We start from the raw sequence: 56,378 nt of genomic DNA on the forward strand, positions 1-56,378 counted from the left end.
ATCCTCGGCATGGGTCCCTACCCGGACGAAAAGGATATCGACTGGACGCTGATCAATGCCGGCAAGAAACCAATCACGATGATCAAGGGCGCCTCGCTCTTCGATCATGCCTGGTCCTTCGGCATCGTGCGCGGCGGCCACCTGGAACTCTGCGTGCTAGGCGGCTACCAGGTCGCGCCCAACGGCGACCTGGCCAATTGGGCGCGCGACGCAGATGACCCGCTGCCCGCGATCGGCGGTGCCATGGACCTCGCCGCCGGGGCGCAGCGCATCTATGTCATGATGACCCACAACGCCAATAACGGCGCGGCCAAGCTGCTGACATCCTGCACCTATCCGCTGACCGGCGCGGGCATCGTCAAGAAGGTCTTCACCGACCTCGCCGTGATCGAGGTGACGGATGACGGCTTCCTCGTCACCGACATGATCCCCGGCCTCTCCCGCGAGGAATTGCAGGCGCGCTCCGACGCGCCGCTGGCCTTTTCCGACACGATCGCAGACCTGACCGACCGCGCCGCATGACCCATCACCCCAAGGACCCGACCGTGGCAGAGCCCTATCTGCTGCAAAAGACACTCGGCTATCGCATCACCAGGTGGGAGGTCGACCTGGCCGAGGTGCAGCTGGATCTCGAAGAAAAGCACATGAACCGCAACATGACGCCCCACGGGGGCATCTATGCGCTTCTGCTGGATACGGCCTGCGCCTTCTGCGGCTCCTGCCCGCCCGAAGGACAGCCCTATCGCGTGCCGCAGACCCTGTCGCTCAACACCTCGTTCCTGGGCGTGCCCAAGGGCCAGCGGCTGATCTGTACGGCCCGCAAGATCGGCGGCGGCTATCGCAACTGGTTCGCCGAGGGCGAGGTGCTGGACGAAACCGGCACCCTGCTCTGCCGTGGCTCGGCCACGCTGCGCTACCTCTCGCCCAAGGGCGCGTCATGAACGCGCCGCAGGGAAGCCCGGGCTATACCGGCATGCTCCGCCTCATCGGCTTTGCCTTCGACAAGCGGTACGAGGGCGGGATCGAAGGCCATCTCGATGTGCGCGAGGATCACGTGAACCGCGCCGGCACCGTGCATGGCGGTGTGTATGCCACGATGCTGGATGCCGTCTGTTCCGGGGCCGGCATGTATTGCCCTCACCCCGGTCGGATGCGCGTCGCCGTGACCCTGTCGCTGACGGTCAATTACGCGGGCGCCTGTTCAGCGGGCCGGATCTTTGCCAAGGGCTGGGTCACGAAACAGGGCAAGTCGGTCTATTACTCGGCGGGCGAGATCCGGGACGAGGATGACAACCTGCTGGCCCATGCGGTCGGCACGTTCAAATACGTCATGAACAGCGGCGGGCCCGAGGGCATCCCGAACCCGCGCGAAAACGGTTAACCGTTCCTCGGGGCATCGTTCCGGCGCACCGACGCAATACCGACGTGATACCGACGCAATACCAATGCCGGTTTTCAGGGCGTGTCAGGCGGCCTCAGCGGGCCGCCTGGATCGCCTGCCAGACCCGTCCCGGCGTCGCGGGCATGTTGAATTCCGACACCCCGACCTGCGCCAGCGCGTCCATCACCGCGTTCATGCCGGCGGCCAGGCCACCGACCGATCCGGCCTCGCCCACGCCCTTGACGCCCAGCGGGTTGAGGCCCGTGGGAACCTCGAAAAACCCGCAATTATAAGGCGGTAGGTCTTTGGCGCGGGGCATGGCGTAATCCATGAAGGACCCGGTCAGCAGCTGCCCGTCGCCCTCGCCATAGCGCACTTCCTCCAGGAAAATCTGGCCCAGAGCCTGCGCCACACCGCCCTGGATCTGCCCCTCCGCGATCTGCGGTTGCAGAACCCGGCCGATATCCTCGACCCCCGCATAGGCCACCACGTCGATCTTGCCCGTCTCCGGGTCCAATTCGACCTCGCAGATATGGCATCCGTTCGGAAAAGTCGGCGCCTCGGGCGAGAATTCTCCGTTTGCTTTCAGCGGGATACTCTTCTGCCCGGCGATCTTGGCGATCTCGGTCAATCCGATCTCGCGGTCGGTGCCGGCAATGCGGAAGACGCCCTCGCTGTATTCGATATCGGCGACGTCGGCCTCCAGCTCCTCACCGGCCAAGCCTTTGGCATCAGTCAGAATTTGCTCGACCGCGCCCTTCAGGGCAGACCCGCCCTTGATCATCGCGCCCGATCCGCCCATGCCACCGCCCTTGGCCATGACATCGGTATCCCCTTGCGCATACGTGATTTTTTCGGCCTCGACCTCGAACCCTTCGGCGGCCAGGTCGATCAAGGCGGTCTCAAGCCCCTGCCCCGCCGAAAACGCCCCCGCCGCGACCGAGATCGTGCCGTCCTCATGCAGTTCGATATTGGTCCAGTCGGCCCCGCGACGCCCCCACATACCGCCCGCCGTCTCGATACAGAGCGCCAGGCCAAGCCCACGGATTTTCCCTGCCGTTTCAGAGGCTTGCCTGCGCACCTCATAGTCGCCAAGGGCTCCGCGTTCCATCCCGGCATCCAGCACTTTCTCAAAGGCGCCGCTGTCGTAGCCAAAGTACCAATGCGCGGGCCACGGCATCTGGTCCTCTGCGATCAGGTTGCGGCGGCGCAATTCGAACCGGTCATGGCCCAGCTCCCGCGCGGCCTTGTCGATCAGGCTTTCGATGATGTAGGTCGCCTCCGGCCGCCCGGCCCCGCGATAGGGGGCGACGGGCACGGTATGGGTCAGGTAGGCCTCAAGTCGGCCGGCAATGACGGGCGTCGTGTAAACCCCCGCCACACCACCGAAATTCAGAACCGGCGGCAATGTCCGGGCCGAGGCATAGGCGCCTGCATTCAGCCGCAGGGCGACGGTCAGCGCGGTGAAGTTGCCCTCGTCGTCGAGGCCCAGTTCAGCGGCGAATTCCAGGTCGCGCCCGCCTTCGTCGGACAGGAAATCCTCGCTCCGATCCGCACGCCAGCGCACCGGGCGATCCAGCTTGGTCGCGGCCCAGAAGGTCAGCATCTCCTCGCGCAGGGGGCCGGATTTCATCCCGAAGGCCCCGCCCACATCACCGGCAACCACCCGGATTTGCTCGATATCCTTGTTGAACGCCGCCGCCAGCGCGCCCCGCATCGCCGGCGGGTTCTGGTGGCTGGCATAAAGCGCGTAGCGTCCGCCGGGTTCCGGACGGGCCATCGCGTTGCGCGGCTCCATGGTCACGGCGGTGACCCGCGAAATCGGCGCCTCCAGCCGGACCCTGTGGGCCGAGGCCGCCAGCGTCTCTTCCGCCTTGTCCCAGTCCCCGCGGCCCCATTCCGCCGCCAGGTTGCCGGGCCGGTCCGCATGGACCAGCGGCGCGCCATCGGCCCGTGCCTCGGCGATGGTCACGATGGCCTCTCCGTCCTCGAGGTCGGGCATCACCGCTTCAGCGCCATCCATCGCGGCCTCGCGGGTTTCGGCGATGACCATGGCCAACGGTTCCCCGACGAACCGCGCATGGCCCGAGGCCAGAAGCGGCCGCGGGGTTTCCGTCCATTCCTTGCCGTCCGGGCCTTTCAACGCCATCGGCGTCGAAACCGGGCCAATGCCATCGGCCTCAAGGTCCGCAGCCGTGTAAATCGCAATGACGCCAGGCAGTTGCAGGGCATCTTCGGTGTCGATCTCTCCGACCGTCGCGGCGCCGTAGGGCGAGCGGACGAAAACGGCCCAGAGCGCATCCTCCACTCGAAGGTCATCGGTGTAGCGGCCCTGCCCCGTCGTCAGGCGATGATCTTCGATGCGCCCTTTCCGGATCGTATCGTGCTTGGTCATGGAGTTCTCCTTTTCCCGCCGCAGCGGCTGAGCTGGCCCGCAATACATGCCCGGGTCACGTTACTCATCTCCGCCCGGGGGTCAAACGGTAGGATTGCAAACAGTTTACAATATGAAGGTCCGCCGCAGCGATGCCCGCCGACGCGGCACAGCTCACAGGACCTTCTCCTGCAGGGCTTCCAGCGCCTGCCTGGCTTCCTGCATCAGCTGATCGACGATCTCTCCGGCGCCGAGCCCCGCATCGGCATGGGCGATGGCGGCGGAACAGGACATCAGCCCCTTGTCCATCTCGCCGGTGCGATAGGCGTGTTCACGGGCATAATTGCCTTTCACCAGCTCACCGAAATCCGAATGGGTCACGGGCTGGCCGGTCATGGCCAATTCCAGCCGCGCGACCTCTTTGGCGGTTTCGTTGCGCAGGACGCGCCAGGTATCCTTGATGGATTGCAGGACGGCGATCGTGTCATCCATGCCCGCCTGCGTCATGCGTTCGGTGTAGTTGGGATGGATCTCGATCTCTTTCGCAACGAGGAACCGGGTCGCCAGCACCGCCGCGTCGGCCCCCTGCGCGAGGGCGCCCAGCACCTGCCGCCCGGTGCCGATGCCACCGCCGAGAGCAACCGGAATATCGACCTCTTTCAACAGGTTGGACAACAGGATGTGGCTGGGATGCGGATTGATGCCCGGATGTCCCCCTGCCTCCATCCCGACCAGGACCAGCGCGTCGACCCCGTCCCGCGCCGCCTTGACCGCGTGGCGCAGCTGGGTGGATTTGTGCATCACCGTGCCGCCGCGCGCCTGGATGCGGCCGATCAGCTCTCCGGGATGCGATCCGGCGGTTTCGAAATGGCGGATGCCACGATCGAGCGCGATCTCCACTCCTTCTTCGACGATGTGATTGGGCCGAAACCTCGATATCGAGAAATTGACGCCGAAGGGGTGCCCCTCGGCCAGTTCGATGCACTGCTCGAGCCCCTTGGTGAAGGCGGCGCTGTCCTCGTAGCTTTTGCCGGTGAGGAAGGCCATCGCCCCGGCCCGCGCACAGGCGGCGACGAACGGCGCCTTGGACATCCACATCATGCCACCGACGATGATCGGATGCGGCACCTCGTACATCTCGGTCAGGCGGGTCTTCAGAACAGGTGTTGGCATGGCGACCCCCTAATAGCTCCGGACCATCAGAACGGTCGCATCAGCGCCTCCCACACGATCCGATGCAATCTCCTGATATTCCGGAGAGGTCTGGAAGGTCATGGCTGAGTCCCGGTCAGGGAATTCCAGAATGACCACCTTGTCATTCGGCCAGTCGCCTTCCAGCACCTGCGCCTCTTCCTCGGCCGCGACCAGCCGTCCGTTGAACTTGGCAAAGACCGGCGCAAAGGCGTTCTGGTACCGTCGATACCGGGCCTCGTCCGTGAACTTCAGCTGCGCAATGATCATCACCGGCATCTCAGACCCCCCGGAAGACGGGTTTGCGCTTCTCCACGAAGGCTTTCATCCCCTCGCTCCGGTCTTCGGATTGCAGCACGATCGCCGCGTTGAGCCGTTCATATTGCAGCCCTGCCTCCAGCCCGACCTGAAGGCCCGTATTGACCGCGCCCTTGATGAAGCTGACCGACAGCGGCGGTTTCTCGGCGATCCTGTCGGCCAGCTCAAGCGCGGCGTCCATCAGCTGTGCCCCCGGCACGACCTTGTTGACCAGGCCATGGGAAAGCGCCTCGGCCGCGTCTATGTGACGGCCGGTGAACATCAGTTCCTTGGCCAGCGGCGCACCGACGAGGCGCGGCATGCGTTGCGTGCCGCCAGCCGCAGGGAAGGCGCCGAGATTGACCTCGGGCAGGCCCATCTTCGCGTGGTCGGCGGCAATGCGGATATCCGTGGACAGCGCGATTTCCATACCGCCGCCAAGGGCATAGCCGTTGATCGCACCGATGACGGGGCGTTCGAAATTCTCGATCAGCAGGGTCAGGTCGTGGGTGTATTTCTGCTTGGCGTAATACTCCGCCAACGGCAGCTTGTTGGCCGCGCGTTCCTTGATATCCGCCCCGGCGCAGAACGCCTTGTCACCGGCGCCGATCAGGATCACGCAGCGCAGGTCGCGGTCTTCCAGCAGCTTGTTCTGGAACAGGTCCCAGAGGTCGGGCTTCATCGTGCCGCCCAGGGTGTTCATCCGGTCGGGACGGTTCAGCGTGACGATTGCCACGCCGTTGTCGCGACGCTCCACCAGAAGGGTTTCGTACTCGTACATCTCAGACCTCTTTCTGCAGGATATGGGCGATGGCGATGGAGCCGAGGCCGATCATGTGGGCCATGCCGATTTTTGCGTCCGGTTGCTGCCGTTCGCCGTTGCGCCCGCGCAATTGGTTCACGATTTCATGGATTTGGCCGATGCCCGTGGGCCCCAGGGGATGGCCCTGCCCGATCAGCCCGCCCGAGGAATTGACGCAGCATTGCCCGCCGATGGCCGAACCGCCGGCGCGCAGGAAATGCTGGCCCTCGCCCTTGGGGGCCAGGCCGAAGGTTTCCGTGTAAAGGATTTCCTCGATGGCGAAGGCGTCGTGCAGTTCCACGCAATCCAGATCGGCGGCCGTGATGCCGGCCTCCTGGTAGACCATCTCGGTCACCTCCTGGGCCAGGGTGACCGACGGAATCTCCCGCCCCTGCTGCGGTTTCTCCGATTGCAGGGCAGAGGCCGTGACGCGGATCGGTTCGGCGGTGATGCCGAGGCGCCGGATGGCCTCTTCGGAGCAGACGATGGCGGCAGCGGCGCCTTCGCCGCGCGGGCAGCACATCAGCGACGTCGTCGTCCCCGCCACAGTATTGGCGGCCAGAACCTGTTCCACGCTGCGCGGTTTCTGGAACTGCGCAAAGGGGTTCTTCGAGGCGTTGGTGTGGTTCTTGGACGCAACCAAGGCGAGGTCCTCGCCGGTCAAGCCCTTCTCCTTGCTCAGGTATTCCGCCATGATCGCGTATTTCACCAGCGGGATCGCGGCCGTGTCGGACAGGCGGTTCACGGCCTCCTTGCTGACGGCGCGCACCTGGTCGCCGTACTTGTCCACTCCGACGGCAATCGACACGTCCCGGCGGCCAAGCGCGACTTCGTGCACCGCCATCTGGAACGCCGACGACCCCGAGGCGGAGGCATTTTCCACCTGCGTACAGGCCAGCCCGGTCGATCCGAGATGGTTGAACATGATCCGCCCGGCGGCCATGCCAATGCCGGTGCAGCCGATATAGGCGCTTTCAACCTCGGGAAAGGCGATGCCGGCATCCTTCAGCGCCGCGCGCACCGCCGTCAGCCCCATGTCGATATAGAGCGTATCCGACACGAACTGGTATTTGTGCATGCCGACGCCGATCACGTAGACGGGCCGTGCCTCTTTCAGGGTCACCATGGTTCAGCCCTCCGCCGGTGCGAAACGGCAGGCGATCATCGTCGCCTCGCCCTTGGTGATCTCGACCGGCACCGCCTGCAGCATCATGCCGTCGGAATATCGCTCCTCGGTCCCGTCCAGCATGATCTCTTCGATCATGCCCGGTGCGATCTCGGCCTCGCCGACAACGACGGGCGGCGTCATGCCGGGGATCAGCTTCGTATGGATGGTCAGGAAGGTCAGCAATTGCGCCCGCCCGTCCATCATCTCCTCGCTCACCTGGTCGGGTTCGGCACCGCATTTGGGGCAGCCATAGCGCGTCAGCGGGAAGCTCAGCTCTTTGCAGCTGGCACAGCGACCGCCCCGCAGGACCAACGTCCTGCCATCCTCGCTGAGCCGGTACAGGTCCGGTTTCTCCAGCTCCATATCGGGGCCCTCCTCCTTCGCCTCGACAAAACTTACTTAACAGTAGAATTTAGATCACACCTTCGCAATCTTAAAATATTGCCTTTTTAATTATCAGATGGCAGCTTGTTGAACAGCAAGTAAGTATTTGAACCTGGAGGAGAGGTTTCATGGACATGAATTTACAAGGTCGAGTCGCGGCCATCACCGGCGGCGGCGGCGCAATCGGCCGCGCCTCGGCCAAGATGCTGGCGGCAGAGGGCGTGGCTGTGGCCCTGCTTGATCTGAGCGAGGAGGCCATGGCCGATGCCAAGGCCGAGATCGAGACCGACGTGAGCGGCGCCAAGGTGCATACCCATCTGTGCGACGTCACGGATGTCGACAGCGTGAAAGCCGCCTTTGACAGCACCGTGGACGCCCTTGGCCCGGTGGATATCCTGGTGAACAATGCCGGCTTCGCCCGCGACAAGTACATGACCAAGATGGTCGAGGAAGACTGGGACATCATCCATGCGGTGGTGCTGAAGGGCGCGTTCAATTGCTGCCGCGCCGTCCTGCCCACGATGATGGAGCGGAACTGGGGCCGCATCGTCAACATGTCCTCCATGGCCAAGGAGGGGAACAAGGGGCAGACGAATTACTCGGCCGCGAAGGCCGGGTTGGTCGGCATGACCAATGCGCTGGCGCGCGAGGCGGGGCCGTTCAACATCACCGCCAACGCGATCGCTCCGGGCTTGGTGGCGACACCGCGGCTGAAGGCGCGGCCCGATTTCGACAAGCTGGAGGCGCGGGCAAAGACGCTGACGCCCCTCCCCCGGCTGGCCGACGAATATGACGTGGCGCGGATCGTGCTGTTCTTCTGCTCCGAACTGGCGGATTTCATCACGGCGCAATGCCTGAACGTCAGCGGCGGTCGCTGATCGCGCCCCGAACCGGCAGGCTGGCGCGCGCCGATCCCTATCCGCGCGCCGCCCCTGCATTCAGTATGTTCCGTCCGACACGTTCAGATCGGGGGCGGAGGGACTGATCGGACCCATTCCGTGCAGGCGCACCGGAAACGGCGTGATCGGGCCGGCATCGCTGTCGATCATCAGGCCACGGGCCTTGAAATGCGCGCTTTTTGCCGCTTCGTCGACCCCGAGGACCGGAGAGGCCGGAACATCGTGCTTTTCGAACAGCTCCATGGCCGCGTCGCGGGTCATCGGAGCGATTTGCTGGGCGAGACGGGCGTTGATTGCCTCTGCCTCGGCCCGCCTGCGCTCCAGCGCGTCGTAATCGGGCGTATCGAACGGCCCCATATCCAGCGCCGCGCAGGTGTTTTTCCAGAAATGCGTCTCGAGCGAGGCGACGGAGACCGCGCCATCCACGCAGGCGAACACGCCATAGGCCGGGCGCACCAGCGCGACACGGCGCTGCGCCTCAAGGTCGTGGATATCGCCGTGATTGTACGGACCACGCCGGGTGTTGACCCAATGCGCCAAGCAATCGGTGATCGACAGATCGATATGCTGCCCCTCGCCGGTTCGGTCACGCTGGATGATCGCCGCGAGGACCGAGGACAGCCCGTAAAGGGCCCCGCCCAGATCGGCGACCGGCAGGCCGAACGTGTGTTCCGGCGCGCCGTCCGGCGTCCCGCAAAGCGATGTCACCCCGGCCAGCGCCAGGTAGTTCAGGTCATGCCCCGGCGCCTTCACCCAGGGGCCGGTCGCGCCGAATCCCGACATCGAAATATAGACGCAGCCCGGATTGACGGCGCGCACCTCCTCCCACCCCAAGCCCAGGCGATCCATCACGCCGGGACGGAAGCCTTCGATCATCACGTCCATCTGTTGCACAAGGTCGAGCGCCCGGGCACGGTCGGCATCAAGTTTCAGGTTCAGTGCCAATGAGCCCTTGCCTCGGTTAACCAGCTTGAACAAGCCGGGGGAGGATCGGCGTAGCCCATCTCCATGCTCCGGCCGCTCGACCTTGACAACCTCTGCCCCCATCTCGGCCAAACACTGGCTTAGAAACGGTCCGGGCAGAAGCTCGGAAAAATCAATAACTTTAAGGCCTTCCAGGGGAAAGCTCATGCTTTCACCACGATGACGGCGTCCAGCGCCATCACTCCTTCTCCTTCGGCACCGACCCAGACGGGGTTGATATCCAACTCCTCCACCCGGTCAGACTGCGCCGCCACGTAATCCGAAACCTTGACCACCAGCCCGGCCAGGGCATCGAGATCACGTGGCGGCTGACCGCGATAGCCCGTTAAAAGCTTCGCGGATTTCAATTGATTGACCATTTGCAACGCCTTGGCCTTGGTGACCGGCAACATGGTGCGGGTCACGTCCTGGAACATCTCGACATAGATGCCGCCCAGACCGAAGGTCATGACATGGCCGAAAACGGGGTCGCGGGCGACGCCGACGAAAGCTTCAACCCCACCGTGTGGCGCCATCGGTTCGATCAGGACCCCGTCGAGCGTCGCGTCCGGATGTTTGGATTTCACATTTGCGATAATTTCACTGTGGATAACGCCAGAATTATCCACATCCACATTCAATTTCACACCACCGGCATCGGATTTGTGAGTGATCTGGCCCGACACGATCTTCATCGCCAGGGGGCCGCCCATCCGGGCCGCGATCTCCTCGGCCTCACGCGCGGTGGTTGCAAGCTCGGGCGCTGCAGCGGGAATGCCGGCGGCGGCCAGTTCGCGCTTGCCTTCGATCTCGGTCAGGGTGCGGGTCAGCGTGTCCACGGCGCCGGCGCCCGCGTCGATCACGGCGGGCCGCCAACTGGCATCGCGGCTGGCCAGCCAGCTGCCATAGTCGATCCAGCGCCGCAGCGCCTTGCGCATGTTGCGCAGCGACCGCATCGGCGTCAGCCCACCCTCGGCAAGGGTGTGATAGCCATCCCCCTGCCGTTCCGACATCCAGATCGGCACGATCGGCACGTCGGTCTGGGCCTGAACGGCGATCAGTGACTCGCCGTTGATGACCGAGTAATTGCCGTAATCCATCGGCAGCGGTGCCAGGACCAGGCCGACATTCGCATCCGTCGCCGTCGCCAGCAGCGCATCGCGATAGGCGTCGGGGTGCGAGATCGAGATCGAGGTCGTGTCGACCGGATTGCCGATGGCCGCGTAATCCGGCAGGCCGTCCGCCAGGCGCTGCGTCGTTTCGGGCGTGAAGGTGGCCAGTTCCAGCCCCCCTGTCCCGACATTGTCGGCGCAGAGCGACGCTGCCCCGCCGGACGAGGCGAAGATGGCGATCTTTTCGTCGCCCGTGGGCAGTTTCCGCGCCAGCAATTGCGCCACGTCGACCAGTTCGTCCAGGTCGTCCACCTCGATCACGCCGAGGTCGCGGAAGACGGTCGCGTTCACCTCGGCCGATCCGGTGATGGAGGCAGTGTGCGATGCGGCCGCCTTGGCCCCGTATTCGGACCGCCCGACCTTGAGCCCCACCACCGGCTTGCCCATTTCGGCCGCCCTGAGGCAGGCCGCGGCAAAGCGCGGGCCGTCCTTGAAGCCCTCGATCAGGCAGCCGATCACCTTGACCTCGGGATCGCCGGCCATGTGGTGGATGAAGTCGGCCACCTGCAGATCGCATTCGTTCCCGGTCGACGCCCAGTTGGTGAAGCCGACGCCCCGATCCTTGTGCTGGACCATGTTGCGCCCCAACCCGCCGCCCTGCGTCGCCAGCGCAATGGAACCGGGGGCAATATCGTTGCGGTAAGCGGGCGAAAAGCTCATGCCGAGGGGCATGTTGAAGTTCACCAGCCCAGGGCAGTTCGGCCCGTAGATGCGGATGCCGGTGCGCTGCGATATCTCGACCAGCTTGGCCTCTTCCGCGCGGCCCCAATCATCGGCTTCGGAAAACCCGGAGGTCAGGATGACCGCAAACTTCACCCCCATTTCGCCTGCCTGTTCGACCGCCTCGCGCACGAACTTGGCCGGTATGACCACCAGGATGACGTCCACCGGTTCCGGCAGCGACGCAACATCGGGAAAACAGGTCAGCCCCATGACGTTGTCCTGCTTGGGATTCACCGGGTAGAGTTTCCCTTTGAAATCAGAGAACTCCATGATGTTCTTCATCGCGTGATTGCCAATGGAATGCTCTTTTTCCGACGCCCCGATCACCGCCATGGAGCGTGGGGCGAAAAGATGCGTGAGGTCGGGGAACGCGTAGCCTGTTGTCATGTCCTTCATCACCGCCTCCTCAAACGATGGCCGACATGCCGAGGATTTCCCGCCCGGCAATCAATGTCTGAATTTCGGATGTGCCCTCGGGGATCATGCCGCCGCGCGTGTCGCGGAAGATGCGTTCCACCGGGTAGTCGCAGGAATAGCCCAGCCCGCCATGGACCTGCAGCGCCATATCCGCGACCTCGAACGCCGCCTGGGTGGCGTAATGCTTGGCGATGGAGCAATCCTCCCGCGCCTCCTCCCCGGCATCCAGCCGAGCCGCGGCGGTGTAGCCAAGCGCGCGGGACGCCTTCACCCGCATCGTCATGTCCACGATATGCTTCTGGATCAGCTGGAAGGACCCGATCGGCTTGCCGAACTGCTTGCGCGTCTTGGCGTATTCGATCGACAGGTCCAGCGCCGCCTGCGCCTGCCCGACCGCACCCATGGCGATGTTGACCCGCGCGGTGTTCAGCCCGGCCAGCGTGCCGGCCAGTGCCGCACCTTCGGGGCCGACGCGGTTTTCCTCGGGCACCTTCACGTCGTCGAACTCGAGCTCTGCCGTGCCGGTGGGCCGCAGGACCATCTTTTCGACCTTGCGGGCGGAAAAACCCGGCATGTCCTTTTCCACGATGAAGGTCGACAGCTCTCCGTCGCAGGTGTCGGAATAGGTCTTGGCCACCATCAGGCAGATATCGGCATTGACGCCGTTGGTGATCCACAACTTGCGGCCCGAGATGTGGTAATAGCCATCCTTCAGCACCGCCCGCGCCTCGATCCCGCGGACATTCGATCCGACATTGGGTTCGGTCAGGCCGGTGCAGGTCTTCAGCTTGTTCTGCAGCAGTGGAGCGAGGTATTTCTCCTTCTGCAAGTCGCTGCCGTAATTGGACAATTTCTGGATGGAGCCGTTGGTGATATTGACGATGGTCCGCAAGGACCCCCAGCAATAGCCAGCGCTTTCCATCATCATCGCCCAGGTCACGTAAGGCAGGTCAAACCCGCCATCGGCCTCGGGGATCTTGCCGCCGAGATAGCCGAACTCCTTCAGGTCATCGAGGATTTCGAAGGGAAAGGTCGCGGATTTCTCGTGGTCGACAATGCGCGGCGTCACGTTGGCGGCCAGCCACTTGTCGATCTGGTCCTTCAGCATCTGCTGTTCGGTATCAAGCACGGCAGACATCAGATCATTGCCTCGTAGAGTTTGGTGATATTTTCGGCCGGCATGTCCCGCCCGTTGCGCTGCGTCGCCTGGCTGAGCAGCGCCATTTCCGTCAGGCGCGGGATCTGGCTGCGCTCCAGCCCGTAATCCGCCAGCGTCGCGGGCGCCTCGGTCAGCGAGGCAAGGTCGAGCGCTGCATCGTAGATCGCCTCGCAGGCTTCGCGGTCATCGTCGGAAGCGGTCAGGCCCAGGCGTCGGGCGGCCAGGGCGTACCGCCCCGACAGAGTTTCGAAATTGTAGCGCAGCACATGCGGCAGAAGCGTCGACAGCACCTGCCCGTGCACGGTCGAGGCCACGCTTTCCACCGGCGTGCACAGCCCGTGGATGCCGTCGACCCCCTTTTGACCGATGCAGAAACCGCCGAGATATGATGACATCATAACACCTGCGCGGGCATCAAGATTTGAAGGCTCTTCCACTGCAGTTCGCAGGTGCTGGATCGACAGGCGCATGGAGGCCAGGGCAAGCTCGTCCGCGATCGGGTTGACCTGGTTGTTGGTGAAGGCGCCGATGGCGTGGGCGAAGGCGTCGAAGCCAGTGCAGGCGGTCATGCCGCGGGGCAGCGACAGGGTCAGTTCGGGGTCCATGACCACGGTGGTCGGCTGCAACAGCCGCCCGCGGATCACGAATTTGCGTTCAGGGCTCTTCAGCACCGCGCCCAGCGAACATTCCGACCCGGTGCCCGAGGTGGTCGGCAATGCGTAGAACGGTGGCACCGCCCGGTCCGATTTGTCGACGTCACGCTGGAACGAGGCAAAGGCCTCCTCCCCCGTCAGGATTTCCGCCATCGCGCCCTTGGCCGTGTCGATGCTCGACCCGCCGCCAAGCGCGATCAGCGCGTCGTAGGATCCGGCCTGCCACATCTCGCGGGCTTCGCGGACATTGGCGGTGGTCGGGTTTGGATTGACGCCGGTATAGGCGTCATGCGCCACACCGGCGCGATCCAGGGCGGAGGTGACCCGCCCCAGAAGGCCCGCAGCCTCCACCCCCGCATCGGTGACGATCAGGGCGGCATTCTGACCACGTGTGGCCAGGACATCGCCCAGTTGATCGACACGGCCTGCGCCGAACAGCGCATCGCCGGGCCAGTTGAGGGTGAAGGTTGCGGATAGTGTCATGGTCTCACCTGCTGAAGAAAAGTTCAGGAAGATAAAGCGCGATCCCGGGGAACAGGATGATCAGCAGAACCCCGATCAGGGTCACGATCACGTAAGGAATCACGGAGGCGTAGATATCGCCCATGGTCACGCCCGGCGGTGCCACACCCTTCAGGTAGAAGAGGTTGAAGCCGAAGGGCGGGGTCATGTAGCCGACCTCCATCATGATGATGAAGAGGATGCCGAACCAGATCGGGTCGAAGCCCGACGCCTGCACCACCGGAAGGAAAACCGGCAGCGTGATCAGCATGATACCGACCGGGTCCAGCACCATCCCGAAGAGGAACAGCACGAACAGCATGAAGGCCAATGCGCCCCATTTGCCGCCCGGGATATAGGCCATCAGGTCCGAAATCAGCGATTGCGCCCCAAGCGCCGTATAGGCGGTCGAGAAGGCATGCGCCGCGAACAGGATCCACATGACCAGCGCGGTCAGCTTCAGCGTCGCGATGGCCGCCTCGTGGATGACCTTCCAGGACAATTGCCGGTTCACCGCCGTTGCAAACAGCGCGCCGAAAACACCGACGGCGGCCGCTTCGGTCGGGGTTGCGAACCCGCCGAAGATGGCACCCAGAACGATGACCACGATCATGATCGGCAGGATCACCGCCTTGAGCGACCGCAGTTTTGGCCCCCAGCCTGCGCGCTCCTCTTTCGGAAGCGCGGGGCCCATATGCGGCTGCAACCAGCAGCGCACGCCGATATAGATCGACACCAGTACGAAGAGCGTGAGGCCCGGCCCGATCCCGGCTGCGAACAGACGGCCCACCGACACTTCGGTCAGCAGCGAGTAAAGCACCATCAGGATCGACGGCGGGATCAGGATGCCCCAGCCCCCGCCGGCGTTGATGGCCCCCAAGGCAAGTTTTTTATCGTAACCCCGCTCCAGCATCTTGGGCAGGGCGATGGTGCCCATGGTCACGACCGCCGCGCCGGAAATCCCGGACATGGCAGCGAAGATCACGCAGATCAGCACGGTCCCGATGGCCAGACCGCCACGAAGACCGCCCCACCAGACGTGCATCATGTCGTACAAGTCATTGGCGACCCCTGATTTTTCCAACAGGATCGCCATGAACACAAAGAGCGGGATAGCCATGAGCGTGGGGTTCGCCATGGCGTCCCACATCTTGGAGCCGATCAGGTAGAACCCGATCGTGCCCATCTCGTACCACAGGAATGCAGCCGAAATACCGCCCAGCACGAAGACCAGCGGGGTCCCGATCAGGACGAAGAAAAGAAGGGCGCCGAAGAAGATCAGCGTCAGAAGTTCGACACTCATACCTCGGCCTCCTCACCATGCGGGGTTTCATCGGGCGCCTGGACGCCAAAGACGTCCTCCGGCACCGGAAGGCCCATCAATATGCGGATATCGCCCCACAGACGCACGAAGCCCTGCAGCAGCAGAAGCGCCGCGGCGACCGGGATCAGCGATTTCGTGGGCCAGAGATAGGGTTTCCAGAGCGAGTTCGATCGCTCCATGTCCTCGATGGCTTCCAGCGCGATCTTGAACCCTTCCCAGAACAGGATCCCGACGAAGAAGATGAAGAGCGGCCAGGTCAGAAGGTCGATCAGCGCTTTCTTCTTCTGGCTGAAGCTGCCGTAGAAGATGTCGACGTTCACGTGTCCCCGTTCGGCCAACAGGTAGCCGCCCCCGAGGATCGCGTAGCCACCAAAGATCAGGACGGCCAATTCGGCAGTCCAGATCGCGGGGGCCCCAACGACGTAGCGCATGACCACATCGGCCAGCAGAAAGACGAAAAGGATCAGAACGGCGAGGGACACCCACCTTCCGATCCAACGGTTAAAGCTCGTGATGGCACGGGCGACCTGAAACATTCTCTGAATTCCCGAAAGCATGCAGTGCCGCATCGGACCCGCCCGACAGGAGGCAGATCCGCAAAGCACTGGCAGTCATGTCGTGATGGGGCCGCGAAGGATGCCGCGGCCCCGGATGCGGACTTAGAGGTAGCCGAGATCCGACATCAGGCCGGTATAGGCCGCATGCGCACGCTCTGCGATTTCGCCCTTGGCCTTTTCCTTCTCGAGGATTTCGGTCGAGGCTTTCGCGAACATCTCCAGCACGTCGTCCGGCAGCTGCATCACTTCAACGCCGTTCTCTTCCATGCCCGAGGACAACGCGATGGCTTCCTTGTGCATGTATTCGGCCGAGCGGCGGAAGAAGCGGATTTCCATCAGGTCGAGGATCGCCTGGCGCAGGTCTTCGTCCAGCCCCTGCAGCTGTTCCTCGTTCAAGATGAACGCGTCGATGGTAAAGCCGAGTGCGGGCTTGCAATGGTATTTGCAGACCTCCCACAGCGACATCGACTTCGCACCGATGGCCGCACCCCAATGCGCGCCGTCCACCACGCCCGAGCTGAGCGACTGGTAGAGTTCGGAACCGGGGATGTATTGCGGGGCTGCACCCGCTGCCGCCAGGTAGTCCAGCATCGTGCCCGAGGACCGGATCTTGAGCCCCTGGAAGTCGGCCGCGCTTTCGATCTTCTTCGAAACGACCATTTCCGTCGGGTAGGACTTCTCGGACATCAGGCGGACGCCGTCGGGAATCAGTTCCTCGTTGACCATGTCCTCGATCCCGAGGTTCTTGGCCGCCTGCTGCGGTTCCCAGTTCTCGCGGAAGGTGCCGGGGATGCCGTACAGGAAGCCGGCCGCCTGCGCCTTGTCGAGGATATAGGACGGCGACACCGTCCCCATCGGCACGACGCCCTTGCGGATCAGGTTGTAGATATCCGGGCCCTTGGCGAATTCGCCGGCGCCGAACAGTTCAAGCTTGAACGCGCCTTCGGTGCGTTCTTCCAGCGCGGTCGCCAGGACGCCAAGACTGTCGGTGAAGGAGCTGGACGCCTTGGGCCAGTGCGATTGCACGCGCCATGTCACCTTGCCCTGCGCGATACCTTTGCCAACAAGCGCCGGAGCGGCGAGAAATGCGGCACCCGCGCCGCGCAGCAGGGCACGACGGTTCACATTCTTAGAATTGGTCATATAATCCTCCCTAGACCATATATGGATCCGGTCGCGGCTGCATCGGCCAGGCAATCCGGATCACAGAGGGAGTACAGGATATATTTCTCCCATTGTCTCCCCCCGCAAACCGATCAGAACACTTTTTTACTCATGCGTCAATAAAATGCGCTAGGCTGCTTTTCAGTGACTCGCCGGACGAAAACCAAGCTGGGGAGTTGAAATACTTGCTGCTTCGTGCAAATTCCGCGTAGCAGAATTGATCGGATGGACCATGGCCAACTGGAATGGGGCCGTTGCCTCGCGCGAAGAGATCAGGGAATTGAAACGACGCGCCGCCCTCAAGGTCGCGGCTCGGATTTTCAATGAAAAGGGCTATCACGCCACCTCTCTCGACGAGATCGCGGACGAGATCGGGGTGACGAAGACGGCGCTCTATTATTACTTCAAGAACAAGGAACAGCTTCTCTACGAATGCCTGAAGCTGACCTATAATTGCGGCCAGACCGCCCGGCTTGAGGCCGAGGCCAAGGACGGCACAGCGTTCGAGAAATTATGCCATCTTTACAAGCGGTTCATGGAACTTCTGATGGAAGAGCGCGGCGCCTATACCACCATGGCCAACATCCGCGCCCTGCCCGCCGACCACCAATCCGAGCTGCTGGACCGGCGAAAGCACCTGGACCGCTACAGCCGCATGCTGATCGAGAAGGCGATCGAGGAAGGTGCCGTGCGCAATGTCGACGTGCGGGTGACGTCGAACTTCTTCCTCGGCGCGGTAAACTGGATCCTGCGCTGGCACACCGAGGATGACGAGATGACCCCGCAGGAGGTCTCTTCACATTTCCTCGACCTCTTCATGAACGGGATCGTGACGCGGGGCTGAACCCGCGCCGCCGCCCGCCGGGTCGCGACCTCAATTCGTGATCAGCGAATAGGAGGTGGCGATGCCGCTCTTGTTCTTCACCTCGACCGTGTAGCCTTCGGTCGCGCCGGGCCGCCAGCCGCAATAGGCGATGGCGCTGATATCGGTGTCGGAACAGACCAGCCGCCCCTGCTTGTCCCGCACGAAGACGTTCAGGTCGGCGGACGACTTGGCCCCCTCGATATAGACATCCGCATATTCGCCGCCCGTATAGGTCATGGGCGGATAGCTGTCGGTGCCCCCCGCGCGGATCGTGGTGATCGAGTAGACCTCGCCCGAGGTCACGCCCTTGGTGCCCGCAAACTTCACGTCCTCGGCCAGTTTGGCGATCACCTCGTCCCCCGGGGCCAGTTCGCGAGCCGTGTCCAGCATATCCTGCCAAGACATCAGCCGGTCATAGGTCGGGTCGGAGGGTGCGGGGCCATCCTTGACCGGTTCGACATCGACGCGGCGCGCCAGCACCGACTTGCGCAGCCGCGCGGCGGCAATCGCCAGCATCGGGTCCTTCAGGTCCACCGCGGCCTCGTAGAGGCGGGCCGACAATTCGGCGTTGCGCACGGGGTTCGCGGACAGGGTCGTCGGCAGCAGGATCAACGCCGACAGGCTCAGCGCGGACAGGGTTGATAGGCGGCAGCTCATATCGTTTCCTCCAGGTCACTTGCGCTGATAATGCGAAGCAGGAATAAGATTTCAAAGGATTTCTTCCGGATCGGGCCAGTATGACGACACTTGTCACATGAACGACCCCGCCGCCTGGGGTAGGCCTAGAGGAAACGAAACGGACAACCGCATGCAATCGAGCAGAGTTTGGAGCCTCACCGCCCTCGCCGCCTGCCTGGGCCTTCTGATCGGCGCCTGGCTGGTCCGCGATCCGCAACGGGACGGCGAGGCGATCCGCAGCGCCCTGAACGCCACCCTCGTGCTGCGCCACGCCGAGAACGGGGCTTTCCTCGGCTCCGGCACGTTGTGGCGGCGCGGCGATGTCGCGCTGACCAATGCCCATGTCGTGGCCGGGCAGGATCGCCTGCAGGTCGTGACGCGGGACGGCGAGAGGGTGATGGCCCGCGTAGCCGCCCGCGACAGCGACCGGGACATCGCGATGCTGCACCTCGACACCCGGCTGGATGGCGGGTTGAAGCCCGGTGACGCTCCGGCCACCGGCGACGCGATCTTTGCCACAGGCGCACCACTTCAGACCGAGTTCACGGCGACGCGTGGCATCATCTCGTCCACCGGGCGGCAGGTTTTGCCCTCGGTCCCCGTGCGTTATCTGCAGCACGACGCGGCGATCAATCCCGGATCCTCCGGCGGACCGCTGGTCGATCGGTCGGGGCGGCTGATCGGGCTGAATTCCCGCATCGCGGACGGGTCGCGCTATTTCGTGGGGATCAGTTATGCCATCCCCGCCGACATCCTGGACGCCTTCGCCGAGGGCGACCTGCCCGCCCTGCCCGATCTTGGCCTCGCCCTGCGCCCCATCGACGCCGGCATCGCCCGCGCGCTCGCGGTGCCCGAAGGACGTGGCCTGCTGGTCGATGACGTTGCCCCCGGCGGCGCGGCGGCCCAGGCGGGTCTCGAACCCGGCGATATCCTCCTGCAGGCGGCGGGCACCACGCTGAACCAGCCCGGCACGCTCTCCATGACGCTGGCCGAGGCCGGGGACAGCGCGCGCCTCGACATCGCCCGCGGGGAGCAACAACTGAGCATCGACCTGCCCCTCACCCCGAAACCGCAGGCCGACACGATCCAGACCGCGCAACGCGCCGCCCCGACCCCGCGCCCGATCGCAGCTTTCGGCGTCACCCTCGCCGCAGACGGCACCGTCGACCAGATCGACGAAACCGGCGCCGCCTATGCCGCAGGCCTTGCCCAGGGCGATGTGATCGAGGCAATTGACGGCGTCCCCTTCTCCGATCCCGATTTCAGCGTCGCCCCTCCGGCCCTGCTGCGCCTGCGCCGGGGCGACAGCCACCTGCACATTCTGCTAGACCCGTCGCGTCGCACGATGCGGCCGCTGGGGGGGGCCAATGCGCTCGACCCCGACGTGACCCTGTTCTGATCCGAAGGACATATCGCCATGACCGACCTTCCCCGCATCCTGATCGTCGAGGATGACAGCGTCGCCGCAGAGGCGCTGGCCCAGGCCGTGCGCGATATCGGGGCGGCCCCGACCATCCAGACCACCTTTCCCGCCGGCATCGCCGAGGCCGAGACCGGCGCCTACGGAGTCATCGTCTTCGACCGCATGCTGCCCGGCGGTGACGGGATCGACGCGATTGCCAAGCTGCGCGCGGCCGGGTCCACGGCGCTGGTCATGGTCGTATCGGCCCTGGGGCGCGCCGCCAACAAGATCGAGGGGCTGGAAAAGGGCGCGGACGATTACCTGGCCAAACCCTTCGACCCCGACGAGCTGCGCGCCCGGCTCCGTGCCCTGCTGCGGCGGCAGGCGATGCAGGTGCTGGACAACGATCTTGTCACCTTCGGCGATCTGCAAATCCGCATGAAGGCCCGCACCGTGCATGCCGGGCAGACCCATATCGCCGTCAGCCCCAAGGAATTCGAGCTGATTTCCTATTTCGCCCGCAATGCCGGGGACGTGGTCACGCGGATGCAACTGCTTGAAAACGTGTGGAACCTGCATTTCGATCCGGGCACAAACGTGGTGGATGTGCATGTGGGACGCCTGCGGCGCAAGCTGGAACAGGCGCTTGGTCATCCGGCGATCCACACCGCGCGCGGCGAGGGCTATGTCTTTGACCCCGCCCCGCAATAAACGCCGTCGCCTGACCTTGGCCCGATCCGCCAGCCTGCGCATGACGCTGCTGGTGGCCGGTGGGATCATCCTGCTGTCGCTGGGGGCCATGGCGCTGCAATACCGGGTCACCGCCGCCTCGCTGCAGACCCGCCAGGCCGAGCTTCTGGCCGCCGACCTGGAAAGCTTTGCCGCCATCTATGAACAGCGCCGCATCCCCGCCCTGCGAGAGGCGGTGGAGTTCCGCGCCCGGTCCACCCCGCCCGGTACGGCCTTGTATTTACTGCAGGATCGCAACGGCACGACGCTTGCCGGCAATGCCGCCGCCTGGCCCGACGGGGTCGAGACGACGGGCGACGGCTTCGCCTCCGAACCACAGCAGAGCTACATGTTGCCCGGCCCCGCAGGCCCCGTCACCTATCGGGGCGTCGCGCGCACCCTGCCCGGCGGGTTTCCCTTCCTGGCCGCCCGCGCCGAGACGCCGGCGCTGGCCACCCTGACCGATCTGCGGCGGCTGATCTGGCAGGTCGGGATCGGGCTGGTCGTGCTGTCGCTGCTGGCCGGGTGGCTGGTCAGCCGGTTTACCCTGGGCCGGATCGCAAGGCTGAATTCCCTGGCCGACCGCGTGGCCGAAGGCGACCTGGCCGCCCGCCTGCCCGGCCCCAGATCGGGTGACGAATTCGGCGCCCTGGAAGCCCATGTCCACGCCATGCTGGACCGGATCGAAACGCTGGACCGCGCCCGCCAGCGCCTGGCCGACATGATTGCCCACGAGTTGCGCACGCCCCTGAACCGCATCCGGCAGCGCCTGTCGTCCCTGACCGGTCAGGACGAGGCGTTGGAGCGGATCGACGCCGACATGGCCTCCACCATCCGGATCTTCGACAGCCTGCTCGACATCTCCTCGGCCGAGGCCGCGCGAGGGCAGCGGCCCGGGCTGGTCCCGGTCGATCTGTCCGCCCTGACCGCCGAGGTGGTGGAGTTGTACGAACCATTGGCCGAAGACGGCGATATGACCCTAACCGGCGATATAACCCAAGGATGCCAAATACTTGGCGAACGGAACCTGGTGGCGCAGGTGCTGTCGAACCTGATCGACAACGCGATCAAGTATTGCCATCCCGGCGATGCGATCCGGGTCAGCCTGCACCTCGACGGCGACCGCATCCGCATGGTCATCGCCGATACCGGGCCGGGCGTGCCCGAAGACCTGCGCGCCAATGCGTTCGAGCTGTTCACCCGGGCCGAACGCGACGCGGACAAGGCGGGGCATGGGCTGGGCCTGGCGCTGGTGCGGGCCATCGCGACGCGCCACGGGGCCAGGATCGACCTGCCCGCGACCGAAAAAGGTTTCAGAATCGAAATCGCCTGGCCTATGCTTCACGACACCTGATCGGGGGACAGGCCAGATGCTCAACCGTTTGATATGGTTCACCATACCGGCGTGGCTTGCCGGCTGTGCGGCGCTCAATCCGCCGCTGAACGAGGTGCTCCCCGAGGGGCGCAACCTTTCGCTTGTCGAAACCGAGGCCGTGGCGGCGGCGGCGGACGATATCTATGTGGGCCTGGCCTTTTCGGGCGGCGGCATGCGGGCCTCGGCCTTTGCCCATGGCATGTTGGAGGAGTTGCGCGCGGCCACGGCGACCGGCGACGATCCCGACGGTATCCTGTCGAATGTGCGACTGGTCACAGGCGTGTCGGGCGGGTCGGTGACGGCGGCCTATTTCGGGCTGCACGGGCCCAAGGGGGTCAGCCGGTATCGCGACACCTACTTGATCAAGGACGCCGAGAAATACATGGCGAACAGCCCGATCAACCCGATCACGATCGCCAAGGGGTTGTCCGGCGGGGCCAATGGACGGCAGACCTTCGGGCGTTTCCTGGACGAGACCCTGTTCCATGGCGCGACCTTCGGCGACCTGCGCAAACGGTCCCGGATCAAGACCTGGATCAACGCCTCGGACGTGGCGAACCAGACGACCTTTCTCTTTTCCCCCGAGACATTTGACGCACTTTGTTCGGACCTGTCGAACTTCCCGATCTCGGATGCGGTGGCGGCCTCTGCCGCCTTCCCGCTGGTTTTCTCGCCCATCGTGATCGAGACGCATCGCAACAAGTGCAGCTATTCGGAACCCGACTGGCTGACCGCGGCCCGGTTCAACTCAGAGGCGACCTACGCCATGCAGGCCCACGGCGCCGCGCTGGAAAGCTACGCCCAGTCGCAGGACGTCAAATACGTCAAGCTGCTGGATGGCGGCATCACCGACAATTTCGGCACCACCGGATTGGCGGTCGAACGGGCGCGGGCGCAGGTGCCGTATGCGCCGCTGACGGCGCAGGAAGCGGTCAAACTCAAGAGGTTGCTGTTCCTCGTCGCGGATGCGGGGGTGCAGCAGGACAACAAGTGGACGCAGAAGCTGCGCGGTCCGGGCGGGGTGAACCTGGCGATGTCGATCGCGTCCTCGGCCATGTCGGCGGCCTCGCGGACGGGCTATGACGCGATGCGGTTGCAGCTGGACAAATGGCAGGCGGACCTGGTCGAATATCGCTGTTCCCTGAGCCGCGGAGAGGTCGCGCGGCTGCGTGGCACGGCGGCGGGTTGGGACTGCAAGGACTTGAAATTCTTCGTAGGTTTGATCTCGTTCAAGGATGTGCCCAAGGGCATGAAGCGCAAGCTGGACGACATTCCGACCCGGCTGCGACTGAAGACCGAAGAGGTCGACCTGGCCATCGAGGCGGGCCGGATCGCGACCCGGACCAATGCCGAATTCAACGGGTTCCTGGTGGCCAGCGACCGCGGCGGCGACGCGCCGGGAGAGCGCGGGCGACGCCAGATCCCGGCCGGGGCTCGGCTGATCGTGCCGGTCAAACGCTGATCGTGACCCCACCGAACGGGACGTCGGTATTGTGTCGGTATCACATCGGTATCGCGTCGGTGCGGGATCGGTTTGGGGCCGGATGGGGTTTTGACGCCCCATTCTGCGGTGTAGCGCCATGGAGCAGCGCTGCGTCGTGAGTATTTTCGGCAAGATGAAGCGGGGGATCGGCGTGGGCAGGCACGAGGCGCGCGCCGATCCCTTGCGGGTCAGAACCGGGGCGTGTCGGTGACGTCGAGGATACGGTCAGAGGCCTCGTGCGCCGGGTAGCGCGCGCGATTTTCCGGATCGTGGCCCGCGACGACACGGTAGCTGTTCCCGGCGAGGGCGCGGAGGGTGACGTAGCCGCGTTTTTCGGCCTCCGCGTCCTTGGTGACGGGGAAGACGCCGTCGGGGCCATCGTTTCGGTAGAAATGCAGGGCGTCGGAGGCGAGGACGACGGGGCCAGAGGGCCCTTCGACCCGCAGCACCATCTGGCCGGGCGTGTGGCCGCCGACGAGATGCAGGGAGAGGCCGGGCAGCGGGCGGGCTTCGCCCTCGATCAGCTCGAGTCGGCCGGTGTCGAGCAGGGCCTGGAAGCGGGCGAGATCCTCGGCCTCGTAATGGGCGCCCTGCAGGGGGTCGGTCATGTCCGGGCCGTTTGCAAACTCCCACTCTGCCTTTTGCAAAAGGAAGCGGGCATTTGGGTAGAGGTCGGAATTGCCAGCATGGTCGTAATGCAGGTGGGTCATGATCACCAGCGCGACCTGGGCCGGGTCGATGCCCAGAAGCGACAGGGCCTGATCCGGCGGCAGCACCGCCTTGCGGCCCCGGCGGGCGGCAATATCGGCATTGAACCCGGTATCGACGATCACCGGTCCGTCCGGCCCGAGCAGCACCCAGAAGGCATAGTCGATCTGCTGGGGCCGCGTGTCGCCGGGATGGGCGGCGTAGCAGGTGCCGTAATCGAGCATCGTGTCGGCATAATGCACGGCAAGGATACGGGTCCAGGTCATGGGTGATCTCCGATCAGCAGGGGGGCGGCGGATGGCGCGGTGCCGATCTGCCAGAGCGCATCGCACCAGGCCGGGGCCGTTGGGCTGTGCGGGGCGACGAGGCCCAGGAACTTGTCTGTGATCGCCGCATCCGTCACCGGGATATCGGGCGATCCGGAGGCTTCGGGCGCGAAGGCGGTGAGGTCGCCCTGTGCCGTGCGGATCGTCACCCGGGCCGGGCGCTGGCGCGGGTAGAGCGCGTCCATTTCGCCCGTCGCACGGATGGTCAGCCGGTCCTGCAGGCGTTCGGCATGGCCTTCGCCCAGGGCGGCGGGTTCGAAATCCGCCAGCGCCGCCCGCCCCTTGGCCGCGCCCTGGGCCAGCACGTAGGGAAAGGAGAGCTGCGCCGTCGCCATGTCGCCCCAGCCGGTGCCGGCATGGGCGGCGGCGATGGAATAGGTTTCGACCTCGATTGCCAACATGTCGGTGTCGGTCAGCGCATGGTTTTGGCGCAGCCGGATCAGCGCCTCGAGCGCGGGTTGCAGGTGGCGGCAGCAGGCATGGGGCTTGATGTAGCACTGGGTCATCCGCCAGCGGCCCGGCAGGTCGAGCCTCAGGCTGTCCGGGGCGAGGCCTGCGAAGGCCTGGGCATAGCCGGAGGGGCGTTCGAGGATGGCCTGCGGCGCGGTCACGCCCCGGGCTGCCAGGCGCGCCGCCATCAACCCGCCGCGCGCGGCGAGGCCGCCATGAAGGCGCTTGACCTCTCCGCCGCCGCCGAGGAAGGCGAAGAGGCCGCCGGCCTCTGACGCGGCGAGGCCGAGGGCGCGTTCGGCGGTCGCCCCGTCGAAGCCGCGCAGCCGCGCGATGGCAAGTGCGGCGCCCAGCGGCCCGACGGCGGAGGTCGGGTGGAAGCCGTGATCGCGCAGCGCGGGGTGCAGGGTGGCCGAGAGGGTGCAGATCACCTCGTACCCGACGGCGTAGGCGGTGAGGAAGCGGGCGCCGGTGACGGGATGGTCCAGCTCCTCGGCCATGAGGGCGGGCAGGATGGCGACGCCGGGATGCACGGAGCCCTCGCGGTAGCCGTCGTCGAGTTCCAGCCCATGGGCGGCGGTGCCGCAGAGATAGGCGTGATCGGTGGCAAAGCGGCGCGCGGCGTGGCCGGGCAGCGGCAGGTCGCCCTCGGGTTGCAGCGGGGCAAGGCGCGCGGCCACCCCCTGCCCCAGCCCGGCCACGGTGACGCCCAGCGTGTCGACGAGATGGCGGGTGGCGGCGCGCAGGATGTCGGGCGGCGGATCGGCCCGCAGGGCGAAGTCGACCAGGTCCGCCGTCGCGCCCATTACCCGGCCGGAGCAAGGCGGAAGGCCTGCCCCCCTTCCTGCACGCGGGAGATCGAATGGAACGGGATATGCCCGGCGCAGAGCAGCGCACCGGTGCCCGCGCAATGTTCCATCACCTTGCGGCGGGATTGCGCGGCGAGGTCCGGATCGGCATCGGCGCGCATCACCAGGTCGGGCATGTCGAGCTGCACCGGGTGGTGGATCACGTCGCCGGAGACCACGGCCTCAGCCCCGCTGGCGCGGGCATGGATGCAGACATGGCCCGGGGAATGGCCGGGGGATGGAGAGAGGAACACCTCTTCTCCGATTTCGGTGAGGATCTGCGCGGTGTCCGAGACGAATTCGGCCTGGCCATGGTCGACCACGGGCAGGACGGAATCGGCGATGGAGCCGTGCATGACCTTTTTCGGGTCGTCCACCCGGTCCAGCCAGGCCTTGTAATGGTCGAACTCGGCCCGGTTCATCACGTAGCGCGCATTGGGGAAGGTGGGGACCCATTCGCCGTTCACCAGCCGGGTGTTCCAGCCGACATGGTCGGTGTGCAGGTGGGTGCAGAGGACGATATGGATGTCTTCGGGGCGCAGGCCGAGATCGGCGAGCGATGTCAGGAAGTTATGCGACCTGAGGTCATGCTGCCACTGGGCGGAGGGGCGGCTCTTGTGATTGCCGTTGCAGGTGTCGACCAGAATGTTCTGGCCACGGGCGCGGATCAGGTAGGCCTGGAAGGCCATGCCGACGGCGAGCGTGTCGGGGTGCAGCAGTTGCGGCCCCAGCCAGTCGGCATTGCGCTGCTGGTCGGCATGGGTGAGATCGGGGAAGAGAAACTCGCGCGGCATCAGCCGGTAGCGGATTTCCGGCACGAGGTCGATCCGCATGGCGCCGATATCCAGCCCGGTCAGCATGGGGCGGACCTGCGGCGCGGATGGGCGCGGGATGCGGGGCGCGCGGTCATGCGGCCCCCTGCCCCGGGATCGGGGTTTCCTCCATCGAGGCGAGGCCACGTTTCCACTTGGACAGCCACCAGGAATAGGGGGCGGGCCAGTGGTCCCAGTTGGTGCAGCCCAGGGTTTCGGCGGCGTGGTGCGCCCAGTAGGGATTGAAGAGCGCCTGGCGACCGATGGCGATCAGGTCGGCGGTGCCGGATTGCAGCAGCTCCTCGGCCAGTTCGGGGGTGCGGATCAAGCCGACGGCCTGGGTCATCAGCCCGGTTTCCTCGCGGATCTGGCGGGCGAAATGGGCCTGGTAGGCGGGGCCGCGCGTCAGGTTGGAATTGGTGGCGCCATGCACCATGTTGCCGCCCGAAGAGCAATCGACCACGTCGACCCCGGCTTCTTTCAGCGCGGCGGCGAGGACGAGGCTGTCTTCGGGTTCCCACCCGCCGTCGATCCAGTCGGTGGCAGAGATGCGGGTGAAGAGCGGCACGTCCTCCGGCAGGGCAGCGCGGACGGCGCGGGCGACCTCGAGCGGGAAGCGCATGCGGTTTTCCAGCGATCCGCCATATTCGTCGTCGCGCTTGTTGGCGAGCGGGGTCAGGAAGCTTTGCAGCAGGTAGCCGTGGGCCATGTGGATCTCGACCATGTCGAAGCCCGCATCCATCGCCCGCCCCACCCCGGTGACGAAGGCGTCGCGCACCTCGTCCATATCGGCGCGTGTCATGGCGCGCGGCTCCAGCCAGCCATCGGTGAAGGCCAGCGCGGAGGGCGCGAGCGGCGTCCAGGTCTCGTCCCCGGCATCAAGGTTTTCCTGGGTCAGAGGCCCGTTGCCCTGCCAGGCCCGCTGGGTCGAGGCCTTGCGCCCGCCATGGGCCAGCTGAAGGCAGGACTTGAACCCCATGTCGCGGATCTGCGCGGTGATCGGACGGAAGGCATCGACGTGGCTGTCGTAATAGATGCCGGTGCAGCCATTGGTGATCCGACCCGTGCGGGTGACGGCGGTCGCCTCGACAAAGATCAGCCCGGCGCCCCCGAAGGCGAACTTGCCGTAATGTGTGCGGTGGAAATCCGTCACGTGGCCATCTTCGGCCGAGTACATGTCCATGGGCGGGATCACCACGCGGTTGGCGAGCGTGACACCGCGAATGGTGAGCGGCGTGAAGAGAGAGGGCTGGGTCATGGCTGTCCTTTGCTGGATCGGGACGTTTTCGTGTTTGGGCCGGTTCTGTTTGGCCCGGTTCTGCCGGGTCTTTGGCGGCGTGGCGGCCAGTCCGTGTCGTTCAATCGGTCAGGTGCCGTGGGGCGCCAGGATCTGGCGCAGTGCCTTGCCCTGGGCCAGACGGTCAAATCCTGCATTCATGTCCTCGAAGCCGAGATAACCGTCGATCAGCTTGTCGACAGGCAGCGCCCCGGAATGGAACATCTTGAGGAAGCGGGGGATGTCGCGCACCGGTACGCAGGATCCCATGTAGGAGCCGATCACCGCCTTTTCGTTCGACACCAGGTCCCCGTGTTCGAAGGAGAACTGCGCCCCCATCGGCGACAGCCCGGCCGTGACCAGACGCCCGCCCCGGCGCAGCACCGCATAGGCGCTTTCCATTGCCTTGACCGCGCCGGCCAGTTCGACGGCCACGTCGACCCCGCCGCCGGTCAGGTCGGCGACCTTGCTGGCAAGCTCCGGGTCGGTAGCATCGAAGGCGTGGGTCGCGCCGAGCTCCAGCGCCTTGTCGCGCTTGGCCTCGGTCAGGTCGATGGCGATGATGGTTTCCGCGCCCGAGGCCTTGGCCCCCATCACACCGCAGAGCCCGACACCGCCGAGCCCGAAGATCGCCACCGACTCGCCCGCCGCGATGCGGGCGGTGTTCAGCACGGCCCCGGTGCCGGTCATCACCGCGCAGCCGAAGACGGCGGCATCCACGGCCGAGATCGGATCGTCGATCACCACGACGGAGCCGCGATTGACCACGGCATATTCGGAAAAGCACGAGATGCCGGTATGGTGGAAAAGCTCTTCCCCGTCCGCGCCGCGCGCCCGCGTGCCGCCCGACAGCAGCGCCCCGGCGGCGCGGGCCGCAACAGAGGTCGTGCAAATCTGCGGCCGACCCGACTGGCACATGGAGCAGCGCCCGCAGGACGGGGCAAATTGGAATACCACCTTGTCACCGGGGCGAACGTCGTCGATGCCACCACCGACCTCGACCACCTCGCCCGCGCCTTCATGGCCCATCACCATGGGCACGGTGCGTCCGCGGGTTCCGTCGATCACCGACAGGTCGGAATGGCACAGGCCACCGCCCATCACCTTGACCACCAGATCGCTTGGTTTCGGGGGCAAAAGCGAGATCGTCTCGATTTGCAGCGGCTGGCTTTCCGCGTAGGGCGCGGGCAAGCCCAACTCCCTCAGCACCATGGCCTTGCTGGTCAGCATGTCGGTCTTTCCTCCCTGTCCGCGCGCCCCTCCGGCGCGGATTTTTCGCGATCATAGACCGGTATTTGCTCATCGCGCAACGGTATACCATTCTGCGCGACGCTTATCTGCGCCTCGGTTTCTCCCAGGTGTCGTCGGTGACGCCATCACGGCGCATCACGTGTTTCTGCACCTTGCCGCTGGCGGTCTTTGGCAGATCCTCCATCACCCGGACATAGCGGGGCACCATGAAGTGCGGCACCCGGGGGGTGAGCCAGTCGACCAGCGCCGCCGCGTCGATGCTGCGCCCGGCCACCGGGGTGACGACGATCAGCACCTCGTCCTCGGTATCCTCGGACGGAACGGCGACGGCGGCACATTCGCGGATATCGTCATGGGCCAGCACCTCGCCCTCCAGCGCGAAGGAGGAGATGTTTTCGCCCCGCCGTCGGATCACGTCCTTGGCGCGATCGACGAAATAGAAGCGCCCGGCCTCGTCCTGGCGGAAGCTGTCCCTGGTGTGGAACCAGCCATTGCGCATCGCCTGCGCCGTGGCGTCGGGGCGGTTCAGGTAGCCCTGCATCAGCGCCCAGGGCCGGGCGGAGCGCAGGATCAGTTCGCCGGTCTCGCCGCGCGGGCGTTCGATGTCGTTCTCGTCGACGATCCGCGCCTCCATCCAGGGCCGCAGGGTGCCGGCGAGGCCCTTCTGCTGCAGGCCGTCCTCGGGCGGGATGGGACCGGCATGGAGCGGCGAGGAGATCTCGGTCATGTTGTAGATCGTCCAGACATCAACGCCGAACCGGGTGGCAAAGGCGGGCCCGTCCTCCCCGAACGGGACGATGAAGACATGGGTCAGCGGGTGGTCGCGATCATCGGGGCGCGCGGGCGCCTTGAGCAGGAAGGCCGCCATCACGCCCAAGAGCAGGGCGAAGGTCGATCCGGTGTCGCGGATGGCAGGCCAGAACCGGTCGGTCTTGAATTCCGACATCATCGCGATCGACAGGCCGCGCGCCAGCATTGCGTAGACATAGAGCGTTGATCCGCAATGAAAGATCGGGCCGCAGATCATGCAACGATCCTGCGGACCGACGCAGTCGAAGGCATCTGGCCCCATCGTGTAGAGCTGCGTGTAGCTGGAGAGCACGCCCTTGGCATGGCCGGTCGTGCCGGAGGTGTACATGATCGCCTGGGTGTCCCAGGGCTCGATTGGCCGGTCGAGGGAGAGGTCGCCGGGCGTCTCGGGATCGACCAAGCGGCGCACGTCGAGGCCGGGCAAGGCGGGGGCGCCGTCCTCTTCGACCAGGCGGACGCGTTGCAGGGTGCCGGGGGCGATGTCGGCGATGCGCTCGGCGAGGTCCGGTCGCGCCACCATCAGCGCCGCGCCGCAATCGCCCAGCACATGTTCCAGCGCGCCGCCGACCAGCGCGGTGTTCAGTGGCACGTAGACCGCGCCGATATAGTTGATCGCGAACCAGGTGGTCAGCAGTTCCGGCCCGTTGCCGAGGAAGGTCAGGACCGGATCGCCCTGCCCCACCCCTTCGGCGCGCAGGGCGGCGGCGCGGCGGCGCACGCGGTCGCGGGTTTCGGCATAGCTCCAGACCGGGCCGTCGTGGAAATGAACGAAGGTGTCCTCTCCACGCTCCTCTGCATGGCGGTCGAGCATGTATCGCAGGACCGCGCGATCGCGGTCCAGGGCTGCCTCTGTCGGCACGGCGGTGTCCTCCCTCTTCGGCCCGGTCTCCCTCCGGGCGCTGTTGGGGCAGCATCGGTCACGGCGGCGCGGTTGTCCAGAAAGGCGGTGCGCCGGGCCGCGGCGCGGCATCCGGCCAAGGCAAGTTGCGGAATTGGTCGGTTATTGCGGCATTATTTCAACACCTTCCCCCAAAGAGTGCGAAATGCCGCCGATGCCCACAAAAAAGTAAACCGTTATACTCAGGGTTGTCATAAGATTTCTGCAACGCAGAGCGGACCAGTCCGCCACAATGATTTCATCCTGCAACGCAAGAGCAGCAACGGTTCAGGTGACATGAAACAGATTAATGTATTGGGCCGTTCGGCCAGGGTCCTGGCCATGTGCGGTGCCTCCGCGGTGTCGATCATCTGTGCGACGCAGGCCACCGCGCAGCAGAGCGGTTTTTCAGGCGAGGCCTGGGCCGCGGGCGTCAGCGATCCCTACCTTTACCAGCGCGAACGCTTGGGAACCGACAACCGAGCCGAGGCCGGGGTGGCGCTGCGTTTCGCCAATGGCGGTTTCTCGTCCCAGGTCAACCTGAACGTGGATGACGACCTTGAGCTGAATTACGACGGGTCCTTCGTGGAATACAGCGTCGGCAATGCCACGTTCGGCGTCGGCGCGGTGGAGCGGAACTGGTCCTTCTCGCGCCGGACCTCGCTGATCCTGTCGAAGAACGCGCGGCCGATGCCCTCGGCCTATATCAAGCTGGGCTCGGACGAGGCGCCGACCAATTCGGTCCTGTCCTGGGTCGGCCCCTGGTCGTTCGAGTTCTTCAACGGCTGGACCGAAAGCACCGTGAACCCCGCCGACTCCAAAGTGATGGGCATGCGCCTGACGCTGGAACCGATCCGCGGGCTGGAACTGGAATTCGTGCGCACCGCGCATTGGGGTGGCAAGGGCTTCGACAACGGGTTCACCGGGTTCCGTGACGCGCTGTTCAACAACACCAATGTCGGCGCTGCCGCCAACGTGGACCAGCTGGCCGGGTTCGGCCTGTCCTACACCCTGCCCGAAGAGGTAGCGCCGATCCGCATCTACGGCCAGTTGATCGGAGAGGACGAAGCCGCCGGCCTGCCCTATTGCTTCATCAACCTGGGCGGCGCGGAATGGTCAGGGACGATCGGCGGACGCAACACGGTGCTGGGCGTGGAATATATCGACACCCGCGCCAGCCGCAGCCCCGGCGGGTTCTGCGCCCCCAACACGGCCTATAACAACAACACCTACAAATACACCAACTACGACACGGTGATGGGCGCCCCCATCGACAGTGAGGGCAGGTCGATCGAGCTTTTCGGCGAAACGCAGCTGTCGAGCGAGCTGAGCATGGACTACTCCGTCGGCCATGTCCTGATCAACGGCACGGGCCTGGCCACGCACCGGTTGTCGAGCACGCGCCAGGAAGGCTGGACCGGGTCGCTGGGCATGACCTGGGAACGCAACGACCTGTCGATCAGCGGCACGGTCAATTACCAGAGCTTCGACCTGGACAATGCCGCGATCCCCAGCGGTGTCAGCCTGGGCCTGATGGCATCCAGGAAGTTCTGAAACTATTTCCGGAACTTGCCCTTAATTGAGTGATCGCAAGGCTTGAACTGAACAAGCACTTCATTTTGCCGAGCAAAATTCGGACGTCAGGTTTTCGGCGTGTCACGATGAGGCCGCCGCTGACAGGCACCAATAACGTCTCGGAATCGCAAAGGATCAGAGTTTCAGCCGAACCAGGCGGACGCAGGCAAAATGGTCTCGGAAGTGCCTTTAAAGGCTCCCAGAAACAGCAATGATCCGATGCGATACCAATCTCTTACCTTGAGAAGTGGTGCCCCCACACGGACTCGAACCGCGGACCCACTGATTACAAATCAGTTGCTCTACCAGCTGAGCTATAGGGGCATCTTTGGTGGCGCGTGTCTACGCGCTGTTGGGCACCCGATCAAGAGCTTTCCGATCAGCGGTTGGCGCGGGCCAGGAACGCCACGGCGACCAGTCCGACGGCCATGACGAGGAGCGCGCCGGGGGCGGCTTCGCCGAGCTGTTCAAGGCTGGCCTGTTCATGCACGCGGGTGGCCAGCGTGTCGTAGTTGAACGGGCGCAGGAGCAGGGTCGCGGGGAGCTCCTTGACGCAGTCGACGAAGACCAGCAGCAGCGCGGAGGCGAGAGAGCCGCGCACCAGCGGGGCGTAGACCTCGCGCAGGACGCCGCCGCGGCTTCGGCCGAGGGACCGTGCAGCCATGGGCAGCGAGGGCGAGACGCGGCCGAACGCACCGTCTGCCGCGCCCTGGGCGATGGCGAAGAACCGTACGGAATAGGCCAGGACCAGCGCGAAGGCGGAGCCGGTGAGGATCAGGCCGATATCCTGGCCGGTCAGCGCCTCGACCCCGTCGGCGAGGCCGTGATCGAGGCGGGCCAGCGGGATCAGGATGCCGACGCCCAGCACCGCGCCGGGGGCCGCGTAGCCGATCGTCGTGACCGGCATCAGCTGGCGCGGCAGGCGCATGCCGGACAGGCGCACGCCGTAGACCAGGAAGACCGCCGCACCCACGGTGACCAGCGCCGCGACGCCGCCGACCGACACGGTGTGCCAGAGCGCCAGCAGCAACCCGCGATCCGCCCAGGCATCGAGGTTGTCGACGGCATGGGACAGGATCACCGCGGCGGGCAGCACGAAGCCCGCGAGGATCGGCACGAGGCAGAGCGCGGTCGCGGTCCAGCCCGCGCTCCCCGTCAGGCGGCGGGGCACGACGGGACGGTGGCGGCTGGAGAGCATGTAGAAGCGCGAGCGGCGGCGCGAGAGTTTCTCGATCAGCAGCAGCGCCACGACGAGGGCCAGCACGACACAGGCGATCTGCGCGGCCCCGGCGGCGGAATTGCTTTCGAGCCAGGTGGTGAAGATGCCGGTGGTCAGCGTCTGCACGGCGAAATAATCGACCGTGCCGAAATCGTTGACCGTTTCCATCATCACGATGGCGACGCCGGCGGCGATGGCGGGACGGGCCAACGGCAGGCCGACACGGCGGAACCGGGCGAAGGGCCCGACGCCGAGGGACATCGCGACCTCCTCTCCGCCGCCGGATTGTTCGCGCAGGGCGGCGCGGGTCAGCAGGTAGACGTAGGGGTAAAGCGCCGCCGAGATGACGAGGATCGCCGCACCCAGCGACCGGATCTCGGGGAACCAGTAGTCGCGGGCGCTGGTCCAGCCCATCAGCCCGCGCAGGAAGGTCTGCACCGGGCCGGCATATTCCAGGAAATCGACCAGGGCATAGGCGCCCACATAGGCCGGCACGGCCAGAGGCATCAGCAGCGCCCACTGGATCCAGCGCGAGCCGGGGAAATGGTAGCGCGCCACCAGCCACGCGGCCCCGGTGCCCATCAGCGCGGTCAGCGCGCCCACCCCGAACATCAGGATCAGCGTGGTGCGCAGGTAGCGCGGCAGGGTCGTCGCCCAGAGCTGCGCCCAGACCGAGGCGCCTTCGCCCTGCCCCGTCAGCGCGGCCACGCTGGGGGCGAGCGCGATCCAGACCACGGCGAGGATCGGCGCGACCACGACCAGCGCAATCAGCGCCGCGCCCGCGGACCAGAGCGAGGGCAGGCGCGGTTTTGTCCGTCGGTTGGAGGGGTCTGATAATGCGGCCATATGTGCCTGTTGCCCGAAACGGGTTTTACTGTCCAGACGATCCAATATAATCCCATGCCAGAGCAACCCCAGACCGGAAGGAGATGACGGCCATGCAGATCGTCCTCCATTTAGGCGCTCATTGCACGGATGAAGGCCAGCTGGTCACCACACTGGCCCGTAATCGCGATGATTTCCTGGCGCGCGGCGTGTCCGTGCCCTCGCCCGTGCGCTACCGTGTCCTGATCCGCGAAGCGCTGCACGCGCTGGAGAACGGCCCGCCCGCCGAGGATGCCCGCGACATCCTGCTGGACGCGATCCTGGAAGATGACGAGGCCGACCGGGTCATCCTGAGCAACGAGAATTTCTTCGGCATGCCGCGTATGTCGATGAGCGACGGGCAATTCTACCCGACCGCCGAACAGCGGATCGCCGATTTCCGGCAGCTGTTCCCCGGCGATCAGATCGAGCTGTTCCTGGGCATGCGCGATCCCGGCACGTTCATTCCGGCGGTGCATGCGCAATCGGCCGGCGTGGCGCTGGAACGGGTGCTGAACGGGTCGGACCCGCGAGAGCTTCGCTGGTCGCGGCTGATCGAGCGGATCAAGGGCGTGGCCCCCGACATGCCGGTCACCGTCTGGTGCAACGAGGATACCCCGCTGATCTGGGCGCAGATCATCCGCGAGATGGCCGGGCTGGAGCCGGGGGAGAAGATCAAGGGCGGGTTCGACCTGCTGACCGAGATCATGTCGCGCGAAGGCATGAAACGTTTTCGCGCCTACCTGAAGGCCCATCCGGTGATGACCGAGGCGCAGAAGCACCGCGCCATGGCGGCGTTCCTGGACAAGTACGCGGACGACGAGGCGCTAGAGGAAGACTTGGAATATCCGCCCTGGCCTGCTGAAGTTTATGACGACGTGTCAGAGGCTTACGAGGCGGACATGGAGGTGATCGAGGCCATGGACGGGGTGAAACTGATCACCACCTGAGCCATGGCGGGCGCTTTGACCCGCGCCCTGGTGCCGCGCCCGGTCCGAGCCGGGCGCAGGCGGGTCAGCTCATTCCCAGAGCTTCCTTGTACATTTCCAGAACCGCCTCTTCCTCGGCGATGTCATCGGGTTCGCGCTTGCGCAGCGCGACCACCTTGCGGATCACCTTGGTGTCGTAGCCGCGCGATTTCGCCTCGGCCATCACCTCTTTCTGCTGGTCGGCGATGTCCTTCTTCTCGGCCTCGAGCCGTTCGAAGCGTTCGATGAACTGGCGCAGTTCGTTTGCGGTGACGCGGTAATTCGCCTCGCCACTGTTTTCCATCACGTCGGGATTGTCGGTCATCGCCTGAAGCTCCTGCTAGGTCACGCGGGTGGGCGGGCGCGGGCCGCCCCGGTCGGTCTGTGGGCCTGAGTAGCGCCCTGTCCGGGGCTTGGCAAGCGGCCTGCGATGGCTTAGGCGAAGGCCGGATCATTCGGCGCGGGATGCGTGCAAACCGGGGGCAAATGCCATGGAAATCCTCATCTGGATCGGAGCCGCGATTTCTGTCGCCGGGATGGCGGGGCTGATCTACTGCATCGCCCGCGTCGCCCGGGCGAAACGCGCAGGGTTGGACGATGACGCGCTGCGGGCCGAGGTCGGCAAGGTGGTGCCGCTGAACCTGGGCGCGCTGTTCCTGTCGGTGGTCGGCCTTATGGTGGTCGTGCTGGGCATCTTCTTCGGCTAGGCGCCCCGCCCCGATACGGTTACGCGGCGAGTTTCGCGCGGCCGCCGAGGTCAAGCTCTTGGAACCGTCGGCCATTGCGCTGCAACTGGACGAGCAGCGGATGCGGTGTCCAGAGGTCGGCATCCAGCTGAGCAAGCATCTGGCAGCGGCGCAGCACGGCGAACAGGCCCATCTGGTCCGCCTCGCTCATCGGGCCGCCTGTGTCGCGGGGATAGCCCCAGCCCTGCAGCAGGGCCACGTCCACATGCATCGGCCGCGCGGCGCGGCCATTGGCGATCAGCGCACAGCCCGCATTGACAAGTGCCGCGTGAATGGCCCCCGCGATGTCCTGCGGGCGGGTCAGGTCGGGTGCGTCCCGCATCCCGTCGCCGCGCGCGATATCCGCGAGTTGCACCAGCGGCTGAGTGTCGCGCCCTTCGGACCGGGCGGCCATGCGGTCGTTGATCAACAGATGGCTCAGCCCCTCTGCCCGGCTGGCGGCGGCGCTGCGGGACAGGTAGGCCGGGCCGTTCTGGCGCGCGGCCAGGTCATAGGCGCCGCGACGATAGCCGTGCGCGCGCATGGCCGCGTCGATCTCTGCCGGGGCGAGGCCGGCGCGGATCAGCGCGTCGGCGGCGGACAGGATCGTGTCGCCCATCGTCTGGGTCAGCATGACGCCCCCGGGCTTGCTGCGCAGCAGGAGCCGGCCGAGTTTCCACAGACCGGCCTGCGCGGTGGCGATGGCGCTTTCGGTGACGTCGCCGCCGATGCCCAGTTCGGCCAGGCGGGCGGGGAAATCGCGGTCGGCATAGGACAGGGCGATGACCCGTCCGCGCAGCTCTGGCGGGGCGAGCGCACTGCAATCCAGGTGATCGGTCAGGCAGAGCAGCACGGCAGAGGGGCCGACACCGGGTGCCAGGCTGTGCAGGCGCTTGCGGGTCGCGTCGGCCTCGTCCGGGCCGTCGACAAAGATCACCTCGGCCTGCGCCAGGGCGCCGGTGGAGGAGGTCGCGGTCAGGCGTTTGAGGATCTGGTCCGCCACGGCCGGGGGTTGATTGCGGGCCTCAACCGCGCGGCGGACATGGCGGATCACGTCGTTGCACATGGTTTCCGCCTTGATCGGGTTCGGGTCGATCACGGTGACGGTGCCGCCGGCCAGCAGGATCGCCCCGGTCAGGCGACTGGTGGCGACCGTCGCAGGCGCCACGGCATAGCGGGTGACACCCGGCAAAGTGCGACCGGTCAGGCGGTTGCAATGGTTCTCGCTCCACCTGGCGCGGCGCAGACCGCGGGACCGCGGAGAGGTCAGCGCCTCTTCGAACATGGTTTCCTCGAGCGCGATACCGGCCTCGAAGGGGAGCAGCTGGGCGGCGGCCACGGCCTCTACGATATCGCGTTCCAGTTGGCCTGCCTTGTCGCCCAGGGCCGTCTGGCGGGCGGCGATGGCGCGCTGGTAGGCGACCGGGTCTGACAGCCCGTCCTCGCGGTCACAGCTGCGTTGCCAGCTTTGGTCACGGGCCAGTTCCGCGGCGAAATCGACGGCTTCGTCCAGGGCGACGGCGCCCTTGACCATGCGGTCGCACAATGCCTGGAGCGGCGCGGAGTTGATCGGCACGGCGCGGGCATTAAGCAACAGGTCGAGCGTCGCGTCGGCGCCCAGAAGACGCGGCAGGCGCTGCGTCGCCCCGCCCTGTGGCGGCAGGCCGATGGCGAGGTCCGGCAGGCCGATGCGGGCCTTGAGGGTGGCGATCCTGGCATGGCAGGCCAATGCAAGGTCCAGACCAGCAGCGGCGGCATGGCCGTCGATCAGCGCGACAACGGGCTTTTCCATCCGTTCGACCTGCAGGCAGAGCTCGGAAAGGCGCGGCGCCTTGGCCTCGGCTTCGAGTTCCTTGAGCGGGATGCCGACGGCAAAACTGCCGGCCGGGCCGCAGATCACCACGCCGTCGACACCGTCATCCGCCGCCGCCCGGTCGAGGGCCGCCGAAAGCTTTCGTCTTGTGCCAACGGACAACGCGTTGATCGGCGGATTTTCCACCCGCAGGACCGCAACGCGCGCACGGACGCTGTAGTTGACCTGAGCTGCCAACGCTTTTGCCTTTTCTACCCCTACGTCCCGTTCGAACTTTTTGCCGAATTCAGGACAGTGTCACGGTTAATGCCAAAATTGTTGCGCAAAGGTCAACAATATTAACAACATGATTGCCGAAGAACCTTACCGATCACTCAATTTATTACGTTGGATGGGGAGAAAAGAAAACGGCTGCCGAACATCCTGTCCGACAACCGTGACTTTGCATAGAAGACGGACCGCCGGCCCGGTGCCGGTCAGACCGGCATATTATCGAACCGGGCCTCGACGGCCTCGGTCGTAAGCTCTTCGAGCAGGCGCCGCATGGACCCGGGCGCGGCGCGACCGGCCCTTGAATAGGCGCCCATGACCTCGTGAACGCGGTCAAGGTAGTGGTGACGCGAACCGGGCACCTGGGCCGTGATGTCCGAGATCAGTGTATTGGTGATGTGATCAAGCTGATCGGCATTCATGTCGTCTCTCCTCCGTGTTCCGTGCCCGAACCAGGGACGCGAGCGCACCCTGACCGAACGATTGATCCTTGCCCCCATGTCAAGGCATGCCAACGAGATGCCGGAAAAGCGCTGCAACCATCCCTCCCAAGCGATGCAGCACTGAAGGAAGGATAGCAAAGCTGTCGGCAAAGTCCATCACGCAATCCCCCATTTCGGTTGCGTTGGTTTGTTTTCGCTCAACCAAAACGATTATCTCACAGCCCCCCTTGCAACGCATTCAATAAATGATATATGTAATTTCGAACAGAGATTGGAGTAACCCATGTCCCCGGAAGTGACCGCCTTCTTCGATGAGGCCACCAACACGATTTCCTATGTTGTCCGCGACCCGGCGGGCAGCGCCTGCGCGATTGTCGATTCCGTCCTGGATTTCGACTATTCCTCGGGTCGGACCGACACCCGGTCCGCCGATGCGATCATCGCCTTCGTGCAGGAAAAAGGCTATGACGTTCAGTGGCTTCTGGAAAGCCATGTGCATGCCGACCACCTCTCTGCCGCGCCCTATATCCAGGAAAAGGTCGGCGGCAAGATCGGGATCGGCGACCGTATCACCGTGGTGCAGGACACGTTCGGCAAGGTCTTCAACGAAGGCACCGAGTTCCAGCGCGACGGGTCTCAGTTCGACAAGCTTTTCGTCGAGGGCGACAGTTTCCACATCGGCCAGTTGCGCGGTGACGTGCTGCACACGCCGGGGCACACGCCGGCCTGCCTGACCTACGTGATCGGCGATGCCGCTTTTGTGGGCGACACGCTGTTCATGCCGGATTTCGGCACGGCGCGCTGCGACTTCCCCGGCGGGTCGTCGGAGATGCTGTTCAACTCGATCCAGAAGATCCTCGCCCTGCCGGACGAGACCCGCATCTTCGTGGGCCACGACTACAAGGCACCGGGTCGCGACGAATACGCCTGGGAAACCACGGTCGGCGAGCAGAAGGCGCTGAACATCCATGTCGGCAGCGGCAAGTCGGCCGAGGATTTCATCAAGATGCGCGACGAGCGTGATGCGTCCCTGGCCATGCCCAAGCTGATCATCCCTTCGCTGCAGGTGAACATGCGCGCAGGACAAATGCCGCCGGCGGATGAAAAAGGCGACGTCTTCCTCAAGGTGCCCGTGAACAAGCTGTAAGCCCGGGCCCCTTTTCCACCCTCACCCCTCATCGGCGGATGCGAACCCGCCACCGCGCCCCCTGCCCCGGGGGCGCGCCTCAACGGACTTTGAAAGGAAACAGGTATGCAACCTGAATGGATCATGGGCCTGATCGGAGGCCTTCTGATCGGCCTGGCCGGCGCCGTCTTCCTGCTGGGCAATGGCAGGATCATGGGCGCCAGCGGCATCGTCGGCGGGCTGGTCGACGGATCGGGCCGCGCGGATCGCAGCGACATGTGGCAGCGGATCGTCTTCCTGGCCGGTGTCTTCGTGACCCCTGTCCTGCTGATGCCGTTCGTCGGCACCCCCGACACCAACGCGACCAGCAACATCGCCGTTCTGATCGCCGCCGGCCTGCTGGTGGGCGTCGGCACGCGGCTGGCCAATGGCTGTACCTCGGGCCATGGGGTCTGCGGGATCTCGCGGTTTTCGTTCCGCGGCATCATCGCCACGGTTTTCTACATTCTGGCCGGGGGCCTGACCATGGTCGCCTTCCGCCATCTGCTGGGGGTGATCTGATGCGCCTGTTCTTCTCGCTTCTCTCCGGGGCCCTGTTCGGCGCCGGGCTCTATATCTCGGGCATGACCGACACCAACAAGGTGCAGGGCTGGCTGGACGTGTTCGGCGCCTGGGATCCGACGCTGGCCTTCGTGATGGGCGGGGCGATCCTGCCGATGATGGTCGCCTGGCGGATGACCCGGTCGATGCGGCCGATCGCAGGCGGACAGTTTCCGCCCGCCCCGATGCCGGAGCTGGACCGTCGCCTGATCATCGGGTCGGTGCTGTTCGGCATGGGCTGGGCGCTGGCCGGGCTGTGCCCGGGGCCGTCCATCGCCTCCCTCAGCTTTGGCGGGATCGAGGGCCTCGTCTTTGTGCTTTCGATGGGTGTCGGCATGTTGTTCGCGCCCTCTGTCCGGGCGCGTCTGGACAGTATGGTACCGGCGGAATAACGTCCCGACATGGATATTCGCACCGTTACCCCCCGCTATTCCGTGACCCCCCAGATCGCCCCCGAAGATATCGGTGCGATCAAGGCGGCGGGGTTCACCAAGGTCATCTGCAACCGCCCCGACGCCGAGAACCCGCCCGAATTGCAGGCGGCGGCGATGGAACAGGCGGTCAAGGCCGAAGGGCTGGACTTCGTCAGCATCCCGCTGACGCACCAGACCATGACGCCGGAAAACATCACCCTGCAGGAAGAGGCCGTGGCGAGCGCCGAGGGGCCGGTCCTGGCCTATTGCGCCTCGGGCACCCGTTGCACGGTGATCTGGTCCCTGGCCCGCGCGGCCGAAGGAATGAGCGCAGACGAGATCCTCAAGACTGCCGCCGATGCGGGCTACGACCTGTCGGGCCTGCGGCCGCGCCTGGAACAGGGCTGACGCGTCTGGACATCAGGTGACTTGCCGGGGCGACTGATCGCTTCAGTCGATTTCCGGCAGGGACGCCATCGGGAAGGCGCCGAGCTCTGGCAGCTCCGGCGCCTCTTCGTTGTCCGAAGCACCCATGGCGGGGAAATCGCCCAGGTCCGGCAAATCGCCCAGGCCGGGCAGATCGTCGAGCGAGGGCAGATCGCCCAGCAGGTCGTCCGTCGTTTCCTCGGCCGGTTCGGGGATCGGCGCCGGCATTGGGGGCATTTCGGGTTCCGGCTCCGGCAGGTCGAGGCCGGGAAGGTCGATGCCGGGCAGATCGGACGCCAGTTGAGCCGGAGCCTCTTCCGCCGCTGCAGGCCCCGAGGCCGGGGAGGAGGCAGGCATGACGTTGGGCAGGTTCAAGCGCACCGCGCGCATCCCGTTGATCTGACCCAGTCGCGAGGTGGCCACCCGGTGATGCGTGCGGCTTTCGAGCGCGGTGTCGGCCAGGGCGTCGCGCGGGATGGGCAGGCATTCGCCGGGCTTGAGCTGGCTGACGGCCGAAAGTGGCACCGTCATGCGGAACAGGACCGCATCCAGTTCCGCCGGGGCGCTGAGCACCTGCGCCTCAAGCCGGTTGGCCCCGGCCTGGGCATCCGGGACATCCGCGACCACCACTTCGGGGACGGGCATGATCAACACCGCCTCCCCTTCCCGCTTGGCGGCGAGGTCGATGGAGAAGCGGAAAACGTGGAAATCGGTCGCCTTCAGCGCCAGCGACAGCATGCGCACCGATTCCATCATGGAGCCGAAGCGGTAACCGCGCGACCAGGCGGCAACCCCGACCTCGTCCAGCATGGCGTCGAAACGTCCGAGGGAATCATCGATCAGCGGCGCTATCATGGCGGCATCGGTGCGGGTGGAGCGGCGGGATTCCGGCACCTGCGGAGAGACCCGGCCCATGGTCTGCGCCTCGATCAGGCCCGCAACGAGAGGGAAGTCGATCAGCATGGCGCCGACCGCCCCTTCGGGCCCGTCGAGCAGGCAGATCAGACCATCGTCGGACAGGCTTTCCAGCATGGCTTCGGCGGTTTCCTCGGCCAGCGCGATGCCGGTTGCCGCGAGGGCGAGATCCCACAGGTCATCGGCGGCCCGCGCCAGAGACAGGCGCAGTGCCTTGGCCGGCGTCATTGCACGCGCCTGCCATTGTTCCCGCGCCGCACTTGCCTTGCGTCGCAACACCGAATTGGGAGAGCCCTGTTCCATCAACTCCAGCACATCTTTTCCGCACCCATATCGGCACATTAGGCGGCACTTGGTTACCATCCTATTGATGCAGGTGCGGAAACTGACCTATTGCGCGGCCATGCGGACGGGCAGCGGCAGGCGGACGCGGAATGCCGCCCCCTGCTGACCGGGCAGGTAGAGGATGGCCCCGCCGAGGCGGGCCATGATCTCGCGGCAGATGGCAAGTCCGAGGCCCGCGCCGCCAGCCTGCTGGTCACCGATCCGGCTGAATTTCTCGAAAATCACATCCTGCGCCTCGGCCCCGATGCCGGTTCCGTTGTCGATGAAATCGACCAGCAATTGCCCGTCCTTGACCTGCGTATCGATGGTCAGGACCGGGTGGTCGGCGTCGCAATATTTCTGCGCATTTGCGATCAGGTTGATGAAGACCTGGGCCAGCCGGTCCATGTCCGTATTCAGCGTCACGTCGTTCAGACCCTTGCGGACAAGGACCATGCGCCCCGTCTCGGCCCCGGTCGCGGCGATGGCGTGGTCCAGGATCTCGCTCAGGCCGCCCTGCCGGATGTTCAGGTTCACCTGCCCGTTCTCCAGCACAGACAGGTCGAGCAGATCGTCGAGCAACCGGGTCAGGCGGATCGCCTCGCCGTGGATGATACCCGCATATTTTGCCTTGCCCGCATCATCGAGCCCCTCGGTATCGCGCAGGATCTCGGAAAAGGCACGGATGGAGGTCATGGGCGTGCGCAATTCGTGGCTGATCTGGCTGAGGAAGGCGTCCTTCTGCACCGACAGGGCGGTCAGCTTTTCGTTGGCGGCGCGCAATTGCCGGGCGGTGCGGGCAAGTTCAGCCGATTTCGCCTCGAGCTGGGAGGAATGTTCCATGATCTGCGCAGTTTCATCCGCAACGGCCAGCAGGTCCTGGACCGACACATTGGCCCCGCCGGTGATTTGCCCGATCATCGCGTGCGCCGTGGCGGCGCCGACCGATCCGGCCAGTTCGCGTTCCAGCATCTGGAGGAATTCCGGCGTCGGTTCGGGCAGATAGCCCTGAAGTCCCTGGGCCTGCGCGGCGCGGGCAAAGAGCGCCTGCGCCTCCTGCGCGCCGACGATGCGCTGCGCCATGATCATCAGGTCCTCGCTCTGCGCCATGCCGCCGGACCAGCTTCGGGTGGCGGCGGAATGATCGAAGACATTGACGAATTGCGCGCCCTGCAACCGTTCCATCGGCGTGGGGAAGGTGAAGAGCGAGCCGGCGACGAAGGCCAGTGTGTTCAGCAGGAGAGACCAGAAGACGCCATGCACCAGCGGGTCCATCCCGGAGATGCCGAACATCGACCAGGGCCGCAGCCAGCCGATGCCGAAGGGGCCGCTTTCCAGCACCGAGGCGGGCAGGATCACGTCGGGCCCGAAGCTGGGAAGGAACAGGCACCAGAGCCACAGCGTGCCCCCCAGGATCAGGCCTGCCAGCGCGCCGATGCGGTTCGCGGCGCGCCAGAACAGCCCGCCGATCAGCGCCGGCAGGAACTGCGCCACACCGGAGAAGGAGATCAGGCCGATGGCCGCCAGCGCCGTGCTGCCGCCGGAAATGCGGTAATAGAGGTAGCCCAGAAGCAGGACGCCGATGATCGACAGGCGACGCGCGAGGATCACCACGTGGCGGACATCGCCCGACACCATCGCGCCGCCGCCCTGCGTCGACAGCCAGATCGGCATGACGATGTGGTTCGACACCATGGTCGACAGCGCGATGGAGGCGACGATCACCATGGATGTGGCCGAGGAGAACCCGCCGAGGAAGGACAAGAGCGCCAGCCCGTTATTGCCAAGCGCCAGCGGCACCGACAGCACGAAGAGGTCAGGGTTCGAATCCGCAGGAAGAAGCGCCAGCCCCGTCACCGCGATCGGCACGACGAAGAGGCTCATCAGCAGCAGGTAGAGCGGGAAGGCCCAGGAGGCGGTGCGTAGGTGCCGCTCCTCCTCGTTCTCGACGACGAGGACCTGGAACATCCGCGGCAGGGTCAGGAAGGCTGCCGCCGACAGGCAGGTGAGCCCGGCCCAGCGGTCGCCCTTGATCTGCCAGTCGCCCAGGGGCGAGGCGTCGATGCGGGCGAAGGTGTCGCCGATCCCGCCATTGATCCCCCAGACCACGAAGATGCCGACGGCCAGCAGCGCGAACAGCTTGACCACCGCCTCGACCGCGATGGCCATGACGACCCCGTGATGGCGTTCGTTGGCATCGAGGTTGCGGGTGCCGAACAGCACGGTGAAGAAGGCCAGTCCCGCCGCGACCCAGAAGGCGGTGGAGTTCTGATCGCCCAGCGGCCGCGCCGCCGCATCGGCCTGCGAAAAGCTGGCCACCGACAGGGTCACCGATTGCAATTGCAGCGCGATATAGGGGGTGGTGCCGACCACGGCGAGGATCGTCACCAGCACGGCGAGGCGGTTCGACTTGCCGTAGCGCGACGAGATCAGATCGGCGACCGAGGTGATCTTTTGCGACCGGCCGATCCGGACCATCTTGCGCACCGCCCAGAACCAGCCGACCATGACCAGCGACGGCCCGATATAGATCGTCAGGTATTCCATGCCGGACCGCGCCGCGTAGCCGACCGCGCCGTAGAAGGTCCAGGCAGTACAATAGATCGACAGCGACAACGTGTAGACCAGCGGCGAGCGCAGCCAGGCCGCCTTGCCGCGCAAAGCCGCACGTTCGGCGCCGAAGGCCACGACGAACAGCAATGCGACATAGGCCAGACAGACCGCGATCAGCAGGTTGAGGGAGGCCATTACACCTCCGACTGCGATTGGGGTGGTGTGGCCTGCCCTGCCCCGTCCTCTTCCGGTCCGGGCTGCGGTTCAAGGCGGCGTGCCAGCAGCGCGGCCGCGGCGATCAGGGCCAGCCAGACACCGAAGACGTAGATCATGGCGATGGAGGTTGTGGGCGTGCCCGGCGCCTCGCCTTGCGGCCAGAGCAGCGGGATCGCCATCAGGATCGCCCCCAGGATCGGCAGCAGCCGCGCCGCGTCGGCCAGGCGACGCTGGCGATAGGAATGACGCGCCAGGAACAGGGGCTGGCGCCGCTTGCTCATGGGCGGACCAGGTCGTTCACGGCCTCCAGCACCTCGGCATTGGAGAAGGGTTTCGACATGAAGCGGCTGGCGCCCAACGTCTGCGCCATCTCGCGGTCCTTGGTCTGGCCGCGCGCGGTCAGCATCAGCACCGGCAGGTCCGCGGTTTCGGCCGCGGCACGCAGGTCACGCAGGATGTCATAGCCGGACCGCCCCGGCAGCATCACGTCCAAGATCACCAGATCGGGCCGCCGCGATTGCACCGCGCTGACCGCATCCACCCCGTTGGAATGCGTGGCGACGCGCCATCCGTCGCGGGACAGGATAAAGCTGATGGCTTCGATGATATTGGGTTCGTCCTCTATCACCAGAACGTTCTTGGCCATCTGGTCCTCCCCTCCCGTCAGCGCCAACCTGATATTCTTGTTATCGAATTGTTATCCGTCTTCCCACCCTTTCTGTCAAAAGCGAATCCGCGGCATTTTCGCGTGGGGCCATGGCGGATTGCCCTGCGGCGCGGTCAGCGACGTTCTGCCATGATCGAGGGTTCGCGCCGGGCGGTGCAGTTTTCCCGCGGGCAGATACGGCAGGTCACGCCGACGCGCGGCACCCGGCCCGCGGGACGGGTGGCCGGCCAGATCAGCATGTGGGTACGGAAGTTGGGTGGCTCGTCCGGGCGCGGCGTCTGGCGCGGCACGGCCAGCGCATAGGTGACGAAGGTGCCCTCGGCCCGGCCGGCCATCTCGATCACCTGGCGCAGGGGCAGCATGGGCCGGTGCAGCGCCTGGAAGAGCGGCCAGAGCGGACAGGCCGCGCCGTAGCGGGGCAGCGGGAAGCCTTCGGCCTCTCTCCGTTCCAGCAGGGTGCCCGAGGCATCGGCGACCACGATACCGGGGGCCGCCGGCAGAAGGTCGGCCCGCAGATCGGCGGGCAAGGCCACGAGGCGGCGCATGACCAGATCGGCCCCGACGCCCAGCCGCTGGGCCAGGTCGGTCGGGTCGGGACCTTCGGGCGGCGCATCCTCCAGCGCGCGCTCGGCCTTGAGCGCGGTGAGCAGGTCGTCGAGCGGAAGCCGGGCGGCATCGTCGGCCAGCCCCTCCAGCCGGTCGCGCAGCAGGTCCTGCGCGACGCCGGTGCCCATCTCGGCCCGACCAAGGACCTTTGCCGCGCCCTGCCCCGTTTCGAGTTCGGGGAAGTGCCAGCCGGAGGTGTCGAGAAAGGCCTGCACCTCGTCCTGCGGGGAATGGCCCGTCGCATCCTGCCGGGTGCCGGCATCGAGTTCATCGACCAGGCGCTGCGCGCCTTCGGCCAGGCGGGCGCTGTCCTCGTGGATGTTGCGGTGAAACCGGTCGCGCCATTCGCGTTCCAGTTCCCTGGTTTCCACGAGAATGGACGAGGCCGAATGAATGGCGGTGACGGTCGACAGGACCTCGTGCAGGGAGGCGGCAAGATGCGGGTCGTGGGCCAGGCGGTCGGTCAGGGCCTCGACCGATTGTTCCAGCTGGCCGATGCGCGCGTGCTGGTCGGCCAGCAACCGCGCCCAGCCGGGAAAACGGCCCGCCAGTTCCTCGACCCGGTCGGTTTCAGAGCTGTCGAGCTGACGTTCGGCGGCGGCTTCGCGCAGGGTGGCGGTCAAAGCAGCCTCGGCCCCTTCCGAGAGCTGCGCAGGCTCGACACCCAGGACTCCGGCGATGTCGAGCAGCAATTTCCCGCCGATTCTGCGGCGATTGTGTTCGATCAGGTTCAGGTAGGAAGCCGATATTCCGGATTGTCGCGCCAATTCCGCCTGGCGCATGCCGATCACTTCGCGTCTTTCGCGAATCCGGCTGCCGGTCAATCCGGATCGTGGCATGGCTTTTCCTCCGAGGTTTCAACGGCTTTCTGCAGTGCGAAATAATTTCTTTACAATGCATACCAATGTATTGTGCATTTGTTTACAAAAAAATCCATTAGTTAAAGGGAGTTGTTGCGCGATTTTCCTCGACCCTGCGATAAAGTCTTTGCACTAATGTGCCGGCGGCGTGCTTGAGGAGGCGTGCCGCGACCAACACATTCGGGAGGAAACTCATGACCAAGACGACCATGTCACGCCGTGGCGTGCTGAAGACCGGGGCTATTGCAGGTGCAGGGCTCGCGCTGCCGACCTACCTGTCCGCAGCCAGCCACGCCGGCTTCACCAACGCCCCGCAAGGCGACACCGTGACCCTGGGCTTCAACGTGCCCCAGTCCGGCCCCTATGCAGACGAGGGCGCCGACGAGCTGCGCGCCTATGAACTGGCCGTCGAGCACCTGAACGGTGAAGGCGATGGCGGCATGCTGAACACGTTCAGCTCCAAGGCGCTGGAAGGCAACGGCATCCTGGGCAAGAAGGTCGAATACGTGACCGGCGACACCCAGACGAAGTCGGACGCCGCCCGCGCCTCTGCCAAGTCGATGATCGAAAAAGACGGCGCCGTGATGATCACCGGCGGTTCGTCCTCCGGCGTGGCGATCGCCGTGCAGGGCCTCTGCCAGGAAGCTGGCGTCATCTTCATGGCCGGCCTCACCCACTCCAACGACACCACCGGCAAGGACAAGAAGGCGAACGGTTTCCGTCACTTCTTCAACGGCTACATGTCCGGCGCGGCGCTCGCACCGGTGCTGGAAAGCCAGTACGGCTCCGACCGGAAGGCCTATCACCTGACCGCGGACTACACCTGGGGCTGGACCCAGCAGGAATCGATCGCGGCCGCGACCGAGGCCCTGGGCTGGGAAACCGTGAACAACGTCCTGACGCCGCTGGCGCAGACCGACTTCTCGTCCTACATCGCCCCGGTCCTGAACTCCGGCGCCGACGTGCTGGTCCTGAACCACTACGGCGGCAACATGGTCAACTCCCTGACCAACGCTGTTCAGTTCGGCCTGCGCGAGAAGATGATCGACGGCAAGCAGTTCGAGATCGTCGTTCCGCTGTTCTCCCGCCTGATGGCCCGTGGTGCAGGTGAGAACATCAAGGGTATCCTTGGTTCCACCAACTGGCACTGGTCCCTGCAGGACGAAGGCTCCAAGGCGTTCGTGCAATCCTTCGGCACCAAGTACGGCTTCCCGCCGTCCCAGGCCGCGCATACCTGCTACGTGCAGACCCTGCTGTATGCAGACGCCGTGGCCCGTGCCGGGTCCTTCAACCCCTGCGCCGTCGTGGAAGCCCTGGAAGGCTTCGAATTCGACGGTCTGGGCAATGGCCCGACCCTGTACCGCGCCGAAGATCACCAGTGCTTCAAGGACGTTCTGGTTGTGCGCGGCAAGGAAAACCCGACCTCCGAATTCGACCTTCTCGAGGTCGTCGAGGTCACGCCGCGCGCGCAGGTCGAATATGCACCCGACCACCCGATGTTCGCCGGCGGCACCCTGGGCGAGTGCAACCCGGGCGCCTGATCGGACAGATCGGGGCGCGCGCAGCCTGACGCGGCGCGCGCCCCACCCCATCGACGGATGCGGACCTGACGCATCCCCACCCCCCGCAAGACGCGGCTTTCCCGGTAGGGTGCGTGGTTTTCCATGCACCATGCCATTGTGATTCCAAAGGACGGGACAATGGACGCCATCATCCTGCAAATCCTAAACGGCCTCGACAAAGGGTCGGCCTATGCGCTGATCGCCCTTGGCCTGACGCTGATCTTCGGCACGCTGGGCGTTGTGAACTTCGCCCATGGCGCGCTGTTCATGATCGGCGCCTTCTGCTCGGTCACGCTGGCCAAGCTGCTGAACCTCAGCTTCGAGACCGTCGACCCGACGCAGAAGGACTTTCTGGGCAACCCCCTGAAAGTGAAGACCCCCTATATCGAAAGCTGGTTCGGCCCGGAGGTCGGCGCCACCATCATCGACTGGTCGGTCCCGCTGGCGATCCTTTTCGCGATCCCGATCATGCTGGTCGTCGGCTACGTGATGGAACGCGGGCTCATCAAGCATTTCTACAAGCGTCCCCATGCCGACCAGATCCTGGTGACTTTCGGCCTGGCCATCGTCCTGCAGGAAATCATCAAGTTCTATTTCGGCGCCAACCCGATCCAGACCCCCGCCCCCGACGCCCTGTCCGGTGTCGCTTCGGTCGGTGGCGCGGTCGGGCTGAACATCGCCTACCCGATCTGGCGCCTGTGCTACATCGCCTTCTCGCTGCTGCTGATCGGCGGGGCCTTCGCCTTCCTGCAATTCACCACCTTCGGGATGGTCGTGCGGGCCGGCATGGCCGACCGCGAGACCGTGCAGCTGCTGGGCATCGACATCGACCGCCGCTTTACCATCATGTTCGGCCTGGCCGCTGCGATCGCGGGCCTGGCGGGCGTGATGTACGGGCCGATCAACGCGCCGAACTACCACATGGGCATGGACTTCCTGGTGCTGTCCTTCGTGGTCGTGGTCGTCGGCGGCATGGGGTCCCTGCCCGGTGCTGTTCTCGCGGGCTTCCTGCTGGGCATCCTCGAGGCGTTCGCATCCACCACCTGGGCGACCACCACGATCCCCGGCATCAACCAGATCATCATCTACCTCGTTGCAATCATTGTCCTGCTGACGCGTCCGCGCGGCCTGATGGGCAAAAAAGGCGTGATGGAGGACTAATCAATGTTTGGCCTTACCAAGAAAGACCTCAGCCTGCTCGGGATCGTCGCGATCCTGACGATGGCTGCCCCCTTCATCCTGAACCCGTTCCCGACGGAAAGCGCCATGGCGCAGTTCAACGCGGGCTACCCGGACCTGATGCAGAAGTTCGTGATCTTCGGCATCTTCGCCATCGGGTTCAACATCCTCTTCGGCCTGACCGGCTACCTGTCCTTCGGTCACGCCGCCTTCCTGGGCGTGGGGTCCTATTCCTGCGTGTGGATGTTCAAGCTGCTGGGCTACAACGTGCTGCCGGGCATCGCCCTGTCGATCGTCGTGTCGGGCCTCTTCGCCCTGCTGATCGGGGTGATCACGCTGCGCCGGTCGGGCATCTACTTCTCGATCCTGACGCTGGCCTTCGCGCAGATGTCCTTTGCCCTCGCCTATTCGGTCCTGTCGAACCCCAAGTTCAACCTGACCAACGGTGAGACCGGGCTTCAGGTCTATGCCGATGACCCGCAATGGTTCCACAGCGCCAACCTGCCCGACCTGCCGCACCTGTTCGGCCTGTCCATGCGCGCCACCCACCGGATGACGCTGGGCGGCTGGGAATTCCAGTTCAACGCGGGCTACTACATGTGCGCCATCATCATGCTCGTCTGCTTCTACCTCGCCATCCGCATCTTCCGGTCGCCCTTCGGCCTGATGCTGCGCGCGGTCAAATCGAACCAGCAGCGGATGAACTACACCGGCCTGAATTCGCGTCCCTACACCCTCGCAGCCTTCGTCATCTCGGGCATGTATGCCGGGCTGGCCGGTGGCCTTCTGTCCGCGGTCGACCCGCTGGCGGGCGCCGAGCGGATGCAGTGGACCGCATCGGGCGAGGTCGTCCTGATGACCATCCTCGGCGGTGCCGGCACCCTGATCGGTCCGGTTCTGGGCGCGGGTCTGATCAAGTATTTCGAGAACATCTTCTCGAAGATCAACGAAAGCGTCCTGCACAGCTGGTTCGGGTTCCTGCCCGACGGGCTGGAGGATTTCGTGATCACCATCGTCTACCCCTTCGTGGGCAAGGGCTGGCACCTGACCCTCGGGCTGATCTTCATGCTGGTCGTGATCTTCCTGCCCGGCGGCCTGATCGAAGGCGGTCAGCGCATCGGGCGCCTCTTCCGGGGCAAGAAAGCGTCGAAGGCCGGGAAATCGGCCACGACCGAACCTGCTGAATAAGGAACCAGAGAGATGGGAATCCTCGAAGTCAAAAACGTGAACAAGCGGTTCGGCGGTCTGCAGGCGCTTGGTGACGTGAACCTGAGCGTGGCGGAAAACAGCTGCCACGCGATCATCGGGCCGAACGGCGCGGGCAAGTCCACCCTGCTGAACTGCCTGGTGGGCAAGCTGATCCCGGATACCGGGTCGGTGATGTTCGACGGCCAGTCCGTGCTGGGGCGCAAACCCTACGAGATCAACCAGATGGGTATCTCGCGGGTGTTCCAGACGCCCGAGATCTTCGGCGACCTGACGGTGATGGAGAACATGATGATCGCCTGTTTCGCGCAGCGGGACGGTGCCTTCAAGATGCACGCCATCGGGTCGATGTGGAAGGAAAAGGACATCGTCGAAAAGGCGGAGCACATGCTGGAAAGCATGAACCTGGCCGAAAAGCGCGACATGCACACCGCGTCGATGTCGCGGGGTGACAAGCGCCGGATGGAGATCGCGATGTGCCTTTCGCAGGAGCCGCGGCTGCTGCTGCTGGACGAACCGACCGCCGGCATGGCGCGGGCCGACACCAACAACACGATCGACCTGCTCAAGAAGATCAAGGAAGAGCGCGACATCACCATCGCGATCATCGAACACGACATGCATGTCGTGTTCTCCCTCGCCGAGCGGATCACGGTACTGGCCCAGGGCACGCCCCTGGTCGAGGACACGCCGGAGAAGATCAAGGGTCACCCGAAGGTGCGCGAAGCCTATCTTGGCGAAGCGCAGGTCGCGTAAGGAGCCGAACTCATGAACGTCAAACCCGACTTCTCGAAGGGCAAGAACTACGCCGAAACCGCTCCGGCCTTCCTGTCCGTGTGGAACATGGAAGCCTATTACGGCGAAAGCTACATCGTGCAGAACATCAGCTTCAACGTGCACGAAGGCGAGATCCTGGCCCTGTTGGGCCGCAACGGCGCCGGCAAGACCTCGACCTTGCGGTCCATCGCGCGGATGGACAATCCGCAGGTGACGCACGGCGAGATCTGGCTCGATCACCAGCCGCTGCACAACATGTCCAGCCACCAGGCGGCGCAGGCCGGGATCGGCCTCGTCCCCGAGGATCGCTGCATCATCCCCGGCCTGACGGTCGAGGAAAACCTGCAGCTTGCGCAGATTGCACCGCCCATCGGCTGGTCGCTGGACCGTCTTTACGACCTGTTCCCGCGGCTGGGCGAGCGTCGCAAGCAGGAAGGCGTGACCCTGTCGGGCGGCGAACAGCAGATGCTGGCCATCGCCCGGGCGCTGGCGCGTGACATCAAGGTGCTGCTGCTGGACGAACCCTACGAGGGCCTGGCCCCTGTGATCGTCGACGAGATCGAAAAGACGCTCCGCATCATCAAGGAGCAGGGCATCACTACGATCCTCGTCGAACAGAACGCCGTGCGGGCGCTGGAACTGGCCGACAGGTCGGTCATTCTGGACACTGGCTCCGTCGTGTTCGATGGTAGCGCCGAAGAGGTTCTGTCGAACGCCGATCTGCGGGCCGAATACCTGGCCATCTGATCCGGGATCGGCAGGGCCAAATGGACAGACATGGCAGGCCTTTGTCCCTAGGACTTTGGTCTGCTGTGTGACCCGGAACTTCTGCTGTAGGAACAGCTTCGGTTCCATAGGCGCAATCCGCAGGCGTCCCTGGTGGGACTGGACGCCGATCGGAGCAATTGCCCTGGTTGAATGTCCCATCTCCGGCGACGGGTGCCGAGGAGCAACGCCCGTCCGCCTCGAAAAAGACTGAAGGAGCGATCATGACCGATCAGACCTACCCGCCCGCCGCCGATATCGTGAAGAACGCACATATCGACATCGCCACCTACGAAAAGATGTACGAGGCCTCGGTCAGCGACCCGGACACGTTCTGGGGCGACGAAGCCCGCAAGCGGCTGGACTGGATCGAACCGTTCACCAAGGTGAAGGACACGAACTTCACTCTGGGCGAAGTGTCGATCAAGTGGTTCGAGGACGGTGTCCTGAACGTCGCGCATAACTGCATCGACCGCCACCTGGCGACCCGTGGCGACCAGACCGCGATCATCTTCGAACCCGATGATCCGGAAACGCCCGCCCAGCACATCACCTATAACGAGCTGCACGAGAAGGTCAGCCGCATGGCCAACGTGCTGCTGGCGCAGGGTGTGATGCGCGGCGACCGCGTCATCATCTACCTGCCGATGATCCCCGAAGCGGCCTATGCCATGCTGGCCTGCGCCCGGATCGGCGCGATCCATTCGGTCGTCTTCGCGGGCTTCAGCCCCGATGCGCTGGCCAACCGGATCAACGATTGCCAGGCCAAGGTGGTCATCACCGCCGACACCGCGCCCCGTGGCGGCAAGCGGACCGCGCTGAAATCGAACACCGACGCGGCCCTGCTGCATTGTTCGGACAAGGTGCGCTGCCTGGTCGTGAAGCATACCGGCGACCAGACCACCTGGATCGAGGATCGCGACGTCGACGTGAAGGCGATGATGGAACAGGTCGCGCCCGATTGCCCCGTGCGGCCGATGAATGCCGAGGATCCGCTCTTCATCCTCTACACGTCCGGCTCCACCGGGAAACCGAAGGGAGTGGTGCATTCCTCGGGCGGGTACCTGCTTTATGCGTCGATCACGCAGGAGCTGACCTTCGATTACCATGACGGCGACGTCTTCTGGTGCGGCGCGGATGTCGGCTGGGTCACCGGCCACACCTATATCATCTACGGCCCGCTGGCGAACGGCGCGACCACGCTGATGTTCGAGGGTGTGCCGACTTATCCCGATGCGTCCCGCTTCTGGCAGGTGATCGACAAGCACAAGGTGAACCAGTTCTACACCGCCCCGACCGCGATCCGGGCGCTGATGGGCGCCGGCACTTCCTTCGTCGAAGGGCATGACCTGTCGTCGCTGAAGGTGCTTGGCACCGTTGGCGAACCGATCAACCCCGAGGCCTGGAACTGGTACAACGACAATATCGGCAAGGGCAAACTGCCCATCGTCGACACCTGGTGGCAGACCGAAACCGGCGGCCACATGATCACCCCCCTGCCCGGCGCGACCCCGACGAAGCCCGGTTCCGCCACCAAGCCCTTCTTTGGCGTGCAGCCCGTCGTGCTGGAACCGACCAGCGGCGAAGAAATCCACGAAACCAAGACCGAGGGCGTTCTGGCCATCAAGGACAGCTGGCCCGGCCAGATGCGCACGGTCTACGGCGATCACGAGCGGTTCGAGAAGACCTACTTCTCGGACTACAAGGGCTATTACTTTGCCGGGGACGGCTGCCGCCGCGACGAGGACGGCTATTACTGGATCACTGGCCGGGTCGATGACGTCATCAACGTTTCGGGCCACCGTATGGGCACGGCAGAGGTCGAATCTGCCCTCGTCGCGCATTCCAAGGTCGCCGAGGCCGCGGTTGTCGGCTACCCGCACGACGTGAAGGGCCAGGGCATCTATTGCTACGTCACCCTGATGAATGGCGAAGAGCCCTCGGACGATCTGAAGAAGGAGCTGCGCAACTGGGTCCGCACCGAGATCGGCCCGATCGCGTCGCCCGACCTGATCCAGTGGGCGCCCGGCCTGCCCAAGACCCGGTCCGGCAAGATCATGCGCCGCATCTTGCGCAAGATCGCCGAAAACGATTACGGCGCGCTTGGCGATACTTCGACCCTGGCCGATCCGTCTGTGGTCGATGACCTGATCGAGAACCGGATGAACAAGTAAACCGGTTCGACTTTTCGAATTGATCAGGCCGGGGCGTTCGCGTCCCGGCCTTTTCGTTTGCGTCGAGGCCGCGGGGGTCGGCCATCGGCGGATTCGTGCACGACGTCGCGTCGGTCGACACAATGATGGGAACTGATCCGCGTCAGCGCCGTTTTCTCACCAATCGCACTCGCGAAGCAAACGCACTAGCGAAAAGGAGAAGTTCTGATGAAACCGCTGAAAACGACCCTTTATTCGACCGCAGCCATCCTTGCCCTGATTTCCGGCCCGGTGATGGCCCAGGACACGTCCGTGTCGGGCGATGTGTCCGGTTCCGCCGAAGTTGGCGTGGAATCCGGGGACGCCGTGTCCAACACTGCAGATGCAGTTGAAAACACTGGCGAAGAGATCGCAGATACCGCAGGCGACGCCGCCGACGCCGTGGAAGAAACCGCAGAAGACACGGCCCAGGCCGCTGAAGATGCTGCCGAAGACACTGCGCAGGCCGCAGAGAACACCGCTGAAGAGGCCGGCGACGCCGTGGCCGACACTGCCGAAGACATGACGCCGGACGCCAATGCGGAAGCCGAAGCCGAGATGACCGCCGAGTCGGACATGTCGACCGATGGCGGCGAGATGGGCGCTGAAACCCAGGCCGGTGCTCTGGTTGGCATGAACGTCGCAAGCTCTGCCGGTGAAGATATCGGCGAGATCGACCGCATCGTCGACATCAACGGCGAAACCATGGCCGTGATCGGCGTGGGCGGTTTCCTTGGTCTTGGCGAACATGACGTCGCCCTGCCCGTGACCGAGCTGATGTATGACGGAAACACCATCACTGCCATGGGTTACACCCAGGAGCAGCTGAAGAGCATGGCCGAATACAACGCCGAGCTGGCGACCGAGGTCGACAGCGAAGCCACCGTTTCGCTGGGCCGTTCGTAACGCCATCCGGCGGGCTTGAACGCCGCTTTCGGGCCGTCCCTTCGGGGGCGGCCTTTTTCCTGCATCGCCAAGGTTGCACGGGACCGCTTTTCACCCCGCCTTGCATCGCCTATAAGCGGGCCAGTTTACGGAAGCGACCGGCGCGCTTGCGCCTCTTGAAACCTCTGGCGAGGAATGCATGACCAACAA

At 65.1% G+C, this 56,378-nt stretch carries 53 protein-coding genes and 1 tRNA gene (2 of these 54 running past the window's edge); 24 read left to right on the forward strand and 30 right to left on the reverse strand.

Annotated features, from left to right (window positions below; all coding sequences use genetic code 11):
• The 3 genes in view from ATO9_RS09760 to ATO9_RS09770 are tightly spaced (each overlapping or abutting the next) and all read left to right on the forward strand, a layout consistent with a single transcriptional unit that may run on beyond the window.
• A protein-coding gene (locus ATO9_RS09760) for a 3-oxoacid CoA-transferase subunit B (RefSeq protein WP_043747909.1) crosses the window boundary here: on the forward strand, positions 1–522 show its 3' portion. Its footprint begins 150 nt before the window's first position; only the last 522 of its 672 coding nucleotides appear in the window; the start codon falls outside the window, past its left edge; it ends in the stop codon at positions 520–522.
• Positions 519–941 carry a PaaI family thioesterase gene (locus tag ATO9_RS09765; protein WP_043747913.1) on the forward strand — a complete coding sequence of 141 codons (423 nt, stop codon included), beginning with the start codon at positions 519–521 and terminating at the stop codon, positions 939–941. The genes ATO9_RS09760 and ATO9_RS09765 overlap by 4 nt, the downstream gene beginning before the upstream one ends.
• Positions 938–1,381, forward strand: coding sequence for a PaaI family thioesterase (locus ATO9_RS09770; RefSeq protein WP_043747915.1), 444 nt, complete (start codon positions 938–940; stop codon positions 1,379–1,381). Before ATO9_RS09765 ends, ATO9_RS09770 begins: the two co-directional genes overlap by 4 nt.
• 94 nt (positions 1,382–1,475) lie before the next feature.
• On the opposite strand, the gene ATO9_RS09775 is transcribed toward ATO9_RS09770, so the two are convergent.
• The 6 genes from ATO9_RS09775 to ATO9_RS09800 all read right to left on the reverse strand — a co-directional run bounded on the left by ATO9_RS09775 (position 1,476) and on the right by ATO9_RS09800 (position 7,576).
• Positions 1,476–3,776 (reverse strand): xanthine dehydrogenase family protein molybdopterin-binding subunit, encoded by a 2,301-nt coding sequence (locus ATO9_RS09775; RefSeq protein WP_043747916.1) that lies wholly within the window; start codon positions 3,774–3,776, stop codon positions 1,476–1,478.
• A 153-nt stretch (positions 3,777–3,929) separates the two neighbouring features.
• The gene (locus tag ATO9_RS09780; RefSeq protein ID WP_043747918.1) at positions 3,930–4,928 is read right to left on the reverse strand and encodes an NAD(P)H-dependent flavin oxidoreductase; all 999 of its coding nucleotides are present in this window, start codon (positions 4,926–4,928) and stop codon (positions 3,930–3,932) included.
• Positions 4,929–4,937: 9 nt separating this feature from the next.
• The gene (locus ATO9_RS09785) at positions 4,938–5,225 is read right to left on the reverse strand and encodes a DUF1330 domain-containing protein (RefSeq protein ID WP_043747920.1); all 288 of its coding nucleotides are present in this window, start codon (positions 5,223–5,225) and stop codon (positions 4,938–4,940) included.
• A 1-nt stretch (position 5,226) separates the two neighbouring features.
• Positions 5,227–6,024: an enoyl-CoA hydratase/isomerase family protein gene (locus tag ATO9_RS09790; protein WP_043747923.1), complete on the reverse strand. Its 798-nt coding sequence runs from the start codon at positions 6,022–6,024 to the stop codon at positions 5,227–5,229.
• A 1-nt stretch (position 6,025) separates the two neighbouring features.
• Complete coding sequence (locus tag ATO9_RS09795; RefSeq protein ID WP_043747926.1) at positions 6,026–7,171, reverse strand: thiolase family protein; 1,146 nt, start codon at positions 7,169–7,171, stop codon at positions 6,026–6,028.
• 3 nt (positions 7,172–7,174) lie between these two features.
• Positions 7,175–7,576, reverse strand: a complete 402-nt coding sequence (locus tag ATO9_RS09800) for a zinc ribbon domain-containing protein (protein ID WP_052418214.1) — start codon at positions 7,574–7,576, stop codon at positions 7,175–7,177.
• A 149-nt stretch (positions 7,577–7,725) separates the two neighbouring features.
• Between ATO9_RS09800 and ATO9_RS09805 the strand changes: the two genes are divergently transcribed.
• A complete protein-coding gene (locus tag ATO9_RS09805; RefSeq protein ID WP_043747929.1) occupies positions 7,726–8,475 on the forward strand; it encodes an SDR family NAD(P)-dependent oxidoreductase in 750 nt (249 codons plus the stop codon).
• A 60-nt stretch (positions 8,476–8,535) separates the two neighbouring features.
• On the opposite strand, the gene ATO9_RS09810 is transcribed toward ATO9_RS09805, so the two are convergent.
• From ATO9_RS09810 to dctP, 7 genes are all read right to left on the reverse strand, one after another.
• Complete coding sequence (locus ATO9_RS09810; protein WP_043747933.1) at positions 8,536–9,627, reverse strand: CaiB/BaiF CoA transferase family protein; 1,092 nt, start codon at positions 9,625–9,627, stop codon at positions 8,536–8,538.
• On the reverse strand, positions 9,624–11,750 hold the full coding sequence (locus ATO9_RS09815; protein ID WP_202902123.1) for an acetate--CoA ligase family protein: 2,127 nt from the start codon (positions 11,748–11,750) through the stop codon (positions 9,624–9,626). Before ATO9_RS09815 ends, ATO9_RS09810 begins: the two co-directional genes overlap by 4 nt.
• 10 nt (positions 11,751–11,760) lie before the next feature.
• Positions 11,761–12,909, reverse strand: a complete 1,149-nt coding sequence (locus ATO9_RS09820) for an acyl-CoA dehydrogenase family protein (protein WP_043747936.1) — start codon at positions 12,907–12,909, stop codon at positions 11,761–11,763.
• Positions 12,909–14,066 carry an iron-containing alcohol dehydrogenase family protein gene (locus ATO9_RS09825; RefSeq protein WP_043747940.1) on the reverse strand — a complete coding sequence of 386 codons (1,158 nt, stop codon included), beginning with the start codon at positions 14,064–14,066 and terminating at the stop codon, positions 12,909–12,911. Before ATO9_RS09825 ends, ATO9_RS09820 begins: the two co-directional genes overlap by 1 nt.
• Before the next feature lie 4 nt (positions 14,067–14,070).
• The gene (locus tag ATO9_RS09830) at positions 14,071–15,387 is read right to left on the reverse strand and encodes a TRAP transporter large permease (RefSeq protein ID WP_043747942.1); all 1,317 of its coding nucleotides are present in this window, start codon (positions 15,385–15,387) and stop codon (positions 14,071–14,073) included.
• The gene (locus ATO9_RS09835) at positions 15,384–15,890 is read right to left on the reverse strand and encodes a TRAP transporter small permease subunit (RefSeq protein ID WP_238318710.1); all 507 of its coding nucleotides are present in this window, start codon (positions 15,888–15,890) and stop codon (positions 15,384–15,386) included. The genes ATO9_RS09830 and ATO9_RS09835 overlap by 4 nt, the downstream gene beginning before the upstream one ends.
• Before the next feature lie 177 nt (positions 15,891–16,067).
• On the reverse strand, positions 16,068–17,108 hold the full coding sequence (gene dctP, locus ATO9_RS09840) for a TRAP transporter substrate-binding protein DctP (protein WP_043747948.1): 1,041 nt from the start codon (positions 17,106–17,108) through the stop codon (positions 16,068–16,070).
• 253 nt (positions 17,109–17,361) lie between these two features.
• On the opposite strand from dctP, the gene ATO9_RS09845 reads away from it, so the two are divergent.
• Positions 17,362–17,973 (forward strand): TetR/AcrR family transcriptional regulator, encoded by a 612-nt coding sequence (locus ATO9_RS09845; protein WP_043747951.1) that lies wholly within the window; start codon positions 17,362–17,364, stop codon positions 17,971–17,973.
• Between the two features lie 30 nt (positions 17,974–18,003).
• On the opposite strand, the gene ATO9_RS09850 is transcribed toward ATO9_RS09845, so the two are convergent.
• A complete protein-coding gene (locus tag ATO9_RS09850; RefSeq protein ID WP_043747953.1) occupies positions 18,004–18,651 on the reverse strand; it encodes a hypothetical protein in 648 nt (215 codons plus the stop codon).
• Positions 18,652–18,802: 151 nt separating this feature from the next.
• On the opposite strand from ATO9_RS09850, the gene ATO9_RS09855 reads away from it, so the two are divergent.
• From ATO9_RS09855 to ATO9_RS09870, 4 genes are read left to right on the forward strand one after another with little or no spacing between them, the layout of a single operon-like run.
• Positions 18,803–20,071 carry a S1C family serine protease gene (locus ATO9_RS09855; protein WP_043747956.1) on the forward strand — a complete coding sequence of 423 codons (1,269 nt, stop codon included), beginning with the start codon at positions 18,803–18,805 and terminating at the stop codon, positions 20,069–20,071.
• Positions 20,072–20,089: 18 nt separating this feature from the next.
• The gene (locus tag ATO9_RS09860; protein ID WP_043747958.1) at positions 20,090–20,785 is read left to right on the forward strand and encodes a response regulator transcription factor; all 696 of its coding nucleotides are present in this window, start codon (positions 20,090–20,092) and stop codon (positions 20,783–20,785) included.
• Positions 20,760–22,157, forward strand: a complete 1,398-nt coding sequence (locus tag ATO9_RS23450) for a sensor histidine kinase (RefSeq protein WP_162183066.1) — start codon at positions 20,760–20,762, stop codon at positions 22,155–22,157. Before ATO9_RS09860 ends, ATO9_RS23450 begins: the two co-directional genes overlap by 26 nt.
• 16 nt (positions 22,158–22,173) lie before the next feature.
• A complete protein-coding gene (locus ATO9_RS09870; RefSeq protein ID WP_052418217.1) occupies positions 22,174–23,640 on the forward strand; it encodes a patatin-like phospholipase family protein in 1,467 nt (488 codons plus the stop codon).
• Between the two features lie 209 nt (positions 23,641–23,849).
• On the opposite strand, the gene ATO9_RS09875 is transcribed toward ATO9_RS09870, so the two are convergent.
• From ATO9_RS09875 to ATO9_RS09900, 6 genes are all read right to left on the reverse strand, one after another.
• Complete coding sequence (locus ATO9_RS09875) at positions 23,850–24,635, reverse strand: N-acyl homoserine lactonase family protein (protein ID WP_052418218.1); 786 nt, start codon at positions 24,633–24,635, stop codon at positions 23,850–23,852.
• On the reverse strand, positions 24,632–25,951 hold the full coding sequence (locus ATO9_RS09880; RefSeq protein WP_052418219.1) for an MmgE/PrpD family protein: 1,320 nt from the start codon (positions 25,949–25,951) through the stop codon (positions 24,632–24,634). The genes ATO9_RS09875 and ATO9_RS09880 overlap by 4 nt, the downstream gene beginning before the upstream one ends.
• Positions 25,951–26,853, reverse strand: coding sequence for an MBL fold metallo-hydrolase (locus tag ATO9_RS09885; RefSeq protein ID WP_043747960.1), 903 nt, complete (start codon positions 26,851–26,853; stop codon positions 25,951–25,953). The genes ATO9_RS09880 and ATO9_RS09885 overlap by 1 nt, the downstream gene beginning before the upstream one ends.
• 46 nt (positions 26,854–26,899) lie before the next feature.
• Positions 26,900–28,063 carry an NADH:flavin oxidoreductase/NADH oxidase gene (locus ATO9_RS09890; protein ID WP_043747963.1) on the reverse strand — a complete coding sequence of 388 codons (1,164 nt, stop codon included), beginning with the start codon at positions 28,061–28,063 and terminating at the stop codon, positions 26,900–26,902.
• Positions 28,064–28,171: 108 nt separating this feature from the next.
• On the reverse strand, positions 28,172–29,311 hold the full coding sequence (locus ATO9_RS09895) for a zinc-binding dehydrogenase (protein WP_043747965.1): 1,140 nt from the start codon (positions 29,309–29,311) through the stop codon (positions 28,172–28,174).
• 103 nt (positions 29,312–29,414) lie between these two features.
• Positions 29,415–31,001, reverse strand: a complete 1,587-nt coding sequence (locus tag ATO9_RS09900) for an AMP-binding protein (RefSeq protein WP_043747967.1) — start codon at positions 30,999–31,001, stop codon at positions 29,415–29,417.
• A 315-nt stretch (positions 31,002–31,316) separates the two neighbouring features.
• Here ATO9_RS09900 and ATO9_RS09905 point away from each other — a divergent pair, with 315 nt between their 5' ends.
• Positions 31,317–32,573, forward strand: coding sequence for a capsule assembly Wzi family protein (locus ATO9_RS09905; RefSeq protein ID WP_162183067.1), 1,257 nt, complete (start codon positions 31,317–31,319; stop codon positions 32,571–32,573).
• Positions 32,574–32,842: 269 nt separating this feature from the next.
• Here ATO9_RS09905 and ATO9_RS09910 read toward each other — a convergent pair.
• Together ATO9_RS09910 and ATO9_RS09915 are read right to left on the reverse strand one after the other, a co-directional pair.
• Positions 32,843–32,918: transfer RNA gene (locus tag ATO9_RS09910), tRNA-Thr, on the reverse strand.
• Positions 32,919–32,973: 55 nt separating this feature from the next.
• Positions 32,974–34,659: an ABC transporter permease gene (locus ATO9_RS09915; protein WP_043747969.1), complete on the reverse strand. Its 1,686-nt coding sequence runs from the start codon at positions 34,657–34,659 to the stop codon at positions 32,974–32,976.
• 92 nt (positions 34,660–34,751) lie between these two features.
• On the opposite strand from ATO9_RS09915, the gene ATO9_RS09920 reads away from it, so the two are divergent.
• Positions 34,752–35,627, forward strand: a complete 876-nt coding sequence (locus tag ATO9_RS09920) for a hypothetical protein (protein ID WP_043748651.1) — start codon at positions 34,752–34,754, stop codon at positions 35,625–35,627.
• 64 nt (positions 35,628–35,691) lie between these two features.
• On the opposite strand, the gene ATO9_RS09925 is transcribed toward ATO9_RS09920, so the two are convergent.
• Entirely contained in the window at positions 35,692–35,970 is a 279-nt protein-coding gene (locus ATO9_RS09925; RefSeq protein WP_043747971.1) for a DUF2312 domain-containing protein, read from the reverse strand.
• Positions 35,971–36,136: 166 nt separating this feature from the next.
• Here ATO9_RS09925 and ATO9_RS09930 point away from each other — a divergent pair, with 166 nt between their 5' ends.
• A complete protein-coding gene (locus tag ATO9_RS09930) occupies positions 36,137–36,352 on the forward strand; it encodes a hypothetical protein (RefSeq protein ID WP_043747973.1) in 216 nt (71 codons plus the stop codon).
• A 19-nt stretch (positions 36,353–36,371) separates the two neighbouring features.
• Here ATO9_RS09930 and ATO9_RS09935 read toward each other — a convergent pair whose 3' ends face one another.
• A complete protein-coding gene (locus ATO9_RS09935; protein ID WP_043747975.1) occupies positions 36,372–38,420 on the reverse strand; it encodes an enoyl-CoA hydratase-related protein in 2,049 nt (682 codons plus the stop codon).
• A gap of 239 nt (positions 38,421–38,659) precedes the next feature.
• Positions 38,660–38,875: a hypothetical protein gene (locus ATO9_RS09940; protein WP_043747978.1), complete on the reverse strand. Its 216-nt coding sequence runs from the start codon at positions 38,873–38,875 to the stop codon at positions 38,660–38,662.
• Positions 38,876–39,179: 304 nt separating this feature from the next.
• Here ATO9_RS09940 and ATO9_RS09945 point away from each other — a divergent pair, with 304 nt between their 5' ends.
• The 4 genes from ATO9_RS09945 to ATO9_RS09960 all read left to right on the forward strand — a co-directional run bounded on the left by ATO9_RS09945 (position 39,180) and on the right by ATO9_RS09960 (position 41,443).
• Entirely contained in the window at positions 39,180–40,043 is an 864-nt protein-coding gene (locus tag ATO9_RS09945) for an MBL fold metallo-hydrolase (protein ID WP_043747981.1), read from the forward strand.
• A gap of 105 nt (positions 40,044–40,148) precedes the next feature.
• Positions 40,149–40,583, forward strand: a complete 435-nt coding sequence (locus ATO9_RS09950) for a YeeE/YedE family protein (protein WP_043747983.1) — start codon at positions 40,149–40,151, stop codon at positions 40,581–40,583.
• A complete protein-coding gene (locus tag ATO9_RS09955) occupies positions 40,583–41,014 on the forward strand; it encodes a DUF6691 family protein (RefSeq protein WP_043747984.1) in 432 nt (143 codons plus the stop codon). Before ATO9_RS09950 ends, ATO9_RS09955 begins: the two co-directional genes overlap by 1 nt.
• Positions 41,015–41,023: 9 nt before the next feature.
• Positions 41,024–41,443 (forward strand): protein tyrosine phosphatase family protein, encoded by a 420-nt coding sequence (locus tag ATO9_RS09960; RefSeq protein WP_043747986.1) that lies wholly within the window; start codon positions 41,024–41,026, stop codon positions 41,441–41,443.
• A gap of 42 nt (positions 41,444–41,485) precedes the next feature.
• On the opposite strand, the gene ATO9_RS09965 is transcribed toward ATO9_RS09960, so the two are convergent.
• The 5 genes from ATO9_RS09965 to ATO9_RS09985 form a co-directional block, all read right to left on the reverse strand.
• Positions 41,486–42,691 (reverse strand): FliM/FliN family flagellar motor switch protein, encoded by a 1,206-nt coding sequence (locus tag ATO9_RS09965; RefSeq protein WP_162183068.1) that lies wholly within the window; start codon positions 42,689–42,691, stop codon positions 41,486–41,488.
• A gap of 75 nt (positions 42,692–42,766) precedes the next feature.
• Positions 42,767–45,448, reverse strand: coding sequence for an ATP-binding protein (locus tag ATO9_RS09970; protein WP_043747988.1), 2,682 nt, complete (start codon positions 45,446–45,448; stop codon positions 42,767–42,769).
• A complete protein-coding gene (locus tag ATO9_RS09975; protein ID WP_043747990.1) occupies positions 45,448–45,750 on the reverse strand; it encodes a hypothetical protein in 303 nt (100 codons plus the stop codon). The genes ATO9_RS09970 and ATO9_RS09975 overlap by 1 nt, the downstream gene beginning before the upstream one ends.
• Positions 45,747–46,115 carry a response regulator transcription factor gene (locus tag ATO9_RS09980; protein ID WP_043748656.1) on the reverse strand — a complete coding sequence of 123 codons (369 nt, stop codon included), beginning with the start codon at positions 46,113–46,115 and terminating at the stop codon, positions 45,747–45,749. The genes ATO9_RS09975 and ATO9_RS09980 overlap by 4 nt, the downstream gene beginning before the upstream one ends.
• A gap of 134 nt (positions 46,116–46,249) precedes the next feature.
• A complete protein-coding gene (locus ATO9_RS09985; protein WP_043747995.1) occupies positions 46,250–47,581 on the reverse strand; it encodes a short-chain fatty acyl-CoA regulator family protein in 1,332 nt (443 codons plus the stop codon).
• 215 nt (positions 47,582–47,796) lie between these two features.
• Between ATO9_RS09985 and ATO9_RS09990 the strand changes: the two genes are divergently transcribed.
• From ATO9_RS09990 to accB, 8 genes are all read left to right on the forward strand, one after another.
• Positions 47,797–49,143, forward strand: a complete 1,347-nt coding sequence (locus tag ATO9_RS09990) for a substrate-binding protein (RefSeq protein ID WP_043747998.1) — start codon at positions 47,797–47,799, stop codon at positions 49,141–49,143.
• Between the two features lie 159 nt (positions 49,144–49,302).
• Positions 49,303–50,325 carry a branched-chain amino acid ABC transporter permease gene (locus tag ATO9_RS09995; protein ID WP_043748001.1) on the forward strand — a complete coding sequence of 341 codons (1,023 nt, stop codon included), beginning with the start codon at positions 49,303–49,305 and terminating at the stop codon, positions 50,323–50,325.
• Positions 50,326–50,328: 3 nt separating this feature from the next.
• Positions 50,329–51,531 carry a branched-chain amino acid ABC transporter permease gene (locus tag ATO9_RS10000; protein ID WP_043748003.1) on the forward strand — a complete coding sequence of 401 codons (1,203 nt, stop codon included), beginning with the start codon at positions 50,329–50,331 and terminating at the stop codon, positions 51,529–51,531.
• 12 nt (positions 51,532–51,543) lie between these two features.
• Positions 51,544–52,305 carry an ABC transporter ATP-binding protein gene (locus tag ATO9_RS10005; RefSeq protein WP_043748006.1) on the forward strand — a complete coding sequence of 254 codons (762 nt, stop codon included), beginning with the start codon at positions 51,544–51,546 and terminating at the stop codon, positions 52,303–52,305.
• A 12-nt stretch (positions 52,306–52,317) separates the two neighbouring features.
• The gene (locus ATO9_RS10010) at positions 52,318–53,073 is read left to right on the forward strand and encodes an ABC transporter ATP-binding protein (protein ID WP_043748009.1); all 756 of its coding nucleotides are present in this window, start codon (positions 52,318–52,320) and stop codon (positions 53,071–53,073) included.
• A 242-nt stretch (positions 53,074–53,315) separates the two neighbouring features.
• Complete coding sequence (gene acs, locus ATO9_RS10015) at positions 53,316–55,265, forward strand: acetate--CoA ligase (protein ID WP_043748011.1); 1,950 nt, start codon at positions 53,316–53,318, stop codon at positions 55,263–55,265.
• Between the two features lie 207 nt (positions 55,266–55,472).
• Positions 55,473–56,189: a PRC-barrel domain-containing protein gene (locus ATO9_RS23455; protein ID WP_052418222.1), complete on the forward strand. Its 717-nt coding sequence runs from the start codon at positions 55,473–55,475 to the stop codon at positions 56,187–56,189.
• A gap of 178 nt (positions 56,190–56,367) precedes the next feature.
• Positions 56,368–56,378, forward strand: the start of a protein-coding gene (accB, locus tag ATO9_RS10025; RefSeq protein WP_043748014.1) for an acetyl-CoA carboxylase biotin carboxyl carrier protein. Its footprint extends 481 nt past the window's final position; only the first 11 of its 492 coding nucleotides appear in the window; its start codon is at positions 56,368–56,370; the stop codon falls past the right edge of the window.

Origin of the sequence: Pseudooceanicola atlanticus (assembly GCF_000768315.1) — a bacterium.
Taxonomy (GTDB): domain Bacteria; phylum Pseudomonadota; class Alphaproteobacteria; order Rhodobacterales; family Rhodobacteraceae; genus Pseudooceanicola; species Pseudooceanicola atlanticus.

Excerpts from the sequence above, each read along its gene's own strand:
- ATO9_RS09860 (WP_043747958.1), top strand. The coding sequence starts at position 20,090 with ATGACCGACCTTCCCCGCATCCTGATCGTCGAGGATGACAGCGTCGCC.
- ATO9_RS09845 (WP_043747951.1), top strand. The coding sequence starts at position 17,362 with ATGGCCAACTGGAATGGGGCCGTTGCCTCGCGCGAAGAGATCAGGGAA.
- ATO9_RS10005 (WP_043748006.1), top strand. The coding sequence starts at position 51,544 with ATGGGAATCCTCGAAGTCAAAAACGTGAACAAGCGGTTCGGCGGTCTG.
- ATO9_RS09800 (WP_052418214.1), bottom strand. The coding sequence starts at position 7,576 with ATGGAGCTGGAGAAACCGGACCTGTACCGGCTCAGCGAGGATGGCAGG.
- ATO9_RS09920 (WP_043748651.1), top strand. The coding sequence starts at position 34,752 with ATGCAGATCGTCCTCCATTTAGGCGCTCATTGCACGGATGAAGGCCAG.
- ATO9_RS09805 (WP_043747929.1), top strand. The coding sequence starts at position 7,726 with ATGGACATGAATTTACAAGGTCGAGTCGCGGCCATCACCGGCGGCGGC.
- ATO9_RS09955 (WP_043747984.1), top strand. The coding sequence starts at position 40,583 with ATGCGCCTGTTCTTCTCGCTTCTCTCCGGGGCCCTGTTCGGCGCCGGG.
- acs (WP_043748011.1), top strand. The coding sequence starts at position 53,316 with ATGACCGATCAGACCTACCCGCCCGCCGCCGATATCGTGAAGAACGCA.
- ATO9_RS09825 (WP_043747940.1), bottom strand. The coding sequence starts at position 14,066 with ATGACACTATCCGCAACCTTCACCCTCAACTGGCCCGGCGATGCGCTG.
- ATO9_RS09870 (WP_052418217.1), top strand. The coding sequence starts at position 22,174 with ATGCTCAACCGTTTGATATGGTTCACCATACCGGCGTGGCTTGCCGGC.
- ATO9_RS09830 (WP_043747942.1), bottom strand. The coding sequence starts at position 15,387 with ATGAGTGTCGAACTTCTGACGCTGATCTTCTTCGGCGCCCTTCTTTTC.
- ATO9_RS09820 (WP_043747936.1), bottom strand. The coding sequence starts at position 12,909 with ATGTCTGCCGTGCTTGATACCGAACAGCAGATGCTGAAGGACCAGATC.
- ATO9_RS23450 (WP_162183066.1), top strand. The coding sequence starts at position 20,760 with ATGTCTTTGACCCCGCCCCGCAATAAACGCCGTCGCCTGACCTTGGCC.
- ATO9_RS09970 (WP_043747988.1), bottom strand. The coding sequence starts at position 45,448 with ATGGCCTCCCTCAACCTGCTGATCGCGGTCTGTCTGGCCTATGTCGCA.
- ATO9_RS09775 (WP_043747916.1), bottom strand. The coding sequence starts at position 3,776 with ATGACCAAGCACGATACGATCCGGAAAGGGCGCATCGAAGATCATCGC.
- ATO9_RS09890 (WP_043747963.1), bottom strand. The coding sequence starts at position 28,063 with ATGACCCAGCCCTCTCTCTTCACGCCGCTCACCATTCGCGGTGTCACG.
- ATO9_RS09925 (WP_043747971.1), bottom strand. The coding sequence starts at position 35,970 with ATGACCGACAATCCCGACGTGATGGAAAACAGTGGCGAGGCGAATTAC.
- ATO9_RS09940 (WP_043747978.1), bottom strand. The coding sequence starts at position 38,875 with ATGAATGCCGATCAGCTTGATCACATCACCAATACACTGATCTCGGAC.
- ATO9_RS09990 (WP_043747998.1), top strand. The coding sequence starts at position 47,797 with ATGACCAAGACGACCATGTCACGCCGTGGCGTGCTGAAGACCGGGGCT.
- ATO9_RS23455 (WP_052418222.1), top strand. The coding sequence starts at position 55,473 with ATGAAACCGCTGAAAACGACCCTTTATTCGACCGCAGCCATCCTTGCC.
- ATO9_RS09765 (WP_043747913.1), top strand. The coding sequence starts at position 519 with ATGACCCATCACCCCAAGGACCCGACCGTGGCAGAGCCCTATCTGCTG.
- ATO9_RS09855 (WP_043747956.1), top strand. The coding sequence starts at position 18,803 with ATGCAATCGAGCAGAGTTTGGAGCCTCACCGCCCTCGCCGCCTGCCTG.
- ATO9_RS09790 (WP_043747923.1), bottom strand. The coding sequence starts at position 6,024 with ATGTACGAGTACGAAACCCTTCTGGTGGAGCGTCGCGACAACGGCGTG.
- ATO9_RS09960 (WP_043747986.1), top strand. The coding sequence starts at position 41,024 with ATGGATATTCGCACCGTTACCCCCCGCTATTCCGTGACCCCCCAGATC.
- ATO9_RS09810 (WP_043747933.1), bottom strand. The coding sequence starts at position 9,627 with ATGAGCTTTCCCCTGGAAGGCCTTAAAGTTATTGATTTTTCCGAGCTT.
- ATO9_RS09780 (WP_043747918.1), bottom strand. The coding sequence starts at position 4,928 with ATGCCAACACCTGTTCTGAAGACCCGCCTGACCGAGATGTACGAGGTG.
- ATO9_RS09895 (WP_043747965.1), bottom strand. The coding sequence starts at position 29,311 with ATGCTGACCAGCAAGGCCATGGTGCTGAGGGAGTTGGGCTTGCCCGCG.
- ATO9_RS09905 (WP_162183067.1), top strand. The coding sequence starts at position 31,317 with ATGAAACAGATTAATGTATTGGGCCGTTCGGCCAGGGTCCTGGCCATG.
- ATO9_RS10010 (WP_043748009.1), top strand. The coding sequence starts at position 52,318 with ATGAACGTCAAACCCGACTTCTCGAAGGGCAAGAACTACGCCGAAACC.
- ATO9_RS09915 (WP_043747969.1), bottom strand. The coding sequence starts at position 34,659 with ATGGCCGCATTATCAGACCCCTCCAACCGACGGACAAAACCGCGCCTG.
- ATO9_RS09880 (WP_052418219.1), bottom strand. The coding sequence starts at position 25,951 with ATGGGCGCGACGGCGGACCTGGTCGACTTCGCCCTGCGGGCCGATCCG.
- ATO9_RS09930 (WP_043747973.1), top strand. The coding sequence starts at position 36,137 with ATGGAAATCCTCATCTGGATCGGAGCCGCGATTTCTGTCGCCGGGATG.
- ATO9_RS09785 (WP_043747920.1), bottom strand. The coding sequence starts at position 5,225 with ATGCCGGTGATGATCATTGCGCAGCTGAAGTTCACGGACGAGGCCCGG.
- ATO9_RS09985 (WP_043747995.1), bottom strand. The coding sequence starts at position 47,581 with ATGCCACGATCCGGATTGACCGGCAGCCGGATTCGCGAAAGACGCGAA.
- ATO9_RS09945 (WP_043747981.1), top strand. The coding sequence starts at position 39,180 with ATGTCCCCGGAAGTGACCGCCTTCTTCGATGAGGCCACCAACACGATT.
- ATO9_RS09885 (WP_043747960.1), bottom strand. The coding sequence starts at position 26,853 with ATGCTGACCGGGCTGGATATCGGCGCCATGCGGATCGACCTCGTGCCG.
- ATO9_RS09975 (WP_043747990.1), bottom strand. The coding sequence starts at position 45,750 with ATGAGCAAGCGGCGCCAGCCCCTGTTCCTGGCGCGTCATTCCTATCGC.
- ATO9_RS09980 (WP_043748656.1), bottom strand. The coding sequence starts at position 46,115 with ATGGCCAAGAACGTTCTGGTGATAGAGGACGAACCCAATATCATCGAA.
- ATO9_RS09875 (WP_052418218.1), bottom strand. The coding sequence starts at position 24,635 with ATGACCTGGACCCGTATCCTTGCCGTGCATTATGCCGACACGATGCTC.
- ATO9_RS09770 (WP_043747915.1), top strand. The coding sequence starts at position 938 with ATGAACGCGCCGCAGGGAAGCCCGGGCTATACCGGCATGCTCCGCCTC.
- ATO9_RS09950 (WP_043747983.1), top strand. The coding sequence starts at position 40,149 with ATGCAACCTGAATGGATCATGGGCCTGATCGGAGGCCTTCTGATCGGC.
- ATO9_RS09795 (WP_043747926.1), bottom strand. The coding sequence starts at position 7,171 with ATGGTGACCCTGAAAGAGGCACGGCCCGTCTACGTGATCGGCGTCGGC.
- ATO9_RS09850 (WP_043747953.1), bottom strand. The coding sequence starts at position 18,651 with ATGAGCTGCCGCCTATCAACCCTGTCCGCGCTGAGCCTGTCGGCGTTG.
- ATO9_RS09815 (WP_202902123.1), bottom strand. The coding sequence starts at position 11,750 with ATGAAGGACATGACAACAGGCTACGCGTTCCCCGACCTCACGCATCTT.
- dctP (WP_043747948.1), bottom strand. The coding sequence starts at position 17,108 with ATGACCAATTCTAAGAATGTGAACCGTCGTGCCCTGCTGCGCGGCGCG.
- ATO9_RS09995 (WP_043748001.1), top strand. The coding sequence starts at position 49,303 with ATGGACGCCATCATCCTGCAAATCCTAAACGGCCTCGACAAAGGGTCG.
- ATO9_RS10000 (WP_043748003.1), top strand. The coding sequence starts at position 50,329 with ATGTTTGGCCTTACCAAGAAAGACCTCAGCCTGCTCGGGATCGTCGCG.